Genomic DNA, 56152 nt, shown 5'->3' with positions numbered 1-56152 from the left:
AAGCCGGGGAGCACGGCGGGCTGGGGTATTCGGTGATCCAGCCGGACGACGTGAAACCCAGAAAACTGGTGGATCTGGACGTGCTGGTCATCGACACCGAAGGCCGCCCGAAACGCAAGGAGCTGCGGCAACTGGCCGGCCGCGCCGACCTGATCCTGGTGCCGAGTGGCACGTCCGCCCTGGAACTGGAATCCACCCGTGAACTGCTGGACTTTCTGCGCGATGAGGGCGACGCCATGCGAAAGACCCGTGTGGCCCTGACCCGTGTGCCCCCGGTCGGTCACGCCGGAGAGGACGCCCGCGAAAGCCTGCGCGACGAGGGCTGGACGGTGAGCAATACCCTGGTCAGGCTGTACGCCGCCTACCAGAAAGCCGCCGAGGCCGGCCTGCTGTGCCGCGACATCCGCGACCCCCGCGCCGACACGGCCTGGGACGACATTCTCTCGCTTTCCCGCGAACTGCTGTGACTGGACATTGACCTGTGAGCCGCTTTGATTACCTGGAAGACACCGGCAAGAAGAAAAAGAAGAAGGGCAGCAAGAAAACCACTCCCGCCCCAGATGGCCGGCGCAAGACCGCTGCCGACGACAAAGCCGAAGCCGTGTACGTCCGCAAAAGCACCATCCGCGCGGTCTGGCGCGAGTACCGCAAGGACGGCGGCGAAAGCATGAGTGAACTGGTGGAAGACCTGCTGCTGCAGTGGCTACGCGACCGGGCCTGAGACCAACTCGGATTGAATCGTTTATAAAACGGTTCAATCCGAGCAAAACGGTTTCCAGACGTGGAGTGAGCACGCCGGTGATGTTCCGGTGGGTGAACGAAACAAACGGAATTCGTATGAGCGGACAAAATCTATGGTGGGTGAAGAGGGCGTCAACTCTCTCCACCCACCACTTTTGCCGGTTTCACCTTTGCTACCGCATGTAGGGCAGCTTCAGGAGCTACAACCTCGCATGCAGTAGCACGGCCTCACAGCCGCAACACGTTCTGGCACCGCTTGAATGCCCTATTCCTTCTTATCGCCTTCCAGTAGCGCTTTCACCTGTCCACCCGGCAGCACACCGGCCCTGGCATAGACCTCCAGTTTGGTGCGGGAATCCTCGATGTCCAGGTTGCGCAGCGACAGTTGCCCGATGCGGTCGAGGGGGCTGAACGCCTCGTCCTCCACACGCTCCATGCTGAGGCGTTCGGGGTGGTAGGTGAGGTTCGGGCTTTCGGTGTCCAGAATGGTGTAATCGTCGCCCCGGCGCAGTTCCAGCGTGACGGTGCCGGTCACGGCGCGGCCCACCCACTTCTGCAGGGTGTCGCGCAGCATCAGGCTCTGCGGGTCGAACCAGCGGCCCTCGTACAGCAGTCTTCCCAGACGGCGGCCCAGCGTGCGGTAGTTGTCCAGCGTGCCTTCGTTGTGAATACCGGCCAGCAACCTCTCGTAGGCGACGTGCAGCAGGGCCATGCCGGGAGCCTCGTAGATGCCGCGCGACTTGGCCTCGATGATGCGGTTCTCGATCTGGTCGTTCATGCCCAGCCCGTGCCGCCCGCCAATGGTGTTGGCTTCTTCGACCAGCGCCACCGGGTTGTCGAAGGTTTTGCCGTTCAGGGCGACCGGGAAACCTTCCTCGAAAGTCACGCTGACTTCCTCGGGCTGGATATCCACGCTGGCGTCCCAGAACTTCACGCCCATGATCGGCTCGACGATCTTCATGCCCTTGTTCAGGAATTCCAGGTCTTTGGCCTCGTGCGTCGCGCCCCAGATGTTGGCGTCGGTCGAGTACGCCTTTTCCTTGCTGGCGCGGTACTCGAAGCCGTTCTCGGTCAGGAATTCGCTCATTTCCTTGCGCCCGCCCAGTTCGCGCACGAAGGTCTGGTCCAGCCAGGGCTTGTAGATGCGCAGCCTGGCGTTCGTCATCAGGCCGTAGCGGTAGAAGCGCTCGATGTCGTTGCCCTTGTAGGTGGAGCCGTCGCCCCAGATGTCCACGCCGTCTTCTTGCATGGCCTGCACCAGCACAGTGCCGGTCACGGCGCGGCCCAGCGGAGTGGTGTTGAAGTAGCGTTTGCCGCCCGATTCGATGTGGAACGCGCCGCACATCAGGGCCACCAGGCCCTCGTGTACCAGCAGGTCGCGGCAGTCCACCGTGCGGGCCTCCTGTGCGCCGTAAGCGCGGGCGCGGCGGGCGATGTCCTCGTAATCGCTCTCGTCGGGTTGCCCCAGGTTCGCGGTGTACGCGTAAGGCACCGCGCCTTTCTTCTTCATCCAGGCGATGGCCGCCGAGGTGTCCAGGCCGCCAGAAAACGCAATACCAACCTTCTCGCCAACCGGAAGGGACAGCAGAATCTTTTCCACGAAGGGAAATTATAGGCGCTCAGGTCAGCCTGACTTCATCTGAGGTCAGGCAAGTGGGGATGGGCGCCTTACAGTGCGTGGATGCAGCAACTTCAACTGGACGCCCGGATTCGCGCCGCCCTGCAAACCGACGACCGAATACGCTTTGCGCTGTCTTATGGCAGCCTCACGCAGGGCAACGGTGACGCCTTCAGTGACGTGGAATACTACGCCTTCACCGAACAGGAAATGGAGGTCGTGCCGTGGCTGGCGCAGATGCTGGACGGCTCTGAATTCCAAATTCTGCATCAGGTCGTGAACGAGTTCGGAACGCCAAACATCACGGTGTCGGGCCTGATCCGCATTGAATTGCACGTCGCAAACGTCGCTGAGATGGGCGCTGTCCTTCACTGGCCAAACGAGCACATTCACCCTGAAAAGATGCTGGTCAAGGACAGAGACGGGCAATTACTCGCGCTGCTGCGGGAACTCGCCGCCAGACCCGGACTGAACCCGGCACAGGAAGCGCAACAGATTTTTGACCGCGCGCTGAACTGGCTGGTGTTCGGGTGGAATGTCCTGAGGCGTGGGGAGCGGGTCAGGGCGCTGGAACTGCTGCGCTGGCTTCAGGTAGCCCTGTTGCGGCTCGCGCGCTTGGCACACGGTCAGACGGCGCACTGGCTCAATCCGTACCGATTGGCCGAACAGGAACTTTCGCCGGCAGTGATGCAACGTTACGCGGCCCTCACGGACGGGCTTGACCAACTGGAGCGGTGTTACCGGGCGGCCTGGGCCTGGCTGGAAGAACTGGCCCATACACTCGGCCTTTACCTCGCTCCTGACTTTCGCCGGGAGTTGACCGTTACACTGGCGGAATGATCCGAGACTCCCACGAGTCTAAACTCGCTCCGGCCCACACCAGTGCCCGCCGTTTCATTCGCGCCGACGACGTGCTCTCCGAACGCTTCACGCCCGCCGAGGCCCGCCGCCTCGACCTCAAGTACGGCAACGAGGAACTGCTGTACGGCCTTGACCTGCTCGACCTGGCCGGGCCGTTTTACCGCGTGACGCCCTGGGAACTGGAGGACGAGCGCGGCGTGCGGCGCATCAACGCCTCCGGGTACGCCGCCGTGCCGTTCGGGGACATGCCGCCAGTCATCACCGAGTTCGTGCAGGAGTTCATGGAAAAAAACCGGGCTATGGCGCTGCCGCAGCAGTCGAGCAGCCCCTGGCGCGCGGCCTTGCAGGCCAACCTGGTAAACCTGCTGGCCCGCGAGTTGCCCAGCCACGCGGACGATCAGGTGTTCTTCTGCTCCAGCGGCACCGAAGCCATCGAGGGAGCCATGAAGTTCGCCAAGGCGTGGCGGCCCAGGGCCAAATACTTCATCTCCTTCGGCAGCGGTTACCACGGCAAAACGTACGGCAGCCTGAGCCTGACGCCGAATCCCGAGTATCAGGACGTGTTCCGCCCGCTGGTGCCCGGCGCCCTGACCAGTCCTTACGGGAATCTGGACGCCCTGCGCACCCTGATTCGCCGCGTCGGCCCGGACAACGTCGTGGCCGTGGTGGTGGAACCTATTCAGGGCGAGGGGGGCGTCAACATTCCCCCGCCCGGCTTCCTGAAGGGCCTGGGCGAGCTGTGCCAGCGGCACGGCATCGTGGTCATTGCCGACGAAATTCAGACTGGGCTGGGCCGCACGGGGCATTGGTTCGAGAGCGCCGCGCAGGGCCTCGACCCGGACATCCTCACGCTGGCCAAGCCGCTGGGGGGCGGCATGGTAGCGGTGGGGGCCACCATCGTGCGCCACCCCATCTACAAGAAGATGCTGGGCGGTCTGAGTTCGAAGCGGCACAGCAACACCTTCGGCGGCGGCGCCCTGGCGATGGCGGTGGGCCTGAAGTCGCTGGAATACCTGATCGACAACGACTTCCCGGCCCGCAGCCTGCACCTGGGCGAGCAGGGCCTGGCGCGTCTGCAAGCCCTGCAACGCCGCTTTCCGAAACTGTTCGAGACGGTGCGCGGTCAGGGCCTGCTGTTCGCCATGCAATTTCAGCCCATGGTGGGCCTGCCGCTGCCGGGCCTGCTGAAGGAACTGGTGTTCGAGGCCACCGCCATCCTGGCCCTGCGCGAGATTCACCAGGCCCGCGTCATGGCGAACCTTAGCCTCAGCAGCAAGCGCGTGGTGCGCCTCAGCCCCGCGCTGGACATGCCACAGGAACTCTTCAGCGAGATGTTCGACCGCATCGAGCGCTTCGCACAGATGAACTCCAGCAGCCGGCACCTGCTGACCAACACGCCCGCCAGCATGACCGCGCAACTCGCCGCGTTCGCCGCCACCAAACCCAAGAAGCGTACGCCCAGCGACGGGTGAGGTTTTGGGAGCGGTTGAGGTTCGTGCTTCCCCTCCCCCCCAGCCCCGCTCTGCAAGCAGGTCTACAGCTCTCCGCACCGGGGATATATCTTCGCCGCGCTGGGCGACCTGCGCGTTGACGCCAGACTCGCAAAAACATTGCCCCAAACCTGGTGGAGGGGGGAGTGTCGCTGCACTCGGCAGGTGGATGCTGTTTGCGGGAGCTGGCTCTGGGACGGGGCTTAAGGCGAGAAGGCTTTGTGTACGGAACGTCCGGGGACGGTTCCTATAGCCCGTGCGCTTCGCGCCCGACGGCCTCGGGCTGATGGGACGGTGAAGTTGTAGGGTGGGGTTTGGAGAAGGTGGCTGTCTCCCGCATTGCTGCACTTAGGCCAGGCCGCAGGAGCGCAGCAGCAGCATGTTGATTTCGTCACGGGAAAAGCGCCGGGCGCGGAGTTTCAGCTGGGGAGGCAGGTCGCTGAGGCCCTTCACGATGGGCACGAATTTGAAGTCGGGGCGGCAGATGAAGTCGCGCCCGGCGGTCAGGGCCACCGTGAAATCCAGTTGCAGTTCGTGGTGGGCGTCCAGTTCGCTTCTCAGCGGTGCAGGGTCGCCGCCCAGCAGGGCGATCAGGGCCGGGTGAACCTCGAAGCCGTCCTCCAGTTCGCGCAGGATGGGCGCCGTGTCGATGAACAGCCCCGCATTGGGCAGGGTGTACCCGCTGAGCTTGCGGCGGGCGGTTTCCGGGGTGTCGCCGCGCACCAGCGTCACGTCGCGCCCGGCCTGCTGCGCCCCGGCAATAACGCGCCACAGGTGCGTGAGGCTGCTGTAGCGCGCCAGTTGCACGTACCCGGCGGGTTGCGTGGGCACGGGGCGCGAGGCGGGGCGCGGGGTGGTCACCCGCGTATGCTAGCGGGAAATCTGGCATGCTGACGGAGCATGCGTTCACTTTTTCCTCGCCTGCAGGCCCGGTTGACCCGCTTTCCGAACGTGAGGCGGCCGGCCCAGGTGCGCTGGCGCCCCGCGCTGTTCGTGCTGCTGGGCCTGGTGCTTGGGTGGGCGGCGACGCTGGCGGCCCAGTGGGTGCAGCGCCCACCGCTGGTGCTGGGCCAGGAGGCCGTGAGTACGCCAGCCAGTCTGGCGGCCCGCGTGACCCTGCAGCAGGATGGCGGACATTTCATCAACATTCTGCCCGCCAGGGGCGAGGCGAAGACGCTGTTTATCTTCTATCCGGGGGGCCGGGTGCGCCCGCAAGCCTACGAGTGGCTGGGCCGCGCCCTGGCGCAGGACGGCGTGCAGACGGTCATTCCGGTGTTTCCCCTCGACCTGGCGGTGCTGGGCGTGAACCGCGCCGATCACCTGATCGACCGCTACGGCAAACGCAGGCGCGTTTTCGTGGGCGGTCACTCGCTGGGCGGGGCGATGGCGGCCCAGTATGCCGCGCGGCGTTCGCTGCGGCTGGACGGCCTGATTCTGGAGGCGGCCTACCCGCCGCGCAACACGTCGCTGCGGCGCACGAACCTGAAGGTGCTGTCGCTGCTGGCCGAAAGAGACGGCGTGGCGCGTCCTGCCGACGTCAGGGACGGCCTGAAGCGCCTGCCGCCCACCACAACCCTGACCACGCTTCCCGGCGCGGTTCACAGCTTCTTCGGACGGTACGGCCCGCAGCAGGGAGACGGCCTTCCCGCAGTGTCCCGCGCCCAGGCGGAAGCCTCGATACTGCAGGCGGTCAGGGCCTTTCTGAAAGAATCCGCTGCGGCGCAGAGTACACCGTGAAACGTCCCTCGCGCGTGAAGGCGCACAGCGTCACGCCGAAGGTCTGGGCCGTCTCTACCGCCAGGCTGGTGGCCGCCCCCACCGTGACCACCAGCGCAATCCCCGCCATGACGGCTTTCTGCACGATCTCGAACCCGGCGCGGCTGCTGACGCACAGCAGCTGATCGGTCAGCGGCAGGTGCTGTGCAGCGTGGCCCACCACCTTGTCCACCGCGTTGTGCCGCCCCACGTCCTCGAAAGCGTGCCGCAGTTCACCCCTGGCCGAGAACAGGCCCGCCGCGTGCAGGCCCCCGGTCGCGTGAAAGCCCGCCTGGGCGGCCAGCAACCGCTGCGGCAGACCCAGGATCAGTTCGGGTTCGACCGTTTCAGCCGTCCAGACCGGCGACCCGGCCCGGATCGCCAGCCGTTCGATGCTGCCCGTTCCGCACACGCCGCAGGCGCTGGACGACACCCCCAGGCGGGCGCCCGCCGCCAGCCGCGCGTACTCGGGCGTGAACAGGTGCCACACGTTCCGGTTTTCATCGTCCGGCAGGAGGTCAAACTCGGCGGGCAGCAGGCCCTCGGAAACCAGCCAGCCCAGCAGGAGTTCCCGGTCGTGCCCCGGTGTTCGCATCAGTACCGCCAGTGTGAGCGGTTCAGGGCCGCCTTGCAGGCGCAGTTCCAGGGGTTCTTCCACCGCCACGGCGTCGGTGAGCACCTGGCTGCCCTGCGGCGTCATTCGCCGCGCTTCAAGGAAGGTCACGGCGGCGTCACGCGGCGCAGGGGCAGGGGAGGGGGGCTCGGGCAAGGGGCCTTGTTCTAACACTTTTTGTGCCCAGACGGCGGTGATGGGTGACGGTGATGAAAGAATGAACTCCGCCTCCGCCGCGCGGCGCTAGCCTGACCTGTGACCGCGCCCGCCGACACCCTCCTGACCCCGCAGCAACTTCGTCTCAGACAACTGGCAACCATCGGCCTGATTCTGGGCGTCTTCCTGAACGCCCTGGAGGCCAGTGTAGTCTCGACGGCCATGCCCAGCGTCATCCGCGACCTGCGCGGCTCGGCGCTGTACGCGTTGCCCTTTGCGATCTACATGCTCTTCAGCACCGTCAGCAGCCCACTGTGGGGCCGCGCCTCGGACATCGTGGGACGCAAGCGGCTGTACCTGACCGGCATGGTGCTTTTTCTGCTGGGTTCGGCGCTGTGCGGCGCGGCGCAGGGCATGGGCTGGCTGATCGGGGCGCGGGCTTTGCAGGGGCTGGGAGCAGGCGCGCTGCTGACCATCAGCCTCACCATTGTCGGGGAACTGTACTCCTTGCAGGAGCGTCCCCGTGTGCAGGCGTTCATCAGCGGCGTGTGGGGCATCTCTGGGTTGCTGGGGCCACTGCTGGGCGGCTTTCTGACTGAACACCTGTCGTGGCGCTGGACGTTCTACGTCTCCCTGCCCTTCGGGGTGGCGGCCTTCCTGATGGTGGCCCGCTTTCTGCGCCAGACCGGCGTGCGCCGCGCCGCGCAGATCGACTGGCTGGGCGCCCTGCTGTTCACGCTGGGCAGCGGCCTGGTGATCTGGGGCCTGGAATTGCACCAGTGGCTCCTCGCCGGGCTGGGTGCGGCCATTCTGGTGGCGGCGGTGTTTCTGGAATTCCGCCACCCCAGTCCGCTGCTGCCCATTCAGGCGCTGGGCGAACGGGTCACGCGTGTGGCGTTCGCCGGGAATTTCCTGGGCGGCGCGGGCTACTTCGGCGTGATCGCTTACCTGCCGCTGTACGCACAGGGCGTCTCGGGCGGCGGGGCCACCGCCGCCGGCGCCATCCTGACGCCCATGCTGGTCGGCTGGACGCTCGCCAGCATTTTTGCCGCGCAACTCATGAAAAAGGTGCCGCTGGCGCGCATCACGCAGGCGGGATTTGCGGTGCTGGTCGCCATGTTCATCGCCCTGACCTTTAGCGTTCACTCGCCCCTGTGGGTGACCAGCGTGCTGGGGTTTTTCGTGGGCACTGGCATGGGCTTTTCCATGCTGACGCTGCTGCTGTCCGCGCAGCAGAGCGCTGGCAAGGGCGAACTGGGTGCGGTCACCAGCGGCGTGCTGTTCGCCCGGCAGATGGGTGGGGCGCTGGGGGTGGCGGTCATGGCCCTGCTGATCGGCGCGGCGGCCATCAGCACAGGAGGCGTGGAACTCGCAGAAGGCCTGCGCCGGGCGTACTTCCTGGCTCTGGGCGGCGTGGCGCTGGCCTTTTTGCTCAGCCTGCGCTTGCCGCTGGTGAACCCCCAACACTGAGGGAAGGGACGCAGAGCCCTCAGACTAGATGGTGCTGAGGCGAAACAGTCAGCGCAGCACCTCCAACTCTTTTCCGGCTGCTCAAGCATTGGTTGAATCCGAATCATCCTGCTAGCCGTGCGTGGCCTATCTCCACCTATTGTCCTTGACAAATTTGCCACCTTACCGTACGGTAAGTCAACACTGACCGATCGGTCAGCTCTGACTTGCCTTTCAAGGAGACTTATTCTCATGGACGAATTCATCATTCAGCCCGCTCTTCACTCCGCCGTCGGGGGAATCACCCTGCTGACCGCCCTCGTGACCACCGTGCTGACCTGGGTGGCCTTCCGCCGGAAAACCATGACCAGTGCCACCCACGCCGCCCTGATCACCCTGCAAGTCCTGCTGATGCTCCAGGCCGCCGTGGGCATCAAACTGCTCGACCAGGGCATGGGCGTCATCCAGAAGTACGTGCATTACCTCGGCGGCCTCGGCTCGGTCGGTCTCCTGATGCTGTTCTACTGGCTGCCGCGCAAGAGCGACGCCGAAACCTCCCGCAACGCCGCCTGGCTCACCACCGCCAGCCTGGCCTTCGTCGCCATGACCTTCTTCATCGGGCAGATGTTCGTGAAAAGCCAGATGAACGGCTGACCGCGCCCGCTCTATGGGTTCCCGCTCAAGGCCCGGCGGGAACTTTTTTCACGTTCACTACGTACCCTGTAAGCGTATGGCACCGCCTGTCCGCACCGTGATCACCGCCGCCAGGGCCGGGGCGAAGGTGGTCAATTCCCTCGTTTCGCCCGCCCAGCAACAGCAGATCGGCCAGACCGTCAACCAGTTCGGGCGCGACCCGTGGCTGCCGCAGAGTGCCACCCAGCAGAAACTCCGGCGCGGGGCCAGCGTCACCCGGCGCGGCCTGGGCCTCGCAACCCTGCTGGGCCTCAGTCTGCTGGGGGCCGTGATTATCGGCACCATTTCCCTGCTGCTGCTGATCTTCGGGGTGTTCCAGGGCAGCGCCGTGGCCGGCTGGCTGCTGGCTTTCACGCTGCTGCTTGGCCTGTTCGGGTTGATCTGGACGGCCCGCCGCGCCTTCACCCTGCTGAACCCACCCCCCGCCCCTGAAGTGCCCCTGGCGGACGCCCAGGCTGCCACCGACGGCGAACAGAACCTGCTGACGCTGCTGCACACCCACGAACGCGCCCTGCCCGCCCAGGCCCAGGGGGCCTTCCGTGCCACCGTGATCGCCACCCGCGACGCCCTGCGCGTCACCGCCAGCGAGAACATGCTGTCCCGCGAAGCTTTCGACGCCCGCCAGGCCGCCCGTGAAGACCTGCCGGAACTGCTGGACGCCTACCGCAGCGTGCCGCCCAGCCCCCACTCCGACCAGCAGTTGCTGGAGCAGCTCTCGCTGATCGAAGGCCGTATGCACACTGTGATTCAGCAGGGCCGTGCCGCGCAGGAGCGCCGCCTGAGCGCGGGCCGCCAGTACCTGGAAGACAAGTACACCCCACCCGAAGAATAGTGAATCTTGCCCTGACCGCCCCGGACGCCCTTGCTCCGGAGTGTCAAGTCCCTGAAGTCTTGCCACCGTGGGGCGTAAACTCACGGTATCCCGCTTCAGGAGGTCTGCTGTTCATGACGAATTCCCGCCGCACCAAGCGCCCCAATAACGTGAAACGCACCGCCGCCCCTCCTGCCGACGGCGAAGCGAGCGAGACACGTTCCCGGAACATCACGGCCCGGCCTGTCACGCAGGGAGACACGGTGTACGGTGCCACGCCGCAGGACACCGAGCAGCGCAGCGTGGACGCCCGCATGGACGCCAAGCTGGACGCGAAACTCACGGCCCTGTCGGACATCCTTCAGGCCGAACCCGCCGTGGAACTCGACGAACTCGCCAGCACCCTGCTGGGGGCCTTCAGCCCCGACGAGCAAAAAGCCCTGAACCGCGCCCTGAAGCGCCAGCGCCTCAGCGTCCGCGACCGCACGCCCAGCGCGAACCTGGATCGGGTGCTGAACACCGACGGCGGCAACGGCCTCTACCCGTACAAGTACCTGATGTCCCGCGAGACCTACGAGCACGAGAAATACCGCCTTCAGGTGGAACTCCTGAAACTCCAGGCCTGGGTCAAGGACACCGGGGCCAGGGTGGTCATCCTGTTCGAGGGCCGCGACGCCGCCGGCAAGGGCGGCACCATCAAACGCTTCATGGAGCACCTCAACCCACGCGGGGCCCGCACCGTCGCCCTCCAGAAACCCACCGCCGAGGAAGCCGGGCAGTGGTACTTCCAGCGTTACGTGCAGCACCTCCCCACCAGGGGCGAAATCGTGCTGTTCGACCGGAGCTGGTACAACCGCGCCGGGGTCGAGCACGTCATGGGCTTCTGCACCGGGGACGAGTACGTGGAATTCATGCGCCAGGCCCCGGAATTCGAGCGGAACCTGGTGCGCAGCGGCATCTACGTCATCAAGTTCTGGTTCAGTGTCAGCCGCGAGGAACAGCGCCGCCGCTTCAGGGAACGCCGCGTCCACCCCCTCAAGCAGTGGAAACTCTCGCCGATGGACCTGGCCTCCCTTGACCTGTGGGACGAGTACACCGCCGCCAAGGAAGCCATGTTCTTCCACACCGACACCGCCGACGCCCCCTGGACGGTGGTCAAGAGCGACTGCAAGAAACGCGCCCGCCTGAACGCCATAAGGTACGTGCTGCAACGCATCCCCTACGCCAACAAGGACGAGCGCAACATAGGCCGCCTTGACCCCCTGATCGTGGGCCGCGCCAACGTCGTGTACGAACGCGGCGAACGCCCCCGCAGCCTGCAACCCAAAATGAAAGGCTGAGGGCTGATACGGTTTCAAATTGAGTCCCGGACATGTCCGGGCGCAATTTTGCGCGGAGCGCATGGAAAAAATACGGTTTTAAGGAGATGGACGGGCATCCGGCGCCTTTCCGGATGTTCGGGAATCGGATTAAAACCGTATGAACACATTAAAAATCCCCGCTCAAGGCTGGGTATTTTCTCCTTCTTTCTCCTTCTCACTCTGTTCGGAAAAATAGATTAGATGCGCAATCTATTTTTCGGAGTGGTAAGTAGCTGGCGGGTGAAGAACAGGGTATGCCCTGTTCAAACCCCGACCGGAGGGAGAAGCCAAAAGTGGCTGGCGGGGGAAGTGGAGGGCATTCGGGCGCTTTCCCCGGACGCCCGTAACTGTACCCGCCAGCCACTTATCAGCGCAGTTTGGCCTGAATCCACCCGGCCAGTTCGCTGATCTTCACGCGCTCCTGACTCAGCGTGTCGCGGTCACGGACGGTCACGGTGTCCACCAGGCTGGCGTCCTCACCTTTGCCCACGGTATCGAAATCCACGGTGACGCAAAACGGCGTGCCCACCTCATCGTGGCGGCGGTACGCCTTGCCGATGTTGCCGCTGTCCTCGTACAGCACGCGGCCCAGGCCCAGGCTTTGCAGCTCGGCCTTGATAGCTTTCGCCACGCTGGTGATTTCCTCCTTGTTGCGGGCCAGCGGAATCACCGCAACTTTAATGGGGGCGAGGTGCGGCTTCAGCTTCAGCACAATGCGCTCGTTGCCGTTTTCCAGTGTCTCCTTCGTGAACGCCTCGGACAGCACCGCCAGCATGGCCCGGTCGACCCCCGCCGAAGGCTCGATCACGAACGGCACCACGGGCTTGTTCGTCTCCGGGTGCGGAATGGTCAGCTTGGCGATGGAGTCGGCGTTTTCTTCCACCTTCGCCACCAGGCCCAGTTCGCCCTGCGCCTTGGTGTGCGAGCCGAGGTCGTAATCGCTGCGGTTGGCGATGCCCTCGATCTCCTCGTGGCCCAGGGTGGGGTAGTCGTACATCAGGTCATACGTCCGCTTGGAGTAGTGCGCCAGGTCTTCCTTGGGTACGTCCAGAATCTCGATCTTGCTTCTGGGGACGCCCTGGTCTTCCCACCATTTCAGGCGCTTTTCCAGCCAGTGCTCGTGCCACTCCTCGTCGGTGCCGGGCACCACGAAGAACTCGATTTCCATCTGCTCCAGTTCACGCACCCGGAAAATGAAGTTGCGGGGCGTGATCTCGTTGCGAAACGCCTTCCCGATCTGCGCGATCCCGAACGGCAGGCGGCGGCTGGTGCTGTCCACCACGTTCTTGAAGTTGGTGAAGATGCCCTGCGCGGTTTCTGGGCGCAGGTAACCGTAAGACTCGTCGTCCGCGACGGGGCCGATGGTGGTCTTGAACATCATGTTGAACGGCTTGGGTTCCGTCCACTCGCCGACCTCGCCGGAGAAGGAGTCGCGCACGCCCGCGTCACGCAGCGCCTGCGAAGCCTGCGCCGGGTTCGCGTTCAGCGCGGCGACCAGCGCGGCGAAATTCTCCACGCTCTCGCCCATCGACTCGGCCACCCGCGCCTGCACGTCGGCCTTCTGATCCTTCAACAAATGATCCAGGCGATACCGCTTGTTGTTCTTCTTGTTGTCCACCATCGGGTCGCTGAAGGTCGCCTCGTGACCGCTGTGGCGCAAGACCATGCGGTGCATGATGATGCTGGCATCCAGCCCCTCCATGTCGTCGCGCTCGTACACGTTGCTGCGCCACCACGCCGCCTTGATGTTGTTCTTCAGCTCCACGCCCAGCGGGCCGTAATCGTAGAACCCCTGCAACCCACCGTAAATTTCGCTGCCCTGAAAAATAAATCCACGGCGCTTACACAAACTGACCAGTTCTTCCATCGATCCTGCGGGCATTCCGTTCTCCTCCCGAGCAAAGAAAAAAAATCCCCAGACGGCTTTTTCTCGCTCGTCTGGGGACGCAGAGTTCAGCCCCTACGCGGTTCCACCCCAGTTCCAGCGGCCGCGGTCTGCGGCGACTGGCCCTTTTGTGTTGTCAGCTCCCCGCTGCCCTTCGCGCGCTGTTATCCGTCTGGCTCTCACCGTCCCAGACTCGCTCGTGAACACGTGGCGCGGTACTCCTGCGGTTCAACGCCTGCCGCTATTGTGCGACGCAGTAGGCGAGGGGGTCAAGCTCAGCGGTTAGGCAACAGGTAATTGACGCTGAGGCCAGCGCTGTAAATAATCCCGGCACGGGCCTGTAACTCTACCTGGGCCGCCTTGAAGTTCCTCCCCACCAGCGCGTGGACGTTGATGAGGCCCACCGCAGATCCCTGCGTGAGGGTGATGTCCCCGGTTCCCAGGGCCACGCCACTCCCCAGACCAACGCCAAAGTAAGTGGCTCCCCGGCTGAGGATGGTGCCGTCGAGCCGGAGGATAGGCAGCACGAAAGCGCCCGCACTGAGCCGGGCACGGGCACTGAAGTATTGCGAAAGGGGGGTGGTGGCCGAAATAGAAACACCGGGAACGATGCCCAGTCCTGGGGCGTCCGCGACGATAATCCCGGTGCCCTCCACACTTAACCCCAGATGAATATCGGCGGCATTCGCGGTGCAAGGCAGCAGAGCCGCTGTGGCGGCGATCTTTAAAAAAGTGACTTTCACCCAGGCAGTGTAGAGCTGGAAAAAAGTTCACCCCAGCAGGTTTGAGGCTTACCCGTTTTCGCCGCGCCCCGCCGTGAGCACCTGCCGGGGTTTTTCGGGCAGGTGCTGAAGGTCGGCTTTTCGGAGTGACGCGATGGGTTTCTCCAGGTGCAGGCACAGATAAACCCGCGCCTGAATTCGCAGGAAATCCACGTACTCCGCCGCGCCGCCGCCGCGCACGCACTCGACGGCCAGCAGGTCGAGCTGGTCTTTCAGCTGCTCCAGCGCCAGGAACTTCGCGGCGTTCTGGCCGCTGTCCCCCAGCGTCCCTTCCAGTTCGCCCAGGCGTTCGGGTTCGCGCACGATTTTCCGGGCGGCGCGTTTCACGTTCGGGTCTTCCAGCGTCAGGGCACACGCCCGGCAGGGTTGCTCCTGGCTGGGTTCGCCGCACACCGGGCAGGGCCGCCAGCCCTGTTCCTCGCGCCATTTGCGGGCGCGGGTAATGGCCTCGGCGGCCCGCAAGGCCACCTGCTTGAGTTCGGGGTCTTGCACGTCCTGCACCAGTTTGCGCGCCCGCGCCCGGTCCGGGGCCGGCAGCGGCGCAGCGCGCGGCGCGTCCGGCGGGGGCCTGACCGTGCCCACACTGAAGCGAATTTCCGTGACATTACGGTCATTCATCAGTTCGTTCAGGCGCCTGATGAAGTGATGGCGCTGCATGGTCAGGTGGTGGGCCGCCGCGCTGTCGCGCACCTCCACGAACAGGGTGCCCCCCTGCTGGGAACGCGGTCTGGTGAGCCTGGCGATCTCCGGCCCCACCGCGTGCGGCCACAGCAGAATGGCCCGCGCCTTCTCGACCCCGCGCGCCAGCCGCGCCGTTCCCAGGGTCGCGCCCATCAGCTTGCTCATGTCCAGCGGGCCGCCCGCGCGCCGCCGGGTCACCGCGAACCTACAGTTCGGCGGCTGGCCGAGGGGCAAGGGGAGAGGGCCAGCATCCTGCCTGCACTGCTTCTGCCTGGCCTGGTCATGCCTGGACTTCCTGCGGTTCAATCTGCGTGAACCGCCCGGCACTGGCCCGCAGCGTCAGCGCCGCGCCGGGGGCGTGTTCGGTGCCGGTCACAATTGCCTGGGGGACGCTGGCTGCCAGGTGGAGCAGGTACTGGCGGCGGTTCGGGTCGAGTTCCGCCGTGAAATCGTCGACGAGCAGCACGGGTTTCTCGCCGAATTTCTCGGCCAGCAGTTCCAGTTCGGCGCGCCGCAGCGCCAGGGCCACGGTGCGGCCTTCACCCCGGCTGGCGAAGTCGCTGGCGGGAAAGTCGCCCAGCGTCAGGAGCAGGTCGTCGCGGTGCGGGCCGGTCACGGTGGAGCCGCGCGCCAACTCCTCGGCGCGGCGTCCGGCCAGGTCAGCGGCGTAGGTTTCGGGGGCGGTGGACTCGCTGAGGGTCAAGACCAGCGGTTTGCGGCTGCCCAGGGCAGTGTTCGCCTCGCGCGCCAGTTCGTCCAGGCGCGACAGCGCGCGGCGGCGAAACAGCATGATGTCGGTGCCCAGTTTTACCAGCGCCTCGTCCCAGACGTGCATGGCCCAGTTCTCGCCGGCCCGCAGGGCCGCGTTGCGCTGCGACACCGTGCGCTCGTAGCGGGAGAGCTGCTGCCCGTAGCGCGCACTCAGGCGCGAGAGCAGCGAATCCAGGTACGTCCGCCGCCCGGCGGGGGGGCCGAACACCAGTTCGCTGTCCTCCGGGCGAATCCACACCGCGCTGCCCCGCGGCAGATCGCCGGTGCGGCTGCGAATGCCGTCCACCTTCATCTGGCGCCGCCCACGCCCCAGCCCGACCTCCTGAATGCTGAGGCTGCCGCCCTGCTGCAAATCCGCCCGTACGTACGCTTCCTTTTCGCCCAGTTGCACCAGTTGTTCCAGCCGCGAAACGTCGGTTTGCCCGGTGAGGGCCAGGTAGGCGGCCTCCAGCAGGTTGGTTTTCCCCGCGCCGTTCTCGCCGTAAATGCCGGTGACGCCCTCCGGGAATTCCAGGGTTCCCGGCGCGAGGTTCCGGTAATTCAGAGTAGACAGGGCCGACAGCAGCACAGGGGAGATTCTAGAGGGTTTGGGAGCGCGCGACCGTCACTGCGGATGCTCTTGGCGGCCAGGGTCGGCCATCCTCACCGCGTCTCGTACCGCCGCGCACACCGCCTCCTGCACCAATGCGCCCAGCAGCAGGGGGTCTGCGGCAGGTTTCACGGCGCTGCTGAGCATAAAGGCGCTGTCCCCGTCCCAGAAGGTGTGGCTGGGGTGAATGACGCGGGCCAGGGCGCACTGCGCGGCGTCTGCGAAGCGGCGGCAATCAGCTTTCGAGAGGGCATGCTCGGTCACGACCGCCACCAGGGTGGTGCTTTCCACGTCCCCGGGCGTGAAATTCGGCGTGCCGAGGCCAGCCACCTGAGCAACCGTGCCGGAACCGGCCAGCACGCGGCCCCGCTCGTCCAGCACATCGCCAATAGCGTTCACCACCGCAACTGCGCCCACACTGACGCCGTGGCGTTCCAGAAAAACGCTGCCCAGGCCGCCGGGCACGCCTCCCCCCGCGTACTTCCCGGCGGTCGCGCCCGTTCCCGCGCCGATTCGCCCACGCCGCACCGGGTCGTCCGACGCCGTGCGGGCCGCGTGTTCCCCCGCCGCCGCGTCCGGTCTGGCCCGCGCGTCACCCACGCCCAGGTCGTAAATGACCGCCGCCGGCACGATGGGCACCCGCGCCCACGGTGTCTCGTGACCGATGCCGCGCTCTTCCAGCACCTTCACCACCCCCTGCGCCGCGCCCAGCCCGAAGGCGCTGCCGCCCGTCAGCAGCAGGGCGTGAACGCGCTCCACCTTCTTCTCCGGGGACAGCAGCACGCCCTCACGCGTGCCCGGGCTCGGCCCCAGGAACGACCCGGACGCCACCGCACCCTCCGGCGGGCACAGGATCACCGTACAGCCCGTCAACCCCACCGGATCTGTCCAGTGACCCACCCGGAAACCCGGCACCGCCGTCAGCGTCGAATTGTTCATGCTGACAGTGTGGCAGGCGAGGAAGGCGGGTGGGCTAGGCGTGGTCGATTGTGAAGCAAAGAGGCTTGTGGCGTGCTGCTGGTGACCTGCAAGGACATGACTGGGAGGGTGTTTTTTCTATCGACTTTTAACTGGTCATACCTCTGGGGCATCAGCCAGCGGCGGCTGGGCCTCTGCGCCGGTTGCCCGGTACAGTTTCGCGGGTCTGCCGGCCTGACCATACTGGTGCTCCAGCACGGCCAGGCCGGTGCGGACGAGGTGCTCCAGGTAACGCCAGGCGGTCACGCGCGAGAGACCCACACGTTCACCCACTTCCTCGGCGCTCAGGGCCGCGCCCGCTTCCGTCAGGGCGGCGACCACCCGTTCCAGCGTGTGCGGGTCGATGCCGCGTGGCAGGAGTTCGGTGGGCGCGGGCGTCACGCCCAGCAGGCGATCCAGGCTGGCCTGATCGAGTCTGGCTTCGCTCTGGCGGGTGTTCGCGGCGGCGCGGCGGGCGCGGTGCCGGGCCAGCAACTCCGAGAGCCTCGCGGCGGTAAAGGGTTTAATCAGGTAATCGAAAGCCCCCTGCGCCAGCGCCAGGCGAATGCTGGGTTCATCGTCGGCGGCAGTGATCAGGGCCACGTCGTTGGTCATGCCGTTGGTGCGCCAGTGCCGCAGCAGTCCCAGGCCGCTACCGTCGGGCAGATGCACGTCCAGCAGGATCAGGTCGGGCTTCAGCGCCAGCGCCAGCGCGTCCCCCTGCTGGCAGGTGCTGGCGCTGCCCACCACGTGAACATCCGGGTCACGTTCCAGCAGGTCGCGGTTGACGCGGGCCACCCGCAGGTCGTCCTCGACCAGCAGGACACGCACACTTTGAAGGTTCTGTGGGTTCATGCTTGACCTCCTGGCGGGCCGGCGGCTGGCGCGGGCAGACTCACCTCGAACACGGTGCGCCCGGCGCGGCGCGTATGGCGAATGGTGCCGCCCAGCGCGTGAATGCGTGCGCCGACCCCGGCCAGACCGTAGCCGTGCCCTTCACCTTTAGTGGTGGCCCCCTGCGTGAACAGCCGTTCGGTGATGTCCGGGCTGACGCCGGGGCCGCTGTCCTCGACCTCGATCTGCATGCCTTCCGGGTCTTCACCGATCAGCACCGTCACCTCGCCCGGTTGACCGCCGAGGGCCTCGAACGCATTCTGCGTCAGGTTGCCCACGGCGCTGACCAGGGTGTCCGCGTGGCGTTCCCACAGGGGCGACAGGTGGCTGCCCTCGGCGATCACGAAGTGGATGTTCAACTCCTGCGCCCGCTCGCGCTTGCCGGCCAGCAGGGCCACCAGCCGCGGCACCTGCACGTCCCGCAGCAACTGCCGGAACTCGGCGTCCGCCTGGATTTCGGCGTTCAGGACGCGCAGGGCCTCCTCGTGGCGGCCCAGTTGCAACAGTCCCGAGATGACGTGCAGGCGGTTCTGGTACTCGTGAGACTGCGCCCGCAGCACGTCCACGAACCCCCGGGCGTGCGTCAATTCGTCGGCCAGCGCCACTGCCTCGGCCCGGTCACGGAAGCCCGCCACGAACCCGCCGCCCTCCAGCGGTTCGATGTTCACCAGAAAAGGCTGACCGCGCAGCGCTGACGGCCTGACAGAAAGTATGAGAAAGCGTCCCCGATGCGGGATGCTTTTTGTTCGTGACAACAGAAACACTCCTTGGGGACGCTCCTCGACTCTACCAGTCTGTCTTCGATCACGTCAAAAACGCCTTCTGGAACGATATCCGGAACGCTAAAACGTGTGCCTGGATGGTTGCCGCACTCATTCTCTCTCGGCGAGCCACGCCATCAGCGTGGCTTCCTTATTTGCCTGCTGGGCGATATGCCCAGAGCATAGAACGGCAGATTGTGCGCTGGCTCGATAACAAACACATCAATGCGACCGACATCTACGGCCCAGCCGTCATGAAGGCTTTACGCCACTGGGGGCCACACGTCCTCAAATTGGCCTTGGACACCAGCATGCTGTTCAACACGTACTGCATGATCCGCATCTCCATTTTGTTCCGTGGACGAGCGGTTCCGCTCGTCACCCGAGTCATCAAGCATGCCAGCGCACAGGTCAGCACCGAACAATTGACGCCGATCATTGCCCAGGCCAGGGGAATCCTTGCGGCGGCAGGCATCGACAACGTGAGGTTCCTGGCTGATCGAGGCTTTTGTGATGTCGAGTTGATGGATTTACTGTCTCAGTGCGGATGGAACTATATCATTCGCATCAAATCCAGCCTGCTGCTGTGTGCAGCAAACGGGCAGAGGCTGTGTAAAGTGGGTGAGGTCGCTCTTCAAGTTGGCGAAGCGAAGTGCTTCCATAACATGCGACTGACAGGCCAAAAATATGGCCCAGTACATCTGGCGCTTGCTCGTCCCGCTCATGGGCAGGACACCTGGCAAGTCGTGAGCAATGAGCCGACCAGTCTGGAAACCTTGGAAGTCTACGGTGAACGCTTTGGTATCGAAGAAGGCTTCCTGGACGATAAAAGTGGACTCTTCCAGTTGGAAGAGTCCATGTTGCGCGATGAAGGAAAATTGGAGAGATTGTGTCTGATTCTTTCGTTGGCAACGCTCTTTCTCGTATCTGAAGGTGATGCCTGTGTCGCACAAGGCCACCGGAGACTCGTTGATCCGCACTGGGAGCGCGGTATCAGTTTCCTCAAAATCGGTATGAATCGCATCAAACAGGCACTGTCTTGGGGTGAACAGGTGTTGAAGCAGGTCGCACTGATCGGTGGGCCTGATCCCGCCCCGCTCGGTCATCGGAAGCAAAAGAATCCTGACCCTTTTGACTGCTTTAACTGTGTGTGGGTGCTGATTTCCGCTCCGCCCTCATAAAATCTGTCAGGCCGTCAGCCGCGCAGCGTCAACTCCAGATTCTGCTCACGGGTGCGGGTGCCCGCGCGCGTCAGTTCCGCCAGTTCCGGCCACCCCTGCTCCAGCGGCGTGGGCGTGGAACTTCGTTGCAAATCCTCGCTGGCCCGCTCGCTGATCAGCGTGATGTTCGCGTTACTGTCCACGGCGATCACGCCTTCGCGCAGGGCGGCCAGCACTGCCCGCTGCTGAGACACCACCGCCGTGATCTGCTCGGGTTCCAGGTTCAGAATTTCCGCCCGCAATCGCCGGGCCGTCCAGCTGGCGCCCCCCATGCCCAGGGCCAGCGCCAGCAGGAACCACGGCGCCAGGCTCAGCAGGCTCTGTGCGGCCAGGTGCCACGCCTGCGGCATCAGGTAGCCGGTGCTGACCACGCCCACCACCCGCGAACCTTTCACACCGCCCGCCCAGATGGGCACTTTCCCGCGCACGCTGGGCCCCAGGCTGCCGCGGGCCACGCTCACCACCTCGCGCCCCGCCAGCGGCTCAGTGTTGTCGCCGCCTTCCATGGGTTTGCCCAGGCGGTCTTTCACCGGGTGGGCCAGCCGGATGCCCCGCGCGTTCCCCACCACGATGAAATCCGCCTCGCTCTCGTCCAGCAGGTCGTTCACCTGCGCGTTCAGGGCGGCGTTCTGGCCCCCCTGTTGCGCTCCCTGGAACACGATGGGCAGTTGCGCCACGATCCGGCTGGTGGTCAGCGCCCGTTCGCCCAGGCGTGTGCGGGCCGCGCCGTAAAACTGAAAGGTCTGCACCAGCGGTCTGCACCAGCACCAGCAGGGCGGTCATGGCGCACAGCACCAGCACATGCAGCCGCACCAGCCGGCCCTGAAGGCCCAGCCCCGGGCGGCCCAGCAGCACGCGGCCCAGGCGGGAACGGGGTTGAGGAGGCGTCAGGGACACACGCATGAGACTTGCGGGCATTGTAGGCACAGCCTGCCGGCCCCGGCGGGACTTAAGTTCATTGCGTTCACGGTCGTGCATAAAGAACACTAAAAAACGCGTGTTCCACGTTGCTTTTCTGGCCTGGCGCCCTTACGGTAGGGGGACAGTTAGCACAATTCAGTCGTGTGCCGAACCGGAACCATCCGGGCCGCACCACTCAAGGAGTCCCCATGAACAAAGCCGCCCTTCTGGCCGCCCTGACCCTGACCGCCCTGGCCCCCAGCGCCGCACAGGCGCAAAGCCTCAACAACCTGCGCATCATGGCCCCCGCCAGCCCCGGCGGCGGCTGGGACCAGACCAGCCGCGCCCTCCAGACCGCCCTGCAAACCACCGGCATCGCCAAACCCGTGCAGGTGTTCAACGTTCCCGGCGCGGGCGGCACCATCGGCCTGGCGCAACTGGCGAACGCCAAAGGCGACGGCTCGCAACTCATGACCATGGGCCTGGTGATGGTGGGCGCCATCATTACCAACGGCAGCAAAGTCGATCTCAGCAAAACCACGCCCATCGCCCGCCTCACCGGCGAGTACGAGGTGCTGGTGGTGCCTGCGGGCAGCCCCTACAAGAACATGAAGGACTTCGCCGCCGCCTGGAAGGCCAACAACGGCCTGGCCATCGCCGGGGGCAGCGCCGGCGGCACCGATCACATGCTGGTGGGCCTGCTGGCCAAGGCTGCCGGCATCGACCCCAGGAAAATGAACTATGTCCCCTTCAGCGGGGGCGGTGAAACCCTCGCCGCCGTGCTGGGCAACCAGGTGGCCGGAGCCGTCGCCGGATACGGCGAATTCGAGGCGCAGGTGAAGGCCGGGAAACTCCGCGTCATCGGCATCAGCTCCCCCAAACGCCAGGCCGGCATCGACGCCCCCACCTTCCGCGAACAGGGGTACAAAGTCGAACTGTCCAACTGGCGCGGCATCGTCGCCGCCCCCGGCATCAAGGCCGCCGACAGGGCCAAACTGGTCGAAGCCCTCGACAGGATGCACGAAAGCAAGGAGTGGCAGGACACCCTGAAAACCCGCGGCTGGACTGACCTGTACCTCAGCGGCCCCAAATACTCACTGTTCCTGAAGACCGAAGCCGCCCGCGCCAAGGGCATCCTCCAGGAAATCGGCCTCGCCAAGTAAGCCAGTGCGGGCGGAGCGGCAGGCAAGCTGCTCCGCCTTTTTTGTCTTTCCTGCATTCAGATTCCTGGCTTTCAGGATTTCAGGAGGCCCGATGACTCAATCCCCGTCCGCCCCACCCGTCACGCCAGCGCGGCCCGGCATCAGCCCGGCTGACCTGGCGGTCGCCATAGGCATCACCCTGGTGGGCGTGCTGCTGCTGCTCGGCACGTTAAAAATCCCCTTCGGGATCAACGCGGTGGTTGGCCCGCGCGTGTTTCCGCTGATCGTCAGCATCGGCACCATGGCGCTGGGCGGCCTGCTGACCCTGAATGCCCTGCGCGGTGACCGGGCCGAACCGGGCCTGGAAGAAGACACGGATCCGGACGCGCCCATCAACCACGTGAACCCGGCCGTCATCATGGTGGGGTTTCTGATCGGGTCGTTTCTACTGCCGTCGCTGGGTTTCGTGATCGGCACGGCGGTTATGTACTTCAGCGTGGCTTACGCCTTCAGTGAGCGGCGCTACGGCCTGATGGTCGGCGTGGCGCTGATCGTGGCCCTCATCACCTACGTGCTGTTCACCAGAGGCCTGGGCCTGACCTTGCCGCCGGGCATCCTGAAGGGAATTCTCTGATGACCTTAACCCTCCGGTCTTTCAGTCCACGCGCTGATGGTGGCCTTCCAGCCCTCCGGGTTGAGGTCTTTTCTCCTCCCCCCGCTGCTTCGCCGCAGTGCCTGTCTGCTCGCCGCTGCGCTGACGCTCAGCGTGGAGAACTTTAATGGACGCCCTCACCTCCCTGTTTGCCGGGTTCGAAACGGCCCTGCACCCCATGAACCTCCTGTATGCCCTGATCGGCGTGACCCTGGGCACCCTGGTGGGCGTGCTGCCCGGCATCGGCCCGGCCCTCACGGTGGCACTGCTGCTGCCCGTCACGGCTAAGTTGCCGCCTGTCAGTGCCTTTATCATGTTCGCCGGGATTTATTACGGCGGGATGTTTGGCGGGTCGACCACCAGCATCCTGCTGAATACGCCGGGCGAGTCCGCCAGCATCATCACCGCGCTGGAAGGCAACAAGATGGCCCGGCGCGGGCGCGCCGCCGCCGCGCTGGCCACCGCCGCCATCGGTTCGTTCATCGCGGGCACCATCGGCACCATGCTGCTCACTTTCTTTGCCCCGGCCATCGCCAACATCGCGGTGCAGATTCCGCCCAGCGCCAAGTTCGCCATGATCATGCTGGCCTTCGTGACCATCAGTGCCACCTTCGGCAATAGCCCCCTGCGCGGGCTGCTGAGCCTGTTTTTCGGCCTGTCCATCGGCCTGATCGGCACGGACCTGCAAAGCGGACAGGCCCGCTTCACGCTGGGATTCCCGGAACTGCTCGACGGCATCGACTTCGTGACCGTCGTGATCGGCCTGTTCGCCATCGGGGAGACGCTGTACGTCGCCAGCCGCTACCGCAAGACGCAGGACGTGATCAAGCTCGAAGGCGGCGCGACCATGAAACGCGACGACTGGCGCAGAAGCTGGGGGCCGTGGCTGCGCGGCACCGCCCTGGGCTTCCCCTTCGGGGCGCTCCCTGCGGGCGGCGCGGAGATTCCCACCTTCCTCAGTTACACCCTGGAAAAGCGTCTCAGCAAACACCCCGAGGAATTCGGCAAGGGAGCCATTGAGGGTGTGGCCGGGCCGGAAGCCGCCAACAACGCTTCTGCCGCAGGGGTGCTGGTGCCGCTCCTCACCCTGGGGCTGCCCACCAGTGCCACCGCCGCCATCCTGCTGGCCGCCTTCCAGCAGTACGGCCTGCAACCTGGCCCGCTGCTGTTCATGACCAACGGCGACCTGGTGTGGGGCCTCATTGCCAGCCTGTACATCGGCAACGTCATGCTGCTGCTGCTGAACCTGCCGCTGGCGGGCGTGTGGGCCAGACTGCTGCTGATTCCGCGCCCCTACCTGTACGCTGGCATTCTGGTGTTCAGCACGGTGGGCGTGTACAGCCTCAACAACAGCGTGTTCGACCTGGTGCTGCTGGCGATCTTCGGCGTCATCGGGTACGGCATGCGCCGCTTCGACTTCCCGGTCACGCCCGCCATCATCGGCGTGGTGCTGGGGCCGACCGCCGAAAGTTTCTTCCGCACCGCCCTGCAACAGAGCAACGGTGACTTCAGCATCTTCGTCAGGCAGCCCCTGACCGCGTTCATCCTGTTCATCGTGCTGCTGGCCCTGGTCGTTCCGGCCATCCTGCGCCTGCGCGCCAGGCGCGCCCAGCCCCCCATTCCGCCCCACACCGACGCCATCATGTTTGACAAGGAATGACCCTGACGGCAAAAAGCTAAGGGCAAAAGGCAACCCCCCAGTCAACCTGGCTGGGGGTTATTTTCTGGTTTGGCTGAAACTCCAGATTTTCCCCAGCAGCGCGCCCAGCAGATAAGCCATGCCAAGAGGGAAGACCACACCGAACAGCCCGTACATGCCCAGATCGATGTTCGCCACCGCCAGTAAAGCCAGCGGTAGGGAACATTCTCAAACTTGTCAGGAGGACAGACACTTTTCGCCAGTCAAATTCCGGGCCACGCAGCAACACGGCCGGGTCACCCAGAAAGTTGATGCCCAGCATCAGCCAGGGGAGGCGTAATGACTACGGCACACCCCAGCGTCAGCCAACAATAAAAAACCCCCGGTCAAATTCGACTGGGGGTCTTTCCAATGCTTGAACCGTTTTGTTTACTTCGCAGCGGCGTAGCGCTTGCTGACTTCGTCCCAGTTCACGACGTTCCAGAAGGCCTTCAGGTAATCGGGGCGCTTGTTCTGGTAGTTCAGGTAGTAGGCGTGCTCCCACACGTCCACGCCCAGGATGGGGGTGCCGCTGACGCCGGCCACGCCCTCGCCCATCAGGGGATTGTCCTGGTTGGCGGTGCTGACCACGGCCACCTGGCCGCCTTTCACGACCAGCCAGGCCCAGCCCGAGCCGAAACGGGTCTTGGCGGCGTCCTCGAACTTCTCCTTGAAGGCGTCGAAGGAACCGAAGGCACTGTTGATGGCGTCCATCAGTTCGCCGCTGGGTTGGTTGTTGTCGCCCTGCCCTGGCCCCATGACCTGCCAGAACAGGCTGTGGTTGGCGTGACCACCCGCGTTGTTGCGCAGAACCATTTTCTTGTCGGTGGGCACGCTGTCCAGCTTCTGCAGCAGTTCCTCGACGGGCAGGTCAGCCCACTCGGTGCCTTCCAGCGCCTTGTTGGCGTTGTCGATGTAGGTCTGGTGGTGCTTGGTGTGGTGAATCTCCATGGTGCGCTGGTCGATGTGGGGGGCCAGGGCGTCGTAAGCGTAGGGCAGGGGGGGCAGGGTGTAAGCCATGTTGAATTCTCCTTTTCTCAGCACTTGAATGCCTTGCGTGCTGCCTGACCCTCATCTTACCCGCGCCCCATGAGCCTGACTTCTCGCCGTCACCTTTACCTGGGCTTAAAAAACCTCCCCGGTGTGGTGGGGAGGTCAGAGAGGGATGGGGCCGGCAGGGGGGGCGGGCGGCGCATTGTTCGGCGTCCTTCTGCCTAATTCCCAAGCCGCTTTACTGCACGCGCTTGAGGGCGTCTTTGGCCAGCTGGTAGTTGGGATTCAGGTTCAGGGCCTTCTGGTAATTCTCTCGCGCCTTGGTCTTGTCGGGGGCGATCAGGCCGGAGCCGCGCTCGAAGCTGAGCCCCAGGTAGTACACGTACTCGGGGGTGTTGCTGCCCAGTGCGGCGGCTTTCGTGAGGTTCTCGCGGGCGGCCTGCAGGCTGTTCTCGTCCAGCGCAATGCGGCCCAGGTAGTAGTAGAACTCCGGGTAACGCAGGGCTTCGAGCCTCACGGCCTGGGTCAGTTGTGTTCTGGCAGTGGCGCTGTCTTTGGCAAGGTAACTGACCACGCCGTACTGCCCGACGGCGTAGGCGTTGGCAGGGGCGAGGCGGGCGGCCTGCGCGGCCTCGGGTTTCGCGGCGGTGGTGTTGCCGTTCAGGGCCAGCAGTTTGGCGTAGTAGGCGCGGTTGTAGGCGTCACCGGGATCGATGATGACGGCCTGCTGCAGGGTCGTGATGGCCTGCGGCAGGTCACCGGTGGCGGCGTACATGTCGCCCAGGCTGTACAGCACCAGGCTGTTCTCGGGGGCCAGGGTGCTGGCCTGCTTGTAGTTCTGGATGGCTTTTGCTCCGTCACCCTTGAGTTTGTAGATGTTGCCCCGCTCGAAGGCCACTTTACTCAGGTTGTCGTTTTTGTCCTTGGCCGCGCCGGCGTTCGCCACGGCTTCGGCGTCCTGCATGACCCCCAGCGCCGTATCCAGGTTTTTGGCGGTGGCCGCCCGGTCGGAACTGGTGATGAACTCTTCCTCGTAAGCGCGGGCCAGCGCCAGAAAGCCGCTGATGCCGCTTGGGTCGGCCTTGATCAGGCTGCGCAGCGTCTCGATGGCGGGCTTGTAGAGCCGCAACTTCATCTGAGAACGGCCCAGGCCCAGCAGGGCCGTCGCGTTGCGCGGATCGAGTTCTGCGGCGGCGCGGAAGGCCACGTAAGCCTGATCGAATTTTCCCTGCGCGTAGTAAATGTTGCCCGACACCAGGTAATTCGATACCGGAATTTTGGGGGCTGGCGTGGAGGGAGCGGTCACCGGGGTGGCAGGAGCAGCGGGCGTGCTGGGGGCACTGGTTTGCGCCTGGGCCACGGCGAGCGCCGCGAGCACCGTCAGCGGCAGGGTTGAAAAGCGGTTGAATTTCACTTGAGAACCTCCGTGTCCCGTCAGCACCCGCAGGTGGGGGACGCAAGAAGAAAGAGCGCCTTGGAAAAGCAGGGGAGAACACCGTCTGGCGTCCGACAATAGTACCGTGCAAATGATACGTTCACGCCCCGCTCACGCGAATGAAGTTCCTGTGAGAGGCATGATTCCCCAGCGTCGTCCGGCGGCCTGACCCGCTCCTGACCTGTGTGAAATGGATGCCATCTTGACCTGAGAAAACTTATTATGCTGTCAGGGTATGAAACTGAAATTCATCGCCCTGACCGGAGCCCTGCTGCTCACTGTCGCGTCCGCGCAGGACACCCAGACCTTCGACCTGCGCATCCTGGAAACCACCGACCTGCACACCAGCGCCCTGGGCTATGACTACTACCAGGACAAACCCACCGGGGAGTTCGGTCTGGAGTACACCGCCACCCTGATCAACCAGGCCCGCGCCGAGAAACGCAACACCCTGCTGTTCGACAACGGCGACCTGATCCAGGGCAACCCGCTCGGTGATTACGTGGCCCGCGTCAACCCCCTGAAGGCCGGGCAGCAGCACCCCATGCACGCCGCCATGAAGGTACTCGGGTACAACGCCGCCACCCTCGGCAACCACGAGTTCAACTACGGTCTGCCGTACCTGGATCAGGTGCTGAAGCAGGCCCCCATGCCCGTCGTGACCGCCAACGTGTACCGCGACAACGGCAAGGGCGAACCCGGTGAGAACGCCTACACGCCCTACACCATCCAGCGCCACACCATTTACGACACCAGCGGTCGCCCCGCCATCATCAACGTCGGCGTGATCGGCTTCACGCCCCCGCAGATCGTCAATTGGGACAAAGCCTGGTTGCAGGGCAAGATCGTGACCGGGGACGCCGTGCAGGCCGCCCAGAAGTTCGTGCCCGAAATGAAAGCCAAAGGCGCGGACATTATCGTGGCTCTCGCGCACGGTGGCATCAACGCCGAGTACACGCCCGGCATGGAGAACTTCGCCGCGGCCCTCACCACCGTGCCCGGCATCGACGTGATCCTCAGCGGACACAGCCACCTGGAATTCCCCGGCAGCACCTACAAGAGCATCCCCGGCGCAAACCTGGAGAAAGGCACCATCAACGGCAAACCGGTCATGATGGCCGGATTCTGGGGCAACAACCTCGGCGTCACCGACCTGAAACTCAGCTTCAACCGCCAGGCTCAGCGCTGGACGATCACCGACGCCCAGAGCACCCTGCGCCCCATCTGGGACAAGACCAACAAGAAGAGTCTGGTCAGCCCGGACCCGCGCATCGCCGAGGCCGTGAAAGCCGCGCACGAAGGCACGCTGGCTTACGTCCGCGCCAAAGTCGCCGACCTCTCGACCCCCATCAACAGCTACTGGGCGCTGGTGCAGGACGACCCCAGTGTGCAACTGGTCAGCGCGGCCCAGACGGCTTACGTGAAAAAAGCGCTAGCCGACACCAAATACAAAGACCTGCCCGTGCTGAGCGCCGCCGCGCCCTTCAAAGCCGGTGGGCGCAGCGGGGCCAGCTATTACACCGACATTCCCGCCGGAACGCTCGCCATCAAGAACGTGGCTGACCTGTACGTGTACCCCAACACCGTTCAGGCCGTGCTGGTCAAGGGCAGCGACATCAAGGAGTGGCTGGAGCGCTCGGCCGGCCAGTTCAAACAGATCGATCCCAGCAGCAAAACTCCTCAGGCGCTCGTCGACGACAGTTTCCCCACCTACAACTTCGACGTGATTGACGGCGTCACCTACGAAATTGACGTGACCCAGCCCAGCAAGTACGACAGCAAAGGCCAGGTGGCCAATGCGGGCGCCAGCCGCATCAAGAACCTGATGTACCAGGGCACACCCATCGATCCTAACCAGGAATTCGTGGTCGCCACCAACAACTACCGCGCCAGCGGTGGCGGCAGCTTCCCCGGCCTGACCGGTCAGAACATCATCCTTCAGGCCCCCGACGAGACCCGCCAGGCCCTCATCAGCTACTTTCAGGAACAGAAAACCGTCAACCCCAGCGCCGACAACAACTGGAAGCTCACGCCCATTCCCGGCGCGACCCTGCTGGTGGTCAGCAGCCCCAACGCCCAGAAATACCTGCCTACCGGCGTCACCTTCATGAAAACCCGTGACGACGGCTTCGCCGAATATGAACTGAAGTGGTAAGCAAGTCGATGTAAATGGGAAGCGCCCCAAGCGTTGTGGGGCGCTTCTTTTATGCATATGCACGACGTGAATTACAATTCAAAAATCAGGTATTGCAGAATGCGCTGCTGGGGATGGTACCCTTTGGACAGATCCGAAGTTTCATTGTGGTAAGACGTGTAGGTGACATGGCCTTTGCCCACGGCCAGAGTAACCGTCAGCGGGCGGTCGGCTTTATCTTCCGGCATCTTGCCATACGTCAGAATTTCGCCGTCGACTCCCTTGTGCAGGGCGTTCATCACCACCCAGCCGCTCAGGAACCCCTCGATGTTCACGGTGTTGTCACTGTTGACGCAGGAACCACCCAGGCACGTCTGCGACTTCAACCAGGTCAGTAGTGCTGGCGTGACCGAGGCCTTTATGGTGATGTCGGCTGTTCCGATCTTGGCCGCATCCTCTGTCTCTGGGGTCGTTGCCGGGGTGCTGTCTGACCCACTGAAGTCGATGAGTTCAGGGAAGATTTCTTCGACCAGCGTGTAGGCCCAGTCGCTTGCGTAGATCTTGCCCCCTTCCTGCACGTACTGCCGGAGAATTTTCTTGTTGGCTTCTGTTAACGCAGTATCCAGCGTGAAGCCGCAGTTCCAGAACACTACTTTGTAATCGAAAATATTGGCCTTGCCGTTTTTGTCCTTGTCCTCGAAAAGGGCTTCATATTTGGCACTTTCAAAGAGGTCAAACGTCTGTGTCCCAGAGAGGAGATTGCCGTTGGTATCCAGGGTGCCGAAACCGAGGCGGCCCAGGATGTCCTGAATACTGTCGTAAGAACCTTTGACAACAGCCATGGTCGGCGAACCGAGGGCCGGAGAGCCGCCCAGGTTATAATTTTGCTTCTGGTAGGTGCCTGCCGTCTTGAATTGTTTTTTCAGGATCCCCTGAAAAACCCCTTTTTCCAGACGAATAGTTGCTTTGCCTTTGACCTGCCCGGAGAGTGTGAAATTGCCGTTTTCATCTGAACATGTGGCCATCCATTTGGCATCCGGCACTGTGCCGCAGGGTAACTGAGTTCCCTGCGGTTTTGTACTGAGGCTGTCTTCGACATAGACCAGGACATTGCCAATCGGTGTCGCACGGTCAGGTGCCACCGTTTTGCCCGTGATCTCCACAGCCCTGTACTCTGTGTCTGGCAGACCGGGGGTGACTGGCTTGGTGCCCCCTGTGTAATCGGTGTGACGCACGCCTCCACAACTCGCCAGCAAAATGGTCAGGGTAGCTGCAATAACTGAGGATACTCGGTTCTTCATGGTTTCCTTGAGTGCTTCAATAGAAGGGAATCGTCTAGATACTGCTTAACGGCTGGTAAATTGATAGGTTTGTTTCCAGGTGACAGAACTGCCGTTGGCTTGTTCTGCGGTGAAAACGAATTCAACCTGCCAAGGAGCCGTTCCCCCTTGATTACTCATCATTGCCTGGTAATGGGCTACCATCCATTCGTTTGGTATCAGCTGTTTCGCTTCAAAGCCATTCTGGGGCCACAGGTTCGCTCCGGCGGAAACCAGCTTTACGTTATCGGCGCCCATCCAGCATGCCGTCGCCTCCGGCGCAGGAACTGGTGCACCAGTCGTTGTATAGCAGTAATATCCACCCTTGACACCTGTCAAAAGGACACCCTTGGTTGGGGCAATAGGCGAGTTATCGTTGGTGTCCGCGAGATCCCCATTACCGTCTATCAGAGTGGCTGTGTAGAGAAGACGATTGACATCCGGTGCACCTGGTGTACTCACCACCTGACCGCTCACTGCATCTGGGCTACTTGGCAAGGGAGCGTCATAAGAGAGGGCATTGAACTGAACACTGTAAGGCTGAACGCCATTAAGATTGACGTTACTGCATGCTGCCAGAAGAAGGGGTAAAGCGATCAAGGCCAGTTTTTTCATGTGTTTTCCTCCGTATCGGATAGTTTCAGGTGGGGGTTGAGGATGTAGAAGGCCAGGCGCTTCATGCCGGCGAGGAAATCGACGTTCTCAATGACGACGTTTTTCCATTCGTCGGTGGGTTCGTAGATGTCCCCGCGTTCGCTGGTGCGGGGTTGGATGACGATGGGGGCAAAATTCAGAATGCCGCGCACACCGGCTTCGACGAGGTTCTGTGCGGCAGCCTGGGCGTGTTCGGGAGGCACGGCGATGAAGCCCATGTCGACGCGCTGGGGGGTGTGGGCGTGGCCCTGCACGAAGTCGTGCAGCCTGGAGACGTGTTGGATGGGCAGGCTGTGGACTTCCCGGCCGATCAGTTCGGGGTTGCTGTCGAACAGGCCCACGTACTGGAAACGGTAATCGTTCGCGCCGGGGTAGTTGGCGATGGCGTGCCCAAGGCGGCCCATGCCCAGAATAACGACGTTCCAGGTCTGGTTGAGGCCCAGGACGCGCATCAGTTCGCGTTTCAGCAGGGGGACGGTGTAGCCCATGCCGCGCGTACCGAAGCGTCCGAAGTAGGCCAGGTCCTTGCGCACCTGAAAGGGCGTGACGCTGGCGCGTTCGGCCAAGTCGTTGCTGCTGGTGCGGCTGACGTCCTGGCCCTCCAGTTGCTCCAGGATGCGCAGGTATGTGACGAGGCGGCTGATGGCGGCGGTGGGAATCTCGGACATGGGTTACCGGACGCGGAAGTGATCCAGACCGGCGTTGTCCAGGCGGGCTTCGGCCCGCAGCAGGGCGTCACCGCTGTAGGGGCCGACCATCACAGTGGTTTTGCGGCCTTCGGGGCTGTTGACGGTGGGGTTGAAGCCGTTGTCGTGGAGAATGCCGACCAGACGCTGGGCACTGTCCTCGCGGTCGAACGCGCCCACCTGAAGGTATGCCGGGCCACTGGGAGCGGCGGCTTGTGGACGGGCGGGCGTGGTCTGCGTGGTGTCGGGGGTCACATTGGACGCAGCGCTGCTTTCCGTGTCGCTGGCTGCCGCGCTGTTTGCAGTGCTGGCCGCAGGAGCATTGCGCGGGCGGTACAGCAGCGCACTGGGGTAGGCCCGCTGAATGTCGGCGAGGGCCTGGCGGGCGGCTTCCTCATTGGCGAAGGGGCCAATTTGCGCGACGTACTGGTCACCCAGGTCGATGGCGTGCACAGTGTAGCCCAGGCCACGGACATTCGCGGTCTGGGATTCCACAGTTTTGCGGGTAGTGAAGCTGCCCAGGCTGATGCGGTAATCGCTGCGCAGGGGCACACGGCTTTCACTGGTGGCGACCGCACCACCCGTGCGGGCGGGAACGGCCGGGGCTGGAACTGGGGGCGTGGCAGTGGCTGGCGGCGACGCCTCGGGGTCAGCCGTGGCGGCCTGGGGGGTGGGGTTGTCTGGCAGAACCGGCGGGGTCAGCGGGGTGACCGCCGGGGCTGCGGGAGCAGGCGGGATTTCACTGGTCTGCGCCAGTTCGGACGGGTTGCTGGCCGCTGGCGGTTCAGTAGCCGGCGGCTGAGCAGCCGGCGTGGGGGCAGTGCCGCTGGCCGGGTCGATTGCCTGGCTCTTGGCGGGTGCCGCCGAACTCTCTGCTGCCGAACCCTGCACCGCCGGGGTGGCCTGGCTGGGTTGCGGCTGTGCGGCAGGCGGCTGAACGGTCTGCGGTTCGGGAACAGTGCCGGGCGAGGCGGGGATGCTGGGCGTGGCCGTCTGCGGTGAGGGTGCGGGGGCCTGCGCCACCAGCGGCTGGTTGCGCTCGCCGAACATCAGCGTGCCGAAACCGGCCAGCAGCGCCAGCGTCACCGCGCCCACCATGATGTCCGGCCAGCGTCCGGCCGAGCCAGTGCGGGTACGGGCCGGCCGCGCCCCGCTCACTTGCCCGGCTCCTGCACCAGGGCCTGCTGGGCGCGGGTGTTGCCGAGGTTGGCGGCGACCTTGAAGGACTTGCGGGCGTCCTCTTCTCTCAACTGGGCGCGTTGCGAGAGTCCGAGGAAGTACCAGGCATCACTGTTTTTGGCGTTGTCTTTCACGATGCCTTGCAGAATACCTTCTGCTTCCGAGTAACGTGCCGCCGCGAGCAGCGCCGAGGCCAGGTTTTGCCGGGCGGTCAGGGTCGGGTTGAGTTTCATGCTTTCGGTGAGGGCCGCCGCCGCCCCGGCGTAATCCTTCAGGGCGTAGTTGGCCAGGCCCAGCCACAGCGTCACGTCGGCGTTGCGCACGGCCAGGGCGCTGGAATTCAGCAGCGTGCGGGCCTGCGCGTACTGCTGGCGCTGGTAGAGGGCCACCCCCTGTACGTACTGCGCCCGGGCCTGCGTGGCCGCGTCTGGACGCAGGGTGAGGGCCACCGCCGCGTTCTGGGCCGCCTGCGGGTACTGCTTCAGGGCCAGTTGCAGGCTCGCCAGTTCCACGCGCACTTTGGCGTCCCTGGGGGCAGCCTGTACCGCGCCCTGGAAGACCTTCAGGGCGCCGGCGCGGTCACTGCGTTGCAGGCGCAACTGGCCCTCGCGCAGCCAGGCGTCCACGTTGCTGCTGTCCTGAAGGTGCGCGGCCTGCGCCGAGAAGACAGCGTTTTTGGTGTCGCCGGTCAGGGCCAGCAGGTTGGCCTTGTGCAGCAGCAGGGCCGCCCGGTCGCGCCCAGCTTTTACCTGTGTCAGGCCAGCGTCCAGTTCACGAATGGCCCGCTCGGGCAGGCCCTGCGCGGCGTAGATGTCGGCCAGCAGGCGGATGGCCTCGGTGCGCGCGGGTTGCTTTTGCAGCAGGGCGTACAGGCTGGGCAGCGCCTGCGCCCCCTGGTTGGACATGAACTGCGCCTGCGCCAGCCTGAACTGAATATCCAGATCGTCGGGCTTCAGGGCCTGAAGGGCCCCCAGCGTGGTGGTCAGGCCCGCGTAATCGGCTTTGCGGAGTTGTTCGCCGGCCAGGGCGTTCCACACCTGCACCTGAAGCTCCGGGCCGGCCTGGCCAGGCACCAGTTTGGCGGCCTCGGCGTACAGGCTCAGGGCGTCGGCGTAGCGCCCGGCGCGGGTGGCGATGACGCCCAGGTTGTACGGCCCTTCAAAGCGTTCCGGGGCCAGCAGGCGAAACTGCCCCAGTTCAAAAGTGGCCCCTTTCTCGTCCTTGAGGGACAGCAGGGTCATGGCCAGGCCGAAATGCGGTTCGGGGTTGTTGTAGTTCTGCGCGATCAGCGCTTCGTACTGCGTGCGGGCCAGGGGGTAGTTGCCGGCCTTGAAGCTGGCCTGCGCCGCCGTCAGGGCTGCCTGCTGCGGCGCGGTCAGGGGCGTCACGGTGACGGTTCTGGTGGCTGTACTGGAACTGGGAACGCTGGAACTGGGGACACTGGGGGTGGTGACTTGGGCCGCAGCCTGCGCCTGCTGGCTTTGCACCGTCTGGACGACCGTATTGGCCCGCTGAATGAAGGGGACGGGACTGGGCGCGGCGACGTTGTTCAGGGTGTTCTGAATGCCCACGGCGGCTGACGTGTCGATCAACGTTTGCGCGGATGCGCTGGCACTGCTCAGCAGGGCGACGGTCAACAGCCAACGGGTAGCACGGACGTGAGGGGCGACTAATGGACAGTGCATCGTTAAGAGCCTCCTGAGAAGACAGACAAGGTGAAGGTAAGGGGTGCGGTCTTGCATAACCCTTACGAACCGGAAATCCCCCGTTATTTTCGCACGTCGTGCTCACGCTGCCCCCACACATCACCGCCGCGCTGCCCTCCGCCACATTTCCCCGCCCGCCGCGCCGTGAATTTAGATTTCCGTCTGCCAGAGTTCCTGCGGTTCCTCCCGGCGGCGGATCAGCTGCCACTCGCCGCTGCGGCGCAGCACCTCGGCGGGCCGGACGCGGGTCAGGTAGGTGGTGCTCATGGCCGCGCCGTAAGCGCCCGCCTCCCCGACCACCAGCAGGTCGCCGCGCGACGGCTCCGGCAGGGGCACGTCACGGGCCAGCAGGTCGCCGCTTTCACAGGCCGGGCCGGCCACGTCCCACGTTTCCACCTGGGCGCCCCCCCACAACGGCGTCAACGGGTGAGCCGCGCCGTACATCATCGGGCGGATCAGTTCGGTCATGCCCGCGTCGACCAGGCAGAAGTTGCGCCCGGTGCGCTTGACCCCCACCACCGTGGTCAGCAGCACCCCCGCAGGGGCCACCAGGTAACGGCCCGGTTCCACCCACAACTCGGCGTCGAACACGCCCGCCGCGTGGCGCGCTTCCCGCGCGATGCCGTGCAGGTCGGCGCCGATGCCCCAGCCGCCTCCGGCATCGAACACCTCCAGCGGCCCGGTCTGTGACCGGAGCTCGGCCAGCCGCGCGTAAGCGGCCGTGAAATCCTGCGCGTCGCGGATGGCGCTGCCGATGTGAACGTGCAGCCCCAGCGCCTGGTGTCCCGCCTCCCTCAACGCCTTCAGAACCAGTGGCACCTGCTCCGGCGTCACCCCAAACTTGCTGGCCGCCGAACCGGTCGCCAGGTGGTCGTGCGTGCTGATCTGCAAGGCCGGGTTGACCCGCACCAGCGCCCGCGAACGCGGCGGCAGCAGCCCCACTTCCTCCACCCGGTCGACGATGAAAGTGACCCCCAGCCGCGCCCCCAGGTCGTACTCCGCCTGGGACTTGGCGGGGCCGTTGCTGATGATGCGCTCTCCCGGTAAGCCCAGGAACTCGGCGCGGCACAACTCGCCGTAACTGACGCAATCGAACCCCAGGCCCGCGCCCGCCATGCGTTTCAGGAGGCTCAGGTTCGGGTTGGCCTTCACCGCGAAAAACACCCGCGCCCCCCCAAAGGCCTCCCGAACCCGTTCCAGGCCCGCGTCGAGTTCATCCGCGTCGTACACGTAAAGAGGCGTGCCGAAGCGTTCGGCGGCGTCACGCAGCAGGTCAGTAGAAAGCATTTTCTTAATCTAGCCCGCGTATTAGCGATGTTCGCTAGGCTGGGCAGATGCAAACACGCCCCCTGGGACACTCCGGCCTGCAGGTTTCCGTCGTCGGCCTCGGCTGCAACAACTTCGGCCAGAGGCTCGATCAGGCACAGACCACCGCCGTGGTGCGCCGCGCCCTCGATCTGGGCATTACCCTCTTCGACACCGCCGATATTTACGGCAACCGCGGCGGCAGCGAGGAGCTGCTGGGCAAAGCCCTGGGGGCGCAGCGCAAGGACATCATCCTGGCCAGCAAGTTCGGCATGAAAATGGACGACGCGGGCAACATGCAGGGCGCGAAACCCGCCTACATTCGCCAGGCGCTGGAGGCCAGCCTGAAGCGCCTGGGCACCGACTACCTCGACCTGTACCAGCTGCACACGCCGGATCCGGAAACGCCCATCGAGGACACCCTCGGCACGCTGAACGAACTGGTCGAAGCTGGCCTGGTGCGCAATATCGGGGTGTCGAACATGCCCGCCGCCGACGTCCGCCAGGCCGACGAGATCTCGCAGCGTCACGGCTGGGCGCGTTTCACCTCCTGCCAGGACGAGTACAGCCTGCTGGTGCGGGGCGTGGAAAAGGACTTGCTGCCCACCATGAAGGAGCTGAACCTGGGCCTGCTGCCCTACTTCCCGCTGGCCAGCGGCCTGCTGAGCGGCAAGTACCATCAGGGCCAGCCCCTGCCCGAAGGCACCCGCATCGCCGGGTCGCCGGGTGCTCAGGACCGCTACCTGAACGAGCAGAACTGGCAGATCGTGGAGCAATTGCGCCGCTACGCCGAGAGCAGGGGCCGCACCCTGCTGGAACTGGCCTTCTCCTGGCTGCTGGCCCACCCGCAGACCAGCAGCGTCATCGCCGGGGCCACCCGGCCCGAGCAAATCGAGCAGAACATCGAAGCCGCGCAGTGGGCACTGGAACCCACCGAAATCGAAGAAGTCAACCGGATCACCCAGAAGTAAAATCTGAACTCGACTGTTCTTTCTGCTTCTGCGTGATCTGACGGGCGCCGGTGGTGCGGGTGAACACTCCCAGTACCTGATTTGAGTATGTTGTCGTCGCTTTCATTCCTGTGACCAGCAGCGCCAGAAGCAGCGCCGGAGTGATCAGGAAAGTCATGAGGGCGGGAAGTGGTGAGTCGCCCATGCTGCCGAAAAGCTGCCAGCTTATGATCATGGTGAGCGGGGTAATGAACACCATGGCCGCCAGAAAAGCGGCAGGTCTACTGTCGAGGGTCATCCGTATGAGGGTTCCGCCCTCACATGGTTGCAAGATGCCTTCCAGTTGCGGAGCTGCTCCCCTCGCGCCGCGAGTGTTGTACCGGAGCCTGAAACCGCTGTCGTCCACCCGGCCAAACCAGTCGTGGGTGAGGTTGACAGACAAGAAATCCGGCGGCTCGGTCGTTGCCTGACTCAAGCGCCGGGCCACTTCCTGCGGTGGGGCTTCACTGAAGAGCAAGAATTCCGGCTTCACAGTGATGTCCTCACTGTAAAGCCCGACCAGCGGGAGGAAAAAATAAGGACGCCGGTGAGGAGTGGAAGCGCCGCATAGCGCAGAGGTTGGAAGGGATTTACCGGGATTACGATGGATTTTTGCGTCATGTGGCCTCCTTCCTCCAGAGGCATACGCGTGCAGCCCTGAATGAGTTCCTGCCATCACGTTCTTTTGGCCCTCACCTGTTATCCTTGGGCGTTATGACGACGGTCAGCGCCCCCACGAACACGAACGCTACCCCCGCCACGCCAGGCGAGCGGGTGCTGTGCGCCATGTCGGGCGGCGTGGACAGCAGCGTGACGGCGGCGCTGCTCAAAGAGCAGGGCTACCAGGTGATCGGCGCGATGATGCGCTTCTGGCCCGACGACAAGCGCGTGGACACCTTCGACAGCTGCTGTTCGCCGGACGCAGCTTATGAGGCGCGGCGGGTGGCCGAGCAGGTGGGCGTGCCGTTTTACCTGCTGGATTACCGCGAGCAGTTTCAGCGGCACATCGTGGGGCCGTTTATCGAGGAGTACGCGCACGGGCGCACGCCCAACCCCTGCGTGAACTGCAACACGAAAGTGAAGTTCGACGAGCTGGTGAAGAAAGCGAAGATGCTGGGGTGCCGTTACGTGGCAACCGGGCATTACGTGAAGCGCGTGGAGAACGCTCAGGGCGAGGTGGAATTCTGGCGGGGCGACGATCCGCGCAAGGACCAGACCTACTTCCTGTGGGGAACGCCGCGGGACGCGCTGCCGTTCATCCTGTTTCCGGTAGGCGAACTGGAAAAACCCCGCGTGCGTGAACTGGCCGCCGAACGGGGCCTCTTGACCGCGCAGAAAGCCGAGAGCCAGAACATCTGCTTCGTGCCGGGCAAGGTGCAGGATTTTGTGGCCGAGCACATCCCCAAAGTTCAGGGATTCATCCGCGAGATCGCCACGGGGGAAGTGGTCGGGGAACACCTGGGCACGCAGTTCTACACGCTGGGCCAGAAGAAGGGGCTGGGGCTGTACCAGACGCACAAGGTGCGCCACGTGGTTCACCTCGACCCAGCCACCAGCACCGTGTGGGTCGGCGACTATGGCGACTGCCTGTGGACAGGCCTGAAGGCCAGCAGCGCCAATTACCTGCTTGACCTGGCAGACTTGCCGCAGGAACTGGATGTTCAGGTACGTTACCGCACCGCGCCCGTAAAGGCCAGGGTCATTCAGGCCGACGAACACGGCTTCGAGCTTGAATTTGCCGAACCGCAATTCGCGGTGGCCCCCGGTCAGAGCGCGGTGCTGTATGACGGCCCGCGCCTGCTGGGGGGCGGTCTCATTGAGGATCACGTGCGGGAATTGCCGCCGCTGCAAAAGCCACCGAAGAAGCGGGCTGTCGCCGGCTGAACCTCACGACCCGCGTTGCGGGTGGGGCAGGCGCTGCGCCGGGTCGTCCAGGTCGATCTCGTAAAAGTCGAAACCTTCCTGCCCGGACGGGGCCGGCCGGTATCCCATGGCCTGGTACGCCTGCCCGGCCTCGCGCTGATTGGCATACCAGAACACGTAACGCACCGGGCTTTCGCTGGCCCAGTCCGTCACGGCCCGCATCAGGGCGCGCGCCATGCCCTGCCGCCTGAAGTCCGGGGCAGTGTAAAGGTCATCCAGCTTCGCGGTGCGGTGCGAGTTCCCGGAACGCAAATGAGTCCCGTAATCCTGCACCAGCGCGTACCCCAGCAGCACCCCGCCCTGTTCCGCGACGAAGAAAAGATGGTCGGGACGGCTGCAAAAAGCTGGGAAACGCTGCTCCAGTGCCGCTTCATTCTCGACAAAGCCCATATCCAGGAGCATGGGTTTCAACTGCGGGAAATCCTCGGGCCGTGCTGTGCGAAGGTGCATAGGCTGCAGTCTCTCCCGGGAGAGGAGGGTTCGGCATCGGTCGGGTGGCGTAGTTCGATGCGTGGGTGGATTCTTGGAATGCTGCTGAACCGTGCTGACGCCTAATCACTCTGCGGACAGCCGGGTCTGGGGGTTCCAGCACGTCAGGCAACCCTCTGGTTTGCTGTCGCAACGTGATTTCCACCCGAGCGGCTAACGCTGCCGTAACCTCAGTCACTTCATGAGCGCCGCCGCCCTGAGCCACTGCCGCCACCTGCCCTGCTGTCCGTTCATGCTTCTGCCATGCTTGAGGCCGGGCAACTTGCTATGCTGGGGCGCGAATGACGGGGGCGGACGCGACACAAGCAGCAGCAGGGACGCCACAGGTCATTGACGGCAAGTACCGCGTGCGGCGTGAAGTCTCGAAAAACGGTATTTCCACGCTATACGAGGTTGAAACCGCCAGTGGCGAGGGCCGGCGCGTCTCCTGGTTCGATGCCAGCAAACCCACCGACCGCCAGGGATTTCACACCTACCGTCAGGCGGTTCGGGCCATTTCACCGGCGGGGCTGGCGGACGTGGTGGCGAGGCCCGGCGCGTACTACGCCGTGTGGCAGCCCGTGACCGGCACGCCGCTGAGTGAAGCGCTGTCACAACCTGTCAAGCGCCAGGAATTCGTGGACGCCATGGACAACCTGCGGGCGCTGCTGGCCACACACGGGTTCGCGCTGTCCGACGCGGACATCGTGGTAGACGGCCAGATGCCCCGGGTGGCGTACCTGAAGCCTGCCCCGGCAGGGCGCACCGCCGAGCAGATCGCCATGCTGAACGCCACGACCATGACGGCGCTGAACGGCGGGCGCGTCCGGAAAGCCAGGCGGCCCCGCGAGCCGGGCGCGTGGCTGGCGTTTATTCCGGGCCTGCTGTTTCTGGGCGGCGCGGGCTGGCTGGGGGCGCAGGCGGCGCAGGTGTACCTGAACCCGCCCATCGGCGAAGTGAAGAACGTGACCGGAAAACCCGCGAGTGAAGCAGCGAAGCAACTCACCGGGGACGGCTTCCGCGTCGAGTACACCTACGGTGACAGCGGCGGCGTGCCGGTGGGGGCCGTGATCCGGCAAGACCCGGATCCTGGCACGGCCCTCCCGACCGGACGCCTGGTGTCATTGACGGTGAATAACCCCGCGCCGCTGACCGTGCCGAAACTGGAAGACCTGACCTTGCAGCAGGCCCAGGCGCCGCTGAAGGACAACGCCCTGAAACTCGGGAAGGTCATCAAGGTGGACGGCACCCTGAGCAACACCCCGGCCGGGCGCGTCATTGCGCAGGTGCCCGCACCCGGCGCGACCATTCAACGCGGTCAACCGGTGCAGGTCATGGTAAGCACCGGCGTCAAGGGCCGCGAAACGTGGATTCCGAACCTGGAAGGCATGACCTTCGAGCAGGCCCGCGCCCACGCCCGCGCTGCCGGGCTGGTCGTCACCGAGGTGAAAAAGGAACCCAGTGACCGCGCCGAGAACATCGTGCTGCGCCAGGAACCCAAGCCGTTCGTACGCGTGGATGTCGGCAGCCGGGTCATCCTGGTGATCTCCACCGCAAAATTCACGCCCCCCAGCACGCCGACCGCCCCGCTGCCGATCCCGCCGCCCTACGTGCCGCCCCCACCCCCGGTCGAACCGGAACCCGGCACTGGCGCTACGCCCGACAGCAGCGTCACCGACCCCACCCCTAACGATGGGCAGGGCGCCGTGACCATTCCGGCTGTGCCGGACAATACCCAGACCCCCCCGGACACGCAGCCGATCAACCAGAACCAGACGCCGGCGGAAATTCCGCCCACGCCCGCCAGCAACGGGGCGCGTCCCGTGAACTTCGCTTACGTGTTCCCGGCTGGCCTGCCCGCCGGCTCCTACTCGGTGGTGGTGCAGGACGCCGACGGCGAACGCCAGATGATGCCCCCCACCGACTCCACGCAACTGGCCGGGCAGCAGGCGAACGCCAGCGCGACCGTGCGCGGCAACGCCGTGTTTATCATCCGCGTGAACGGCGCAGAATACGCCCGCGTGAACCCGCAGTAGACCCGAACGTATGAGCATTTACCTCGATTACGCCGCGTCGCACCCCATGACGCCCGCCGCACTCGACGCTTACGCCCGCGCCGCCGCGCTTCCCGGCAACCCCGCCAGTGTGCACGCCGCCGGGCAGGTCGCCCGTGAGCTCCTCGAAGAGGGCCGCGCCCGCTTGGCGGCTGCCCTGCACGCCGACCCGCGCAGCCTCATTGCCAACAGCGGCGGCACGGAAGGCAACAACCACGTGCTGCTGGGCGCAGCGCAGGCATGGGAACAGCAGCACGGCCGGCCCGGACACCTGATCACTACACTGACCGAGCATTCCGCCGTCCTTGCTCCGGCCAGGCACCTCGCCCAGCGTGGGTGGAACGTCACTTTCCTGCACCCCGAAAGGGGCGGCGCTTACACCCCCGCACAGTTACGAGAAGCCCTTCAACCCGACACCGCGCTCGTGTCCATTCACCACGCCAACAACGAAATCGGCACCGTCCAGCCCACCCCGGAACTGGCCGCCATTGCCGCCGAAAAAGGTGTGGCGTATCACGTCGACGCCGTGCAGGCCCCCGGTGTCCTCCCCGTCGACCTCAGCGCGTGGGGCGTCACTTTCGCTACCTTCAGCGCCCATAAGTGGGGCGGGCCACGCGGCGTGGGGTTCCTGTATGTCAAACGCGGCACCGAACTCCCGCCCGTCACGCTGGGTGGGGGGCAGGAGAGCGGCCTGCGGCCCGGCACGCAGAACACCGCCGGAATTTACGCGGCTGGCGTGGCCCTCACCGAGGCGGAGGGTATGCGAGACGCCACCTTTGGGCACCTCACGCACCTTCGCCGGCATTTCATGGACGCCGTGCAGGACATCCCCGACCTGCGCTTCAACCAGCCCGGGGGCGCCAGCCCCAAGATCGTCAACCTCACCCTTCCCGGGGCGGACGGCGAAGCCCTCCTGATGAACCTCGACATGCAGGGCGTCAGCGCCAGCGCCGGCAGCGCCTGTAGTGCCGGCACCATGCAACCCAGCCACGTCCTGACTGCTCTTGGCCTCAGTGAAGCGGACGCGCGTGCGTCTCTGCGCTTCAGTTTCGGGCTGGGCACCACGCTGGCAGAAGTGGACACCGCCGCTCAGGCACTGCGGCAGGCGGCGCAGTGGAGCCGGAGCGGCTAACCTCACGGGGAGCAGTGCTGGCGGCGCTGCGGTCAGTCACTCCAGCCTGTCCAGGCGTTCCCAGCCGGTTTTGAGGCTGAGCCAGGTGCCGAGGACGGTGACCACCAGCAGGCCCACGAGTCCGGCCAGACCTTCTGGTGTGGCCAGGGCAGAGTAGGCGGGGTACAGGTCCGGGCGCAGGACGCTGGCGGCGGCCGGTTTGGCGAGCAGCAGGAGGCACAGGACGCTGTACGCGAGGCTGAGGCCCATGAAGGCCAGGCCGCCGGGGCTGACGCCAATTTCGGCGGGGTTGTCGGCGTCGAATTTGGGGGCAGCGGCGCCCAGGCCCACGCCCAGCGCGGTAATCACCAGGGCGTTGCTGAGGCTGACCAGGACGCTGAGCAGCATCAGGGTCGCGCCGAGGTTCATGGCGTGGGCGCTGGCAATCCCCATGACCAGGCCCAGCAGCGCGGTGGTGGGCAGCACGCCCCAGAATTTGCTGGTCACGATCTGCCGGGGGCTGATGGGCGCGGTGCGCAGCAGCCAGTACGCCCTGGCCTCGCTGGACACCGCCGGAAAGGCCAGGCGCACGGCCACGCCGGCGATGATGAAGCCCTGAAAAGCCAGTTGCACGTACCCGAGGATGCCCCGGAACTGCGCCATGGGAATGGGCACGGCTTTCACGCTGACCAGGTACACCCCCGCCAGCGCGACCACGACGAGCAGTTGACTCCACTGGGTGGGGTCGCGCAGGGTCACGCGCAGATCCTTGAAGGCCAGGCTGCCACCTGCTCCCAGGCGGGCGAAGGTGTTCTCCAGGCGCGAGGCGCGGCGCGGGGAGGGGTCGAGTTCAGGTTGGCTGGAGTCGAGTGCCCTGGCCCACCCTTCCTGGTAGGCGCGGGTGGCGAGCAGGGTGGCCGCCACCAGCAGCGCGCCCGTGAGCGCGGTGAGGGGAAGCAGTGACCCGGAAAGTTGCCCGTGCGCGGCCTGCCAGATGCCCTGCGACGCCCACGATGGCGGCAGCAGCGGGCTGCTGGGGCTGGCGAAGTTCCGCAGCAGTTCCTCGAAGCGGCTGGGATCCTGCATTTTCTGCACGATCACCTCGGGACGCAGGGCGCGGATGGCGTATACCAGGCCCGCGCTGAACAGCACGCCCAGCGCCGTACTGACCTCGCGGACGCGGCCCACTGGGGCGACGCGCATAAGGCCCACCGCCAGCAGGGCGCCCAGCCCCACCGGCGCGGCGAAGGTCAGTAGGGCCGCCAGCAGCATGGCCGCGTAAGCCCACAGCGGCGCGTGAAAGAACACGCCCACCGTGAACAGCAGCGGAATCATCAGAAAGGTCGGCACCAGCGCCGTGTTCAGGAACGTCTCGAAGACCTTCAGACCGAACACCCGGCGCGTGGCGAGTGGCTGGGTCAGCAGGAAATTCAGGTCGTCACTGAGGTAAAGCGTCTGAATGGCCGTGGTGGTGGCGCTGAAGGTCACGCCGCTCGACAGGGTAATCAACCCGATTTCCAGCACCCGGGCAAACACGTTCGTGCCGATGTCCCCGAACTGACCCAGAAAGTTCAGGGCTTTCCAGGTGCCGTACACTTCGGCCCAGCCCAGGAGCAGCGCCAACCCCGCCACCAGCATGAACCCCCATTTCGGTGCTTTCCGGAAGGCGTTTCGCAGGGCCGTGGTCTTCAGGTTCAGCAGGTTGGCGGGTGATGTCACACCTTCTCCGCAACCTGTCGCTGCTGCTCGGCCTGTTCTTCCTCCAGCAGCCGAAAGAAAATGCGTTCCAGGCTGTCGCCATGTACGCCCCCGGCCGCCGTTCCGGTCTGGGCACGCAGTTCCTCCATCGTTCCCTCGCCCAGCACCTTGCCGCGGTCCAGCACCACGATGCGGTCACACACGGCTTCGGCCAGCGGCAGGCTGTGCGTCGTGAGCAGCACCGTGCGCCCGCGGTCGGCGTGGGCGCGGAACAACTCGCGCACCTGTCTGGCCGCGTGCGGGTCGAGGCCCACCATCGGTTCGTCCACGATCAGCACGGGCGGGTCCGGCAGCAGGGCGGAAATAATCGCCACTTTCTGCTTCATGCCGTGCGAGTACGTTTCCAGCAGCTCGTTTCCGAAGTCGGTCAGGCGAAACAGCGCCAGCCAGCGGTCGATGGCGGACTCCATGTCCGGCACTTTGTACAGTTGCCCCACAAACCGCAGCAGTTCGCGCGCCGTGAGTTTTCCGTACAGGTAAGGCCGGTCCGGTATGTACCCGAACGCCGCCTTGGCCTTCAGCGGCTCGCGCCACACGTCGAACCCCTGCACGCGTACCGTCCCGGAGGTGGGGCGGGTCAGGCCCACCAGCGCCCGGATGGTGGTGGTTTTTCCCGCGCCGTTGCTGCCCAGCAGGCCGAACACCGCGCCCGGCTGCACGGTGAAACTCAGGTCGCCCACCGCCGTGTGTGGCCCGAAGCGCTTGGTGTAATGCTGAACCTCGATCATTGCCGCTCAGCGTAGGAGAGGGCTTGTCTCGGGCCTCTGACAGGAGAAGGGGCGCAATGCCAAGCAGGCAGCACGCCCTCACCAGGAACTATCGGCGGCTGCGCACCTCGAACCCCTCCTGCGTCAGCAGTTCGGCGGCCTGCGCCACCGCTTCCACGCTTTCCAGGCCCAGCCGCAGTGCCCCGCCCTCCTCGCGGATGGCCAGCACTTCGATGTCCTTGATGTTCACGCCCGCCGCCCCCAGCGCCTGCGTGACCCGGCCGATCTGGTTGGGCCGATCCGGCATGGCCACCACCAGATCATGCTTTTGCGGCAGCAGGCTGCGTTTCACGACCGGCAGGCTGTCGCGCGTGCGTTTGCCCTCCTGCGCGGCGGCCAGCAACTCCTCGGGGTCTTCCAGGTCGGCTTCCAGGCGCTCCAGTTGCCGGCGAAAGCGTAAGAGCGCCTCACGCAGCGCGGCCCGGTTGGCGACCACCATGTCGCGGCTCATGCGTGGGTCGCCGCTGGCCACGCGGGTCAGGTCACGAAACCCCCCGGCGGCCAGCAGGCTCAACCTTTCGTCGCGCGCCACCAGGTGCGTCAGGGCCAGGCTCGCCAGATACGGCAGGTGGCTGACCGTCGCCACCAGCGAGTCGTGCGCGTCGGGCGGCATGACCACCGGGGCCGCGCCCAGCTCTTCCACCAGCGTCCGCACGCGGCTCAGGGCCGTCAGCGGCGTGTGGTCGGTCGGGGTCAGCACCCACACGGCGTTCTCCAGCAGGGCCGCGCGGGCGTGGGTCACGCCGCCGCGTTCACTGCCCGCCATCGGGTGTCCCGGCACGAAGTTGCGAACACCCAGCGCTTCCAGTTCGGCGGCAATGCCACTTTTCACGCTGCCCACGTCGGTGACCAGCGCCGCTGGATTCAGGAACGGGGCCAGTTCCCGCGCCAGCGCCGGCAGCACCCGCACCGGGGCGGCCAGCACCACCAGGTCGGCGTCGCGCAGCCACTCGCCGGGCTTGGTCTTGATCTCGTCCACCACGCCCAGCGCCTCGGCCTCCTGCAAGGCAACGAAACTGGCGTCGTAGCCGATAATTTTCCTGGCCAGGCCGCGCTGCCGCAAGCCCAGCGCCAGCGAACCCCCGATCAGGCCCACTCCCGCGACCACCGCCGTGTCAAAAAGCGTGTCGGGCAGGGAGTGGGGCGCGGTCATGGCGCGAGGCTAGCACGCTGGATTTCCGGCCCCCTTCAGAGGTTCAGACTTGAGCGTGCCGTCCTGCGGGTGTGGTCAAATATTCGGCGTGAGAGAGTCTGGTGCGGTGTACGACGTTTTCGCCCCCCGTGGTGCCGCGGGAGGCAAACGGGTGGCGGTCTTTACGGAAGCAGACGGAGATTTGCAGGCACGGGCCGCCGCTTCCGGCGTCCCCCTGAGCGTATTTATTCAGGAGATCACGCCCATCAGCATACATTTGCGGGTGTTCACGCCCACCAGAGAGAGGGGCGAGAGTGATTCGGCCAGCATCGCCGCGCTGCACGGCGCCCAGGCCCGCGGCCTGAATGCTGATTTTGCCGATGTGATCAGCGGGAACAGCGTGGCACCCGCGCAGTTCTGCGGCGGCGAGTGGCTGCTCAATCAGGGGGTGGTGAGCGTGCAGGACGTTCAGGCCGACCTTTCGAGCCTTCACCTGCCAGCCACCGGAGCAGTGCATACGGCCTCCACCGCTCGCCCCAACCTCGTGATCGAAGTGCCGACGCTGGACGCCCTGGACGCGTTTCAGCCGGACTTGGGCACCATCTCGCGCGTGAACGAGGCTACAGGGACGAGTGGCCTGGTTCTGTACACCAGGCAGGCCCCAGCAGAGGGGCCGCAGCGCCGCGCAGACGTGAGCTTCCGCTGTTTCGGGCCGCTTAGAGGTTTTCTGGAGGACGCCGCCAGCAGCAATATGCTCGCCTGCCTGACGGGCGTGCTGCTGCGCCGCCGCCTGCTGAACCCCGACGAGAACCTCCTGCGCGCCGCGCAGCGCTGTCCCGGCCACCCCGCCTTGCTGACGGTGCAGTACGCCGGGCCGCAGGACGCCGTGTGGGTGGGGGGGAAAGCCAGGCCGGCCGAAGTGGGGGCGTGAACCTCCCCATAAGTTCGCCTCATCTGCCTTCTCATCGGCAGGGCTAGGCTGTTCTCATGTTTGATTCTGACCGTGATGAAGGCCATTTCCCCCTGAAACGTCTGCTGCTGCTGGGCGCACTGGTGGGCGCGGGCGCGTACTACCTGAGCCGCGAGCAGAACCGCAAGGCGCTGGACGCCAAGCTGGCCGAACTGGGCCTGAAGGACTCTGTGAACGACATGAGCACCAGCGTCGCTAAAGGCTGGGAAAAAACCAGGGACGCCGCCCAGAACGCCGGGAGCGTCATTGCGGATAAGACCCAGGATGTCAAGGAAGCCGCTGCCAGTGGCGCTTCCGCGGCCGTGGAGAAGGCCAGGGAAGTTGCCGGGGACGTGAAGAACGCCGTGGCTGACGCCGCCGACCAGGCCAAAGACGCCGCCGGGGACGTGGCCGACAAGGCCAAGGACGCGGCTCAGGACGCGCAGAAAGCGGCCGGCAACGCCGCCGATCAGGCGAAGGACAAGGCGGCTCAGGTGGCCGACCAGGCCCGGGACAAGCTGGACGCGGCCAAGGACAAAGCCGCCAACGCAGCCGACCAGGCCAAAGCGAACGCCGGGCAGGCCGTAACGGACGTCAAAAACGCCGCTGCCAGCGCCGCCGGCACCGCGCAGGACAAGCCGGTCGACTGGGCCGCCGAACTGCGCAAAGTCACCGGCTCGCTGGGCGACAAGGCCCAGGACGCCAAAAACGACGTGAAAGACGCCGCGCACGACCTGAAAAATGATGCCAAGGACGCCGCCAACAACCTCAAGAACGACGTGAAAGACGCTGCGCAGGATGCCAAGAACACCGCGCAGGACATGAAGCGCGACGCGGAGCGCAAACTGTAAGCCATTACGCTTAATCGAACCCTGAAGCCCTGGCGTGCGTGCTGGGGCTGATTTTTTGTCTTTGCCGACCCCCGGCTGGGTAAATGTTCTGTCTTTGCTTTGTGATGCCGCAGCGGGGACAATGGGGGCATGAGTCTGACACCGCACGAACTGGAAACTTACCTGTCTGCCCTGGTTCGGGGCCAGCTGAAAATCGCCACCATGATCTGGGGGCCGCCTGGGGTGGGCAAAAGCAGCGTGGTGTCGCAGATTGCCGCCGCTCACAACCTGGAATTCGTGGACGTGCGCCTGTCGCAACTCGCGCCCACCGACCTGCGCGGCCTGCCCGTGCCGGAAGCTGACGGCCAGGGCAGCGGCGTCAGCAAGTGGTACCCGCCGGAATTCCTGCCCCGCGAAGGGCACGGCATCCTGTTCCTGGACGAGGTGAACATGGCCCCGCCCACCATGCAGGGCATGGCGCAGCAACTGATCCTCGACCGCAAGGTCGGCAGTTACGAACTCCCGGACGGCTGGTTCGTGTGGGCCGCCGGCAACCGCAAGGAAGACCGCGCCAGCGTATTCGATATGCCCGCGCCCCTCGCCAACCGCTTCCTGCACCTGACCGTCCGGGCCGACTTCGACAGCTGGCGCAGCTACGCCCTGGGGAGAGGGCTGCACGAGCACGTCATCGCCTTCCTGACCTTCCGTCCCGAACTGCTGCACCGCCTCGACCCCGCGCAGCCCGCCTGGCCCAGCCCGCGTGCCTGGGAAATGGCCTCGCACCTGCACCGTGCCGGGCTGGACGTGTCTCCTGCCATTGGCGAGGCCGCCGGAGCCGAATTCAGTGCCTTCGTGCGGCTGTTCGAGCAGCTCCCGGATCTGGGCGAAGTGCTGTCCGGCGGTGGCGCCGGCCTGAAACTCCCCGACGAACCCAGCGTCCGGTACGCCGCTGTGGTTGGCCTGGCGGCCCGCGCGGCCAGCGCCGACGAGGCGTACCACGCCTTCCAGTGGCTCGGCAGCGCGGCCGGCCCCGAATGGCTGCAACTGTACGTGGCCACCCTGGTCAGCAAATTCCAGGCCATCGGGCAACTGGGTGAACTGGCTGGGCTGCTCGGACGTGACCCGCGCCTGGCCGAACTGGTGCAGGGAACACTGGCGCTCACGGAAGGCGTGTGAGGCGGGTGGCATGACCCAGCCCATCCCCATCACGCCTGAATTTCAGCGGCTGATTTCTGGTTCGCGCCTGCGGCTGCGGGGCAAGTCGGCTTTCTTCGCCACCTTGCTCCTGCACGCAGAGTTCGTGCCTTCGCGTGAGGTGATCGGGGCGGGCACGGATGGGGAGCGCGTGTATGTCAACCCGGAAATGGCGGCGAGTCTGCCGGGTGACGTGCTGGACAGTCTGCTGCTGCACGAGGTGCTGCACGCGGCGCTCTCGCATGTGGAGCGGCGTGGGCCGCGAGAGAAGAAACGCTGGAACAAGGCCGCCGACCTGATCGTGAACGGCATGGTGGCCGCTGCCGGGTTGCCCACCCCGCCCAGCTTCAACCGCGACGAGCACCTGGAACGCCTGAGCGTGGAGGAGGTCTATACCGCCATCGAGGGCCAGGACGGCGATGGGGACGGCGACGAGGGCGACGACCTGCTCGACGGCCCCCCCGGCGACGCGCCGCCCAAACAGGGCAGGAACAGCCGCGACGTGGCCCGCGAGTGGCAGCAGGCCCTGGCGCAGGCCCGCAGCGTGGACGCCATGAGTGGCGGTCAGGGTCACGACCCGCTGGGCGCGCACCGCGAGTTGCAGCGTCTCGCCCCGGCGCGGCTGGACTGGCGCGCGCAGCTGTGGCGCTTCCTGGCCCGCACACCCGTGGATTTCGGCGGTTTCGACCGGCGCTTCGTGGGGCGCGGCCTATATCTGGAAGCGCTGGACGACGAGAGCCTGACCGCGCTGGTGGCGGTGGACACCTCCGGCAGTGTGGACGACGACGCCGTGCGTGCCCTGGTGGGCGAGGTGCAGGGCGTGCTGGGCGCATACCCACACGTGAAAGCGGTGCTGTACTACGCCGACACCGAAGCCTACGGCCCGTACGACCTGCGCCCCGGCGACACCATCCCGGAGCCGCAGGGCGGCGGCGGCACGGACTTTCGCCCCATTTTCGAGCTGCTGGACAAGCACGAACCGGACGTGCTGATCTACCTGACCGACGGATACGGGGATTTCCCGCCGCAGGCCCCGAGCATCTCGACCCTGTGGGTGGTTCCGCCTGGCGGCCTGGAAGACGAGGGCTTTCCCTTCGGTGACGTGCTGCGCCTGGAAGAGGAAAGCCGGTGAGCATTGCCACCAATACTGGCGCCACTGAACGCCCCGGTGATTTTCTCGACGACCTGAGCGTTCAGGACAGCCCGGACGCTCTGAAGTTCGTGTTCAGCGGGGGAAAACTTGTCCTGCGTGGGCAGGCCCTCCCGAAATCCGGTGAACTGAAGACACGCCCCCTTACCCCCCTGGGGACATACCAGGGCAAAAGTGTCCTGGTGGGTGTCCTGGAAGGGGAGGTTCCAGAGGGTTTCACGCTGTCCAATGTTCGGGCCACTTACGGCGTCCTGCCTGACGACCTGTTCGGCCTGGCGGGACTGGCACACCAGATCGTCGAGTTTCACCGCACACACCGTTGCTGCGGCGCGTGTGCCAGCGAGTTGCAGAAAGGCGACCCGCAAGGCGGACGGGGACGCTACCGCAAATGCCCGAACTGCGGCCTCAGCGTTTACCCGCGCGTGGCCCCCGCCGTCATCGTCCTGATTTCACGCGGGGAAGGGCCAGACACGGAATTTCTGCTGGCCCGCGGCCCCCGCCAGGCGCCGGGCGTGTACACGACCCTGGCCGGTTTCGTGGAACCGTCCGAGACCCTGGAGAACGCCGTTCAGCGCGAAATCCTTGAGGAAGTCGGCGTGCAGGTCGGGAACATCCGGTACCAGTTCAGTCAACCCTGGCCGTTCCCGCATTCCCTGATGCTGGCCTTTACCGCCCGGTATGACAGCGGCGAGATCACCCCGCAACCCGGCGAGATCGAGGACGCCCAGTGGTTCCCGGCCCTTAAGCTCCCCAGCATTCCGCCGCCTTTTACGTCCAGCCGCCGACTGATAGACGAGGCTCTGGGCACACTGTCACTGACGACACGGTAAAACGCGGAACGCCCCGCGGCGCCTTCCAGCGGGGCGTTCAGAGGACGTTCCGGAATTAAGTCCTGGGCGCGCGGCGGGCTTCCAGCACCTTCAGGAGCACCGGAATGGCGCTCAGGACGATCACCACGGCGATGATCAGCAGAATGTAATGGTCGAGATCCGGAATGCGTTGCCCGACGTAGGAGGCCAGCGCCGGCAACCCCGCGCCCCACACGATGGCCCCCACCACGCTGTAGAGGGCGTACTGCCGGAAATCCATGTTGCTGACGCCCGCCAGCGTCGGCACGACCGCCCGCACGAAGGGAATGAAGCGCGCCAGCATCACGGACTTCGGGCCTTCTTTGGCAAAGAATTCCTCGGCCCTGACGCGGTACTCCGGTTTGAACAGGCGGCTGTGCTGACGGCTGAAAATAGCCGGCCCCCACCTTTTGCCCAGAAAGTACCCGATGATACTGCCCAGGATGGCCCCCGCCACCACCGCCACAATGACGCCCCCCAGGTCGAGGTGCACGTTCCCTTTCTGGTTGGCCGCCACGATTCCCGCCGCGATCAGCAGGCTGTCGCCCGGCAGCGCCGCGCCCACCAGCAAGCCCGTTTCCGCGAACACCACCAGGAAAATGCCCACGTAAGAGAAACCGAGAATGACGTCAATCCAAGGCTCCACCGGGTCAGCTTACCGCCTGGCTGAGCCCCATCTCGTCAGTCAAAAGATGTTGCGGCGGGCTGGATGCCCAAAAAAAGGCATTCAACCCCTGTTTTCCGACAGGCTACGCCCCACACGCCGCAAAGGTTTTGCTGTCTTTTTGCTGTGTCCGGTTGCTGTGCTCGGCTACTGTACCCGGTCACTGGGCCCGCACAAACGTCTTGTTGCCCGCCTGATCCAGCACTTCGATGTCGGCGTAGATGCCGGTGGTTTCGGCGTAGATGTCCACGCGTTTGCCGGGGGTGATGTTCAGGCGGTTGCCGTCCACCGTGACCTGCGCGACCTGAATGTTGTCGGTGGCCACGGCTGTGACGCGAATGCCGTTTCGGCCGAAGCGCGTGAAGCTCTTGACGCTGAGGGTAGGTTTCGTGGCGTCCACGCTGATGGGCAGGTTCACCTTCGTCTCGTGGCCGGCCGCGTCACTGGCCGCCAGGGCGTAATCGGCCTTGGCGCCCGGCACCTGCGCCTGAAACTGGAAATTCGCTATTTTTTTCGTTCCCGACGAGAGGGGAATGCTCTTGCCGTTCACGGTGATGCGCGTCACGCCCGTGTCGTCCAGCACGTATCCCTTCACCATGGGGTTCCTGATCTGGCTGACACCCCCGCTGGCCGGACTGGTGACGAAAATGCGCGGCGCGAAATTGTCCGCCGTGCGGGCACACCCGCTCAGGACGCTGGCGAGCACGAGGGCGCAGGGGAGGGCCGGGAAGCGCATACGAGGCGCAGTATAGATGGAAGCCGGAGGTTTGGAGCGCGTGCTTCAGAGAAGCGCCTGTGGAGAACCCTGCCAGCGTCGGGATTTCTCTGTCGGCCAGCAGCGGTGATCCATCCACCTTAATTCGTCTGGGCCGCGTGGCCTGTGTTTTCGTGTGGGGCGCCTGGAGCATTTGACAAAGAACGCAGTGATTTTGTCCGAGCGGGGCGAGTGAATTTAGACGAGCAGGACGGAGAATGGAGCGCTCTGGGGTGCTGTTCCACAGAGCGCGGAATTCGGAGAACTGCTCTAGAATGCCTCTCGTGAGTTCTTCGGCCCGCTCTGTCCTGAATCCTTCTTTAATTCCCACGGGTACGCGGGATGTGCTGCCTGCCGAGTTCGCGGTGCGCGAGCATCTGCGCGGCAAGCTGTCGGCGTTGCTGCATGTGTGGGGGTATCAGGGCGTGGAGTTGCCGGCGCTGGAACTGGCCGACCGCCTGCATCCGCAGGACGACAAGGCGTTTAAACTGATCGATTCGGACGGGGAAGTGCTGGCCCTGCGCAGCGAGTTCACCACCGCGATGGGCCGCCTGGTGCAGACCCATTACCCCCACGGGCCTTATCCGCTGCGGTTGCAGTACGGGGGGCGCCTGTGGCTGCGCACCCAGACCAGTGAACTGGGCCGCCTGCGCGAATTCACGCAGGTGGGCGCGGAACTGATTGGCGTGGACACCCCGCGCGCCGACGTGGAACTGCTGGCGCTGGCCCAGGCGGCGCTGGAAGTGGTGGGTGTGAAAGCCGAGCTGGAGGTAGGTTTCCCCGGTTTCGTGGACGCCGTGCTGGAAGACGCCGGATTGCACGGCCCGGCCCGTGACGCGCTGCACGGCGCCATCGACCGCAAGAGCGGCGCGGACGTCGACCTGCTGGCCCGCACGCATGGCCTAAGCCGCGACGTGACGCGCACGCTGCACCGCCTGCTCGACCTGTACGGCGAAGCGGAAGTGCTAGACGAGGCGGCCCGCCTGGCCCACGGGGAACGCGCCCGCGCCGCCGTGAACCACCTGCGCGACGTGGCCGTCCTGTGTCCCTTTCCGCTGCTGTTCGACCTGGGGGTCAGCCGCCGTTACGGGTACTACACCGGCCTGACCTTCCGGGCGTACACGAACGGCATCAACCAGCCCGTGCTGGGTGGCGGGCGTTACGCCCTGGCGGGTGGCCTGCCTGGCGCGGGCTTCGCCATTGGCCTGGAGCGCCTGACCCGCGCCATTCCCCCCGGCGTTCCCCCACAACCCGAGCACGTGCTGGCCCTTGACCTGCCCGCCGCGCAGGCCGCCCGGCACGCTGGTCTCATTGCGGAACTTGCCTGGACGGACGACCTTGCAGACCTCCGGAAGTACGCCCAGACGCGCGGTATCCAGCGCTTATTGCAAGGCGCAGACCTGCAGGAGGTGGGCGCATGACCCCCGCCCCCACCCGCGACCCGGATCATCTGACCATCGCCCTGCCCAAAGGCCGGATTATGGACGACGCCATTGCCCTGCTGGCTCAGGCCGGGTTGCCCCTCACCACGCCCGAAGCATCGCGCGCGCTGCGGCACGAGTACCCCGGCGTGACCCTGCTGGAACTCAGAAACCAGGACGTACCCGTGTACGTCGACCTGGGCGCCGCCGACGCCGGCATCGTCGGCAAGGACGTCCTCGTGGAGTCCGGGCGGGCCGTGTACGAACCCGTCGACCTGAGATTTGCCGCCTGTCACCTGTCCCTGATCCGCGAGAAAGGCGCAGGTGGCCCCATTCACCGCGTCGGCACCAAGTACCCGCGCAGCACCCGCGCCTACCTGAACGCCCGGGGCATTCCCGCCGAGATCATCAAGCTTTCGGGCAGCATCGAACTGGCCCCGCTGACCGGGCTGGCCGACGCCATCGTCGACCTGGTGCAGACCGGCAGCACCCTGAAGGCCAACCACCTGGAGGAACTGGACATCCTGTACCACTCCAGCGCCCGCCTGATCGTGAACCGCGCCGCCCTGAAACTGAGGCGTCACCGGCTGCGGCCCCTGATCGAGAAATTGCGGGAACTGACGGGTGAGTAACCGCCACCTGGGTCACAGAAGACGCAGTCGTCGGCCGCTTCCCCAAACGTCCAACCGCTCAAAGTGCAGGCGGGAACACTAAACCCTGTAACTCACTCTGCTTTCGTCACTGGCTGCCCCGCTTCGCTCCAGGCTTTGAACCCGCCGTCCAAATGGGCCGCGTTGCTGTACCCCAAGTCGTTCAACATGTCCGCCGCCAGCGCGGAGCGGCCCCCGGAAGCGCAGTGCAGAATCACCCGCCGATCCGGCTGGAATTCCTGGCGGTGGTACGGACTGCTGGGATCGGCCCAGAATTCCAGCATGCCGCGCGGCGCACTGATCGCCCCGGGAATCACGCCGGTCTGCTCGCGTTCCCCCGGCTCGCGGATATCGACCAGCAGGGCGTCCCCCTGCTGCAATTCGTCGGCGACCTGCTGAGGCGTGAGGTTCTCGACACGTTGCTTGGCTTCCTGCACCATCTGCGCGGCCGTGCGTGGCATACCTTTCCTCCTGACCTGGAACTGTACGGGCACCCCTGGCTGGGCCTTTCCCGGCGTCACGGTGTGCCTTCGTAGGAGCCTTCAGTTTACCTCTTATTCACACCGCCGCGCTTTCCTTCGCCAAGCGGCAAGGCGCGGGTCATGACCCGCGCCCGCATTCTGTTGCTCTCACACCAGGGAACTGCCGATCTCGAGATCAGCCGTGCCCTGGGGGTCAGCGTGCAAATGGTGCGTGCGACACGCAAGCACTTCGTCCTGGGGGGCCTGGAAGACGCACTGTTCGATGGACTACGCACAGGACGTCCAGCCAAATTCGGTGGCCAGGATCGAGCGGCGATCACCGCGTTGGCCTGTAGTGAGGCACCAGAGGGTCATAGCCAGTGGAGTATTCGTCTGCTGGCAGACAAAGCCGTCGAACTGCAACTCGTTGACGGCATTGCGCCGTCAACGGTGTTTTACATCCTGAAAAAAACGAAGTCCAGCCGCATCGCAAAAAGCAGTGGTGCATCGCGCAACTGACCGCGCGATTTCTGTGCGAGATGGAACGGGTGCTGGACGTGTACATGAGGCCATATGACGAACAGAATCCCGTGTTGTGGTTCGATGAACAGCCCTGCTTTCTGATCGGCGACAAACTGGCCCCGGTTCCCATGGAACCGGGTAAGGTCGCCAGGCAAGACTCCGAATACGAGCGTTTCGGGAGTGCCGTCGTGCTCCTGGCCATTGAACCGCTGACCGGGCGACGCTTCGTCAAAGTTTGTGCGCGCAGAACAGCGGAAGAGTACACCGAATTCATGCAGGAACTGGAACGGGCCTATCCGCAGGTGGCACGCATCACCATCATTCAGGACAACCTGAACACCCATCATGGCTCCAGTTTTTACAAGTGGTTGCCGCCAGAAGCCGCTCACCGACTGGTGAACCGCTTCGAATGGATCTATACCCCAAAGCATGCCTCATGGCTGAATATGGCTGAACTGGAATTCAGTGCGCTCCAACGACAATGTCTGAAGCGGCGAATTCCCACGCTGCTCAGCACCTGACAGGTTGAGTTAAATGTCGATCAGGACGCAGAAAAAACGACAAAGGGCGGTTTCTGGTGCGTTCACACACCCAGAAACCGCCCTGAACCATCTTGACACCTTCACGGCCTATCTC

The 56152-nt window shown here is 65.0% G+C and carries 54 protein-coding genes (1 of these 54 cut by a window edge); 27 read left to right on the top strand and 27 right to left on the bottom strand.

Going from position 1 to position 56152, the window contains the following annotated elements; all coding sequences use genetic code 11:
• Positions 1 to 467, top strand: the 3' portion of a protein-coding gene (locus E5Z01_RS03530) for a ParA family protein (RefSeq protein ID WP_135228115.1). The gene continues 154 nt to the left of window position 1, outside the view; the window shows 467 of its 621 coding nt (coding positions 155–621); its start codon lies beyond the left edge, outside the window; the stop codon is at positions 465 to 467.
• Between the two features lie 14 nt (positions 468 to 481).
• Positions 482 to 721 carry a hypothetical protein gene (locus tag E5Z01_RS03525; protein WP_135228114.1) on the top strand — a complete coding sequence of 80 codons (240 nt, stop codon included), beginning with the start codon at positions 482 to 484 and terminating at the stop codon, positions 719 to 721.
• A 285-nt stretch (positions 722 to 1006) separates the two neighbouring features.
• On the opposite strand, the gene argG is transcribed toward E5Z01_RS03525, so the two are convergent.
• Positions 1007 to 2341 (bottom strand): argininosuccinate synthase, encoded by a 1335-nt coding sequence (gene argG, locus E5Z01_RS03520; RefSeq protein ID WP_135228113.1) that lies wholly within the window; start codon positions 2339 to 2341, stop codon positions 1007 to 1009.
• Between the two features lie 81 nt (positions 2342 to 2422).
• Between argG and E5Z01_RS03515 the strand changes: the two genes are divergently transcribed.
• Positions 2423 to 3199, top strand: a complete 777-nt coding sequence (locus tag E5Z01_RS03515) for a hypothetical protein (RefSeq protein ID WP_135228112.1) — start codon at positions 2423 to 2425, stop codon at positions 3197 to 3199.
• Entirely contained in the window at positions 3196 to 4692 is a 1497-nt protein-coding gene (locus E5Z01_RS03510) for an aspartate aminotransferase family protein (protein WP_135228111.1), read from the top strand. The genes E5Z01_RS03515 and E5Z01_RS03510 overlap by 4 nt, the downstream gene beginning before the upstream one ends.
• A 366-nt stretch (positions 4693 to 5058) precedes the next feature.
• Here E5Z01_RS03510 and E5Z01_RS03505 read toward each other — a convergent pair whose 3' ends face one another.
• Positions 5059 to 5571, bottom strand: a complete 513-nt coding sequence (locus tag E5Z01_RS03505; protein WP_167757750.1) for a hypothetical protein — start codon at positions 5569 to 5571, stop codon at positions 5059 to 5061.
• 39 nt (positions 5572 to 5610) lie between these two features.
• On the opposite strand from E5Z01_RS03505, the gene E5Z01_RS03500 reads away from it, so the two are divergent.
• Positions 5611 to 6447 carry an alpha/beta fold hydrolase gene (locus tag E5Z01_RS03500; protein WP_135228110.1) on the top strand — a complete coding sequence of 279 codons (837 nt, stop codon included), beginning with the start codon at positions 5611 to 5613 and terminating at the stop codon, positions 6445 to 6447.
• Here the strand turns inward: E5Z01_RS03500 and fdhD are convergent.
• Entirely contained in the window at positions 6401 to 7234 is an 834-nt protein-coding gene (fdhD, locus tag E5Z01_RS03495; protein ID WP_240738165.1) for a formate dehydrogenase accessory sulfurtransferase FdhD, read from the bottom strand. The genes E5Z01_RS03500 and fdhD overlap by 47 nt on opposite strands.
• A 99-nt stretch (positions 7235 to 7333) precedes the next feature.
• On the opposite strand from fdhD, the gene E5Z01_RS03490 reads away from it, so the two are divergent.
• From E5Z01_RS03490 to ppk2, 4 genes are all read left to right on the top strand, one after another.
• On the top strand, positions 7334 to 8704 hold the full coding sequence (locus E5Z01_RS03490) for an MFS transporter (protein ID WP_135228109.1): 1371 nt from the start codon (positions 7334 to 7336) through the stop codon (positions 8702 to 8704).
• Between the two features lie 231 nt (positions 8705 to 8935).
• On the top strand, positions 8936 to 9337 hold the full coding sequence (locus E5Z01_RS03485; RefSeq protein WP_135228108.1) for a hypothetical protein: 402 nt from the start codon (positions 8936 to 8938) through the stop codon (positions 9335 to 9337).
• A 76-nt stretch (positions 9338 to 9413) separates the two neighbouring features.
• Positions 9414 to 10208, top strand: coding sequence for a hypothetical protein (locus E5Z01_RS03480; RefSeq protein ID WP_135228107.1), 795 nt, complete (start codon positions 9414 to 9416; stop codon positions 10206 to 10208).
• Positions 10209 to 10321: 113 nt separating this feature from the next.
• A complete protein-coding gene (gene ppk2 / locus E5Z01_RS03475; RefSeq protein ID WP_135228106.1) occupies positions 10322 to 11527 on the top strand; it encodes a polyphosphate kinase 2 in 1206 nt (401 codons plus the stop codon).
• 388 nt (positions 11528 to 11915) lie between these two features.
• Here ppk2 and E5Z01_RS03470 read toward each other — a convergent pair whose 3' ends face one another.
• The 7 genes from E5Z01_RS03470 to E5Z01_RS03440 all read right to left on the bottom strand — a co-directional run bounded on the left by E5Z01_RS03470 (position 11916) and on the right by E5Z01_RS03440 (position 18775).
• Positions 11916 to 13430, bottom strand: coding sequence for a glycine--tRNA ligase (locus E5Z01_RS03470; RefSeq protein WP_135228105.1), 1515 nt, complete (start codon positions 13428 to 13430; stop codon positions 11916 to 11918).
• 278 nt (positions 13431 to 13708) lie between these two features.
• Positions 13709 to 14176: a hypothetical protein gene (locus E5Z01_RS03465; RefSeq protein ID WP_119765803.1), complete on the bottom strand. Its 468-nt coding sequence runs from the start codon at positions 14174 to 14176 to the stop codon at positions 13709 to 13711.
• Positions 14177 to 14224: 48 nt separating this feature from the next.
• Positions 14225 to 15094, bottom strand: coding sequence for a DciA family protein (locus tag E5Z01_RS03460; RefSeq protein WP_135228104.1), 870 nt, complete (start codon positions 15092 to 15094; stop codon positions 14225 to 14227).
• A gap of 82 nt (positions 15095 to 15176) precedes the next feature.
• On the bottom strand, positions 15177 to 16244 hold the full coding sequence (gene recF / locus E5Z01_RS03455; RefSeq protein WP_135228103.1) for a DNA replication/repair protein RecF: 1068 nt from the start codon (positions 16242 to 16244) through the stop codon (positions 15177 to 15179).
• 27 nt (positions 16245 to 16271) lie between these two features.
• On the bottom strand, positions 16272 to 17195 hold the full coding sequence (locus E5Z01_RS03450) for a P1 family peptidase (protein WP_135228102.1): 924 nt from the start codon (positions 17193 to 17195) through the stop codon (positions 16272 to 16274).
• A 135-nt stretch (positions 17196 to 17330) separates the two neighbouring features.
• The gene (locus E5Z01_RS03445; protein ID WP_135228101.1) at positions 17331 to 18068 is read right to left on the bottom strand and encodes a response regulator; all 738 of its coding nucleotides are present in this window, start codon (positions 18066 to 18068) and stop codon (positions 17331 to 17333) included.
• Positions 18065 to 18775: a sensor histidine kinase gene (locus E5Z01_RS03440; RefSeq protein WP_240738164.1), complete on the bottom strand. Its 711-nt coding sequence runs from the start codon at positions 18773 to 18775 to the stop codon at positions 18065 to 18067. The genes E5Z01_RS03445 and E5Z01_RS03440 overlap by 4 nt, the downstream gene beginning before the upstream one ends.
• Before the next feature lie 191 nt (positions 18776 to 18966).
• Here E5Z01_RS03440 and E5Z01_RS03435 point away from each other — a divergent pair, with 191 nt between their 5' ends.
• Positions 18967 to 20049: a transposase gene (locus E5Z01_RS03435; protein WP_225983198.1), complete on the top strand. Its 1083-nt coding sequence runs from the start codon at positions 18967 to 18969 to the stop codon at positions 20047 to 20049.
• Positions 20050 to 20063: 14 nt separating this feature from the next.
• Here E5Z01_RS03435 and E5Z01_RS03430 read toward each other — a convergent pair whose 3' ends face one another.
• Complete coding sequence (locus E5Z01_RS03430) at positions 20064 to 20837, bottom strand: sensor histidine kinase (RefSeq protein WP_240738163.1); 774 nt, start codon at positions 20835 to 20837, stop codon at positions 20064 to 20066.
• A 360-nt stretch (positions 20838 to 21197) separates the two neighbouring features.
• Between E5Z01_RS03430 and E5Z01_RS03425 the strand changes: the two genes are divergently transcribed.
• The 3 genes from E5Z01_RS03425 to E5Z01_RS03415 all read left to right on the top strand — a co-directional run bounded on the left by E5Z01_RS03425 (position 21198) and on the right by E5Z01_RS03415 (position 24442).
• Entirely contained in the window at positions 21198 to 22151 is a 954-nt protein-coding gene (locus E5Z01_RS03425; RefSeq protein ID WP_135228100.1) for a Bug family tripartite tricarboxylate transporter substrate binding protein, read from the top strand.
• Between the two features lie 91 nt (positions 22152 to 22242).
• Positions 22243 to 22764, top strand: a complete 522-nt coding sequence (locus tag E5Z01_RS03420; RefSeq protein ID WP_135228099.1) for a tripartite tricarboxylate transporter TctB family protein — start codon at positions 22243 to 22245, stop codon at positions 22762 to 22764.
• A 145-nt stretch (positions 22765 to 22909) separates the two neighbouring features.
• Entirely contained in the window at positions 22910 to 24442 is a 1533-nt protein-coding gene (locus E5Z01_RS03415) for a tripartite tricarboxylate transporter permease (protein ID WP_135228098.1), read from the top strand.
• A gap of 408 nt (positions 24443 to 24850) precedes the next feature.
• Here the strand turns inward: E5Z01_RS03415 and sodA are convergent, their stop codons facing one another.
• Together sodA and E5Z01_RS03405 are read right to left on the bottom strand one after the other, a co-directional pair.
• Positions 24851 to 25480 (bottom strand): superoxide dismutase [Mn], encoded by a 630-nt coding sequence (gene sodA / locus E5Z01_RS03410; protein WP_135228097.1) that lies wholly within the window; start codon positions 25478 to 25480, stop codon positions 24851 to 24853.
• Between the two features lie 211 nt (positions 25481 to 25691).
• Positions 25692 to 26867 (bottom strand): tetratricopeptide repeat protein, encoded by a 1176-nt coding sequence (locus E5Z01_RS03405; protein ID WP_135228096.1) that lies wholly within the window; start codon positions 26865 to 26867, stop codon positions 25692 to 25694.
• A 256-nt stretch (positions 26868 to 27123) separates the two neighbouring features.
• On the opposite strand from E5Z01_RS03405, the gene cpdB reads away from it, so the two are divergent.
• Positions 27124 to 29043: a 2',3'-cyclic-nucleotide 2'-phosphodiesterase gene (cpdB, locus tag E5Z01_RS03400; RefSeq protein ID WP_135228095.1), complete on the top strand. Its 1920-nt coding sequence runs from the start codon at positions 27124 to 27126 to the stop codon at positions 29041 to 29043.
• A gap of 71 nt (positions 29044 to 29114) precedes the next feature.
• Here cpdB and E5Z01_RS03395 read toward each other — a convergent pair whose 3' ends face one another.
• The 6 genes from E5Z01_RS03395 to lysA all read right to left on the bottom strand — a co-directional run bounded on the left by E5Z01_RS03395 (position 29115) and on the right by lysA (position 35853).
• Positions 29115 to 30257, bottom strand: a complete 1143-nt coding sequence (locus tag E5Z01_RS03395; RefSeq protein ID WP_135228094.1) for a hypothetical protein — start codon at positions 30255 to 30257, stop codon at positions 29115 to 29117.
• A gap of 111 nt (positions 30258 to 30368) precedes the next feature.
• Positions 30369 to 30956, bottom strand: a complete 588-nt coding sequence (locus E5Z01_RS03390; protein WP_135228093.1) for a hypothetical protein — start codon at positions 30954 to 30956, stop codon at positions 30369 to 30371.
• Positions 30953 to 31663 (bottom strand): redox-sensing transcriptional repressor Rex, encoded by a 711-nt coding sequence (locus E5Z01_RS03385; RefSeq protein ID WP_119765815.1) that lies wholly within the window; start codon positions 31661 to 31663, stop codon positions 30953 to 30955. Before E5Z01_RS03385 ends, E5Z01_RS03390 begins: the two co-directional genes overlap by 4 nt.
• A gap of 3 nt (positions 31664 to 31666) precedes the next feature.
• Positions 31667 to 32839, bottom strand: coding sequence for an SPOR domain-containing protein (locus E5Z01_RS03380; RefSeq protein WP_135228092.1), 1173 nt, complete (start codon positions 32837 to 32839; stop codon positions 31667 to 31669).
• Positions 32836 to 34497, bottom strand: coding sequence for a tetratricopeptide repeat protein (locus tag E5Z01_RS03375; protein ID WP_240738162.1), 1662 nt, complete (start codon positions 34495 to 34497; stop codon positions 32836 to 32838). Before E5Z01_RS03375 ends, E5Z01_RS03380 begins: the two co-directional genes overlap by 4 nt.
• A 219-nt stretch (positions 34498 to 34716) precedes the next feature.
• Entirely contained in the window at positions 34717 to 35853 is a 1137-nt protein-coding gene (lysA, locus tag E5Z01_RS03370) for a diaminopimelate decarboxylase (protein ID WP_135228090.1), read from the bottom strand.
• Positions 35854 to 35900: 47 nt separating this feature from the next.
• Here lysA and E5Z01_RS03365 point away from each other — a divergent pair, with 47 nt between their 5' ends.
• Positions 35901 to 36842, top strand: coding sequence for an aldo/keto reductase (locus E5Z01_RS03365; RefSeq protein WP_135228089.1), 942 nt, complete (start codon positions 35901 to 35903; stop codon positions 36840 to 36842).
• Here E5Z01_RS03365 and E5Z01_RS03360 read toward each other — a convergent pair.
• A complete protein-coding gene (locus E5Z01_RS03360) occupies positions 36829 to 37353 on the bottom strand; it encodes a hypothetical protein (RefSeq protein ID WP_135228088.1) in 525 nt (174 codons plus the stop codon). The two genes, E5Z01_RS03365 and E5Z01_RS03360, sit on opposite strands and share 14 nt — an antisense overlap.
• A 221-nt stretch (positions 37354 to 37574) precedes the next feature.
• On the opposite strand from E5Z01_RS03360, the gene mnmA reads away from it, so the two are divergent.
• The gene (gene mnmA / locus E5Z01_RS03355) at positions 37575 to 38744 is read left to right on the top strand and encodes a tRNA 2-thiouridine(34) synthase MnmA (protein WP_135228087.1); all 1170 of its coding nucleotides are present in this window, start codon (positions 37575 to 37577) and stop codon (positions 38742 to 38744) included.
• Between the two features lie 3 nt (positions 38745 to 38747).
• Here the strand turns inward: mnmA and E5Z01_RS03350 are convergent, their stop codons facing one another.
• On the bottom strand, positions 38748 to 39233 hold the full coding sequence (locus E5Z01_RS03350) for a GNAT family N-acetyltransferase (protein ID WP_135228086.1): 486 nt from the start codon (positions 39231 to 39233) through the stop codon (positions 38748 to 38750).
• Between the two features lie 320 nt (positions 39234 to 39553).
• Between E5Z01_RS03350 and E5Z01_RS03345 the strand changes: the two genes are divergently transcribed.
• Positions 39554 to 41287, top strand: coding sequence for a PASTA domain-containing protein (locus E5Z01_RS03345; RefSeq protein WP_135228085.1), 1734 nt, complete (start codon positions 39554 to 39556; stop codon positions 41285 to 41287).
• 10 nt (positions 41288 to 41297) lie between these two features.
• Complete coding sequence (locus E5Z01_RS03340; RefSeq protein WP_135228084.1) at positions 41298 to 42437, top strand: cysteine desulfurase family protein; 1140 nt, start codon at positions 41298 to 41300, stop codon at positions 42435 to 42437.
• 36 nt (positions 42438 to 42473) lie between these two features.
• Here E5Z01_RS03340 and E5Z01_RS03335 read toward each other — a convergent pair whose 3' ends face one another.
• The 3 genes from E5Z01_RS03335 to E5Z01_RS03325 all read right to left on the bottom strand — a co-directional run bounded on the left by E5Z01_RS03335 (position 42474) and on the right by E5Z01_RS03325 (position 46094).
• Positions 42474 to 44135, bottom strand: coding sequence for a putative ABC transporter permease subunit (locus E5Z01_RS03335; RefSeq protein WP_135228083.1), 1662 nt, complete (start codon positions 44133 to 44135; stop codon positions 42474 to 42476).
• On the bottom strand, positions 44132 to 44902 hold the full coding sequence (locus E5Z01_RS03330; RefSeq protein WP_135228082.1) for an ABC transporter ATP-binding protein: 771 nt from the start codon (positions 44900 to 44902) through the stop codon (positions 44132 to 44134). Before E5Z01_RS03330 ends, E5Z01_RS03335 begins: the two co-directional genes overlap by 4 nt.
• A gap of 88 nt (positions 44903 to 44990) precedes the next feature.
• On the bottom strand, positions 44991 to 46094 hold the full coding sequence (locus E5Z01_RS03325) for a prephenate dehydrogenase (protein ID WP_135228081.1): 1104 nt from the start codon (positions 46092 to 46094) through the stop codon (positions 44991 to 44993).
• Positions 46095 to 46245: 151 nt separating this feature from the next.
• Between E5Z01_RS03325 and E5Z01_RS03320 the strand changes: the two genes are divergently transcribed.
• The 5 genes from E5Z01_RS03320 (at position 46246) to nudC (ending at position 51026) form a co-directional block, all read left to right on the top strand.
• The gene (locus E5Z01_RS03320; protein WP_240738161.1) at positions 46246 to 47004 is read left to right on the top strand and encodes a PhzF family phenazine biosynthesis protein; all 759 of its coding nucleotides are present in this window, start codon (positions 46246 to 46248) and stop codon (positions 47002 to 47004) included.
• Between the two features lie 56 nt (positions 47005 to 47060).
• Positions 47061 to 47873, top strand: coding sequence for a hypothetical protein (locus E5Z01_RS19390; protein WP_167757748.1), 813 nt, complete (start codon positions 47061 to 47063; stop codon positions 47871 to 47873).
• Positions 47874 to 48002: 129 nt separating this feature from the next.
• Complete coding sequence (locus E5Z01_RS03310; RefSeq protein ID WP_135228080.1) at positions 48003 to 49028, top strand: AAA family ATPase; 1026 nt, start codon at positions 48003 to 48005, stop codon at positions 49026 to 49028.
• A 10-nt stretch (positions 49029 to 49038) separates the two neighbouring features.
• Positions 49039 to 50178, top strand: coding sequence for a vWA domain-containing protein (locus E5Z01_RS03305; RefSeq protein WP_135228079.1), 1140 nt, complete (start codon positions 49039 to 49041; stop codon positions 50176 to 50178).
• A complete protein-coding gene (gene nudC, locus E5Z01_RS03300) occupies positions 50175 to 51026 on the top strand; it encodes an NAD(+) diphosphatase (RefSeq protein WP_240738160.1) in 852 nt (283 codons plus the stop codon). Before E5Z01_RS03305 ends, nudC begins: the two co-directional genes overlap by 4 nt.
• A 55-nt stretch (positions 51027 to 51081) precedes the next feature.
• Here nudC and E5Z01_RS03295 read toward each other — a convergent pair whose 3' ends face one another.
• Complete coding sequence (locus tag E5Z01_RS03295; RefSeq protein ID WP_135228078.1) at positions 51082 to 51690, bottom strand: DedA family protein; 609 nt, start codon at positions 51688 to 51690, stop codon at positions 51082 to 51084.
• Between the two features lie 178 nt (positions 51691 to 51868).
• On the bottom strand, positions 51869 to 52444 hold the full coding sequence (locus E5Z01_RS03290) for a hypothetical protein (protein WP_119765833.1): 576 nt from the start codon (positions 52442 to 52444) through the stop codon (positions 51869 to 51871).
• Between the two features lie 293 nt (positions 52445 to 52737).
• Between E5Z01_RS03290 and hisZ the strand changes: the two genes are divergently transcribed.
• Both hisZ and hisG read left to right on the top strand, forming a co-directional pair.
• A complete protein-coding gene (gene hisZ, locus E5Z01_RS03280; protein ID WP_135228077.1) occupies positions 52738 to 53883 on the top strand; it encodes an ATP phosphoribosyltransferase regulatory subunit in 1146 nt (381 codons plus the stop codon).
• Positions 53880 to 54515: an ATP phosphoribosyltransferase gene (gene hisG / locus E5Z01_RS03275; protein ID WP_135228076.1), complete on the top strand. Its 636-nt coding sequence runs from the start codon at positions 53880 to 53882 to the stop codon at positions 54513 to 54515. Before hisZ ends, hisG begins: the two co-directional genes overlap by 4 nt.
• A gap of 92 nt (positions 54516 to 54607) precedes the next feature.
• On the opposite strand, the gene E5Z01_RS03270 is transcribed toward hisG, so the two are convergent.
• Positions 54608 to 54994, bottom strand: a complete 387-nt coding sequence (locus E5Z01_RS03270) for a rhodanese-like domain-containing protein (protein WP_119765836.1) — start codon at positions 54992 to 54994, stop codon at positions 54608 to 54610.
• Between the two features lie 141 nt (positions 54995 to 55135).
• Between E5Z01_RS03270 and E5Z01_RS03265 the strand changes: the two genes are divergently transcribed.
• Positions 55136 to 55513, top strand: coding sequence for a helix-turn-helix domain-containing protein (locus tag E5Z01_RS03265; protein ID WP_135228075.1), 378 nt, complete (start codon positions 55136 to 55138; stop codon positions 55511 to 55513).
• A complete protein-coding gene (locus E5Z01_RS03260) occupies positions 55501 to 56037 on the top strand; it encodes an IS630 family transposase (RefSeq protein WP_135228074.1) in 537 nt (178 codons plus the stop codon). The genes E5Z01_RS03265 and E5Z01_RS03260 overlap by 13 nt, the downstream gene beginning before the upstream one ends.
• Positions 56038 to 56152: the final 115 nt, after the last annotated feature.

Origin of the sequence: Deinococcus fonticola (assembly GCF_004634215.1) — a bacterium.
GTDB lineage: Bacteria > Deinococcota > Deinococci > Deinococcales > Deinococcaceae > Deinococcus > Deinococcus fonticola.
Note: the sequence above shows the minus strand (reverse complement) of the source record. Positions and strands in the feature narration are given on the sequence as shown.

What these genes read in the sequence shown, in the direction of transcription:
- E5Z01_RS03515 (WP_135228112.1), top strand. Translation starts at nt 2,423, where the DNA reads ATGCAGCAACTTCAACTGGACGCCCGGATTCGCGCCGCCCTGCAAACC.
- E5Z01_RS03510 (WP_135228111.1), top strand. Translation starts at nt 3,196, where the DNA reads ATGATCCGAGACTCCCACGAGTCTAAACTCGCTCCGGCCCACACCAGT.
- E5Z01_RS03500 (WP_135228110.1), top strand. Translation starts at nt 5,611, where the DNA reads ATGCGTTCACTTTTTCCTCGCCTGCAGGCCCGGTTGACCCGCTTTCCG.
- E5Z01_RS03485 (WP_135228108.1), top strand. Translation starts at nt 8,936, where the DNA reads ATGGACGAATTCATCATTCAGCCCGCTCTTCACTCCGCCGTCGGGGGA.
- E5Z01_RS03480 (WP_135228107.1), top strand. Translation starts at nt 9,414, where the DNA reads ATGGCACCGCCTGTCCGCACCGTGATCACCGCCGCCAGGGCCGGGGCG.
- ppk2 (WP_135228106.1), top strand. Translation starts at nt 10,322, where the DNA reads ATGACGAATTCCCGCCGCACCAAGCGCCCCAATAACGTGAAACGCACC.
- E5Z01_RS03470 (WP_135228105.1), bottom strand. Translation starts at nt 13,430, where the DNA reads ATGCCCGCAGGATCGATGGAAGAACTGGTCAGTTTGTGTAAGCGCCGT.
- E5Z01_RS03450 (WP_135228102.1), bottom strand. Translation starts at nt 17,195, where the DNA reads ATGAACAATTCGACGCTGACGGCGGTGCCGGGTTTCCGGGTGGGTCAC.
- E5Z01_RS03445 (WP_135228101.1), bottom strand. Translation starts at nt 18,068, where the DNA reads ATGAACCCACAGAACCTTCAAAGTGTGCGTGTCCTGCTGGTCGAGGAC.
- E5Z01_RS03435 (WP_225983198.1), top strand. Translation starts at nt 18,967, where the DNA reads ATGGTTGCCGCACTCATTCTCTCTCGGCGAGCCACGCCATCAGCGTGG.
- E5Z01_RS03425 (WP_135228100.1), top strand. Translation starts at nt 21,198, where the DNA reads ATGAACAAAGCCGCCCTTCTGGCCGCCCTGACCCTGACCGCCCTGGCC.
- E5Z01_RS03420 (WP_135228099.1), top strand. Translation starts at nt 22,243, where the DNA reads ATGACTCAATCCCCGTCCGCCCCACCCGTCACGCCAGCGCGGCCCGGC.
- E5Z01_RS03415 (WP_135228098.1), top strand. Translation starts at nt 22,910, where the DNA reads ATGGACGCCCTCACCTCCCTGTTTGCCGGGTTCGAAACGGCCCTGCAC.
- sodA (WP_135228097.1), bottom strand. Translation starts at nt 25,480, where the DNA reads ATGGCTTACACCCTGCCCCCCCTGCCCTACGCTTACGACGCCCTGGCC.
- cpdB (WP_135228095.1), top strand. Translation starts at nt 27,124, where the DNA reads ATGAAACTGAAATTCATCGCCCTGACCGGAGCCCTGCTGCTCACTGTC.
- E5Z01_RS03390 (WP_135228093.1), bottom strand. Translation starts at nt 30,956, where the DNA reads ATGAAAAAACTGGCCTTGATCGCTTTACCCCTTCTTCTGGCAGCATGC.
- E5Z01_RS03385 (WP_119765815.1), bottom strand. Translation starts at nt 31,663, where the DNA reads ATGTCCGAGATTCCCACCGCCGCCATCAGCCGCCTCGTCACATACCTG.
- lysA (WP_135228090.1), bottom strand. Translation starts at nt 35,853, where the DNA reads ATGCTTTCTACTGACCTGCTGCGTGACGCCGCCGAACGCTTCGGCACG.
- E5Z01_RS03365 (WP_135228089.1), top strand. Translation starts at nt 35,901, where the DNA reads ATGCAAACACGCCCCCTGGGACACTCCGGCCTGCAGGTTTCCGTCGTC.
- mnmA (WP_135228087.1), top strand. Translation starts at nt 37,575, where the DNA reads ATGACGACGGTCAGCGCCCCCACGAACACGAACGCTACCCCCGCCACG.
- E5Z01_RS03350 (WP_135228086.1), bottom strand. Translation starts at nt 39,233, where the DNA reads ATGCACCTTCGCACAGCACGGCCCGAGGATTTCCCGCAGTTGAAACCC.
- E5Z01_RS03345 (WP_135228085.1), top strand. Translation starts at nt 39,554, where the DNA reads ATGACGGGGGCGGACGCGACACAAGCAGCAGCAGGGACGCCACAGGTC.
- E5Z01_RS03340 (WP_135228084.1), top strand. Translation starts at nt 41,298, where the DNA reads ATGAGCATTTACCTCGATTACGCCGCGTCGCACCCCATGACGCCCGCC.
- E5Z01_RS03330 (WP_135228082.1), bottom strand. Translation starts at nt 44,902, where the DNA reads ATGATCGAGGTTCAGCATTACACCAAGCGCTTCGGGCCACACACGGCG.
- E5Z01_RS03325 (WP_135228081.1), bottom strand. Translation starts at nt 46,094, where the DNA reads ATGACCGCGCCCCACTCCCTGCCCGACACGCTTTTTGACACGGCGGTG.
- E5Z01_RS19390 (WP_167757748.1), top strand. Translation starts at nt 47,061, where the DNA reads ATGTTTGATTCTGACCGTGATGAAGGCCATTTCCCCCTGAAACGTCTG.
- E5Z01_RS03310 (WP_135228080.1), top strand. Translation starts at nt 48,003, where the DNA reads ATGAGTCTGACACCGCACGAACTGGAAACTTACCTGTCTGCCCTGGTT.
- E5Z01_RS03305 (WP_135228079.1), top strand. Translation starts at nt 49,039, where the DNA reads ATGACCCAGCCCATCCCCATCACGCCTGAATTTCAGCGGCTGATTTCT.
- E5Z01_RS03290 (WP_119765833.1), bottom strand. Translation starts at nt 52,444, where the DNA reads ATGCGCTTCCCGGCCCTCCCCTGCGCCCTCGTGCTCGCCAGCGTCCTG.
- hisZ (WP_135228077.1), top strand. Translation starts at nt 52,738, where the DNA reads ATGCCTCTCGTGAGTTCTTCGGCCCGCTCTGTCCTGAATCCTTCTTTA.
- hisG (WP_135228076.1), top strand. Translation starts at nt 53,880, where the DNA reads ATGACCCCCGCCCCCACCCGCGACCCGGATCATCTGACCATCGCCCTG.
- E5Z01_RS03270 (WP_119765836.1), bottom strand. Translation starts at nt 54,994, where the DNA reads ATGCCACGCACGGCCGCGCAGATGGTGCAGGAAGCCAAGCAACGTGTC.
- E5Z01_RS03265 (WP_135228075.1), top strand. Translation starts at nt 55,136, where the DNA reads ATGACCCGCGCCCGCATTCTGTTGCTCTCACACCAGGGAACTGCCGAT.